At 60.8% G+C, this 54,342-nt stretch carries 50 protein-coding genes; 28 read left to right on the forward strand and 22 right to left on the reverse strand.

The genetic code is table 11. The features are described 5' to 3' along the window. Positions 1-241: 241 nt before the first annotated feature. Complete coding sequence (locus BK665_RS32680; RefSeq protein ID WP_123410583.1) at positions 242-616, reverse strand: YajD family HNH nuclease; 375 nt, start codon at positions 614-616, stop codon at positions 242-244. A gap of 48 nt (positions 617-664) precedes the next feature. Further along, positions 665-1,351 carry a spermidine synthase gene (locus BK665_RS32685; RefSeq protein ID WP_123410584.1) on the reverse strand — a complete coding sequence of 229 codons (687 nt, stop codon included), beginning with the start codon at positions 1,349-1,351 and terminating at the stop codon, positions 665-667. Between the two features lie 88 nt (positions 1,352-1,439). Here BK665_RS32685 and BK665_RS32690 point away from each other — a divergent pair, with 88 nt between their 5' ends. After that, positions 1,440-1,730 (forward strand): hypothetical protein, encoded by a 291-nt coding sequence (locus BK665_RS32690; RefSeq protein ID WP_123410585.1) that lies wholly within the window; start codon positions 1,440-1,442, stop codon positions 1,728-1,730. Here the strand turns inward: BK665_RS32690 and BK665_RS32695 are convergent. Next, positions 1,727-2,200: a cyclic nucleotide-binding domain-containing protein gene (locus tag BK665_RS32695; RefSeq protein ID WP_123410586.1), complete on the reverse strand. Its 474-nt coding sequence runs from the start codon at positions 2,198-2,200 to the stop codon at positions 1,727-1,729. The genes BK665_RS32690 and BK665_RS32695 overlap by 4 nt on opposite strands. A gap of 189 nt (positions 2,201-2,389) precedes the next feature. Further along, positions 2,390-4,444 carry a S9 family peptidase gene (locus BK665_RS32700; protein WP_123410587.1) on the reverse strand — a complete coding sequence of 685 codons (2,055 nt, stop codon included), beginning with the start codon at positions 4,442-4,444 and terminating at the stop codon, positions 2,390-2,392. Between the two features lie 217 nt (positions 4,445-4,661). On the opposite strand from BK665_RS32700, the gene BK665_RS32710 reads away from it, so the two are divergent. Genes BK665_RS32710 through BK665_RS32720 form a run of 3 tightly spaced genes read left to right on the forward strand, consistent with a single transcriptional unit; the run spans position 4,662 to position 6,523 of the window. Next, entirely contained in the window at positions 4,662-5,159 is a 498-nt protein-coding gene (locus BK665_RS32710; RefSeq protein WP_123410589.1) for an MFS transporter, read from the forward strand. A gap of 32 nt (positions 5,160-5,191) precedes the next feature. Then, entirely contained in the window at positions 5,192-5,968 is a 777-nt protein-coding gene (locus tag BK665_RS32715) for a class II glutamine amidotransferase (RefSeq protein ID WP_054049027.1), read from the forward strand. A gap of 12 nt (positions 5,969-5,980) precedes the next feature. After that, a complete protein-coding gene (locus BK665_RS32720) occupies positions 5,981-6,523 on the forward strand; it encodes a DUF2937 family protein (protein WP_123410590.1) in 543 nt (180 codons plus the stop codon). 126 nt (positions 6,524-6,649) lie between these two features. Here the strand turns inward: BK665_RS32720 and BK665_RS32725 are convergent, their stop codons facing one another. Then, positions 6,650-7,561: a LysR family transcriptional regulator gene (locus BK665_RS32725; RefSeq protein ID WP_123410591.1), complete on the reverse strand. Its 912-nt coding sequence runs from the start codon at positions 7,559-7,561 to the stop codon at positions 6,650-6,652. 147 nt (positions 7,562-7,708) lie between these two features. Here BK665_RS32725 and BK665_RS32730 point away from each other — a divergent pair, with 147 nt between their 5' ends. From BK665_RS32730 to BK665_RS32745, 4 genes are all read left to right on the forward strand, one after another. Next, positions 7,709-8,995 (forward strand): MFS transporter, encoded by a 1,287-nt coding sequence (locus BK665_RS32730; protein ID WP_123410592.1) that lies wholly within the window; start codon positions 7,709-7,711, stop codon positions 8,993-8,995. Positions 8,996-9,058: 63 nt separating this feature from the next. Next, positions 9,059-9,811, forward strand: a complete 753-nt coding sequence (locus BK665_RS32735; protein ID WP_123410593.1) for a 5-oxoprolinase subunit PxpA — start codon at positions 9,059-9,061, stop codon at positions 9,809-9,811. After that, the gene (locus BK665_RS32740) at positions 9,808-10,512 is read left to right on the forward strand and encodes a 5-oxoprolinase subunit B family protein (RefSeq protein ID WP_123410594.1); all 705 of its coding nucleotides are present in this window, start codon (positions 9,808-9,810) and stop codon (positions 10,510-10,512) included. The genes BK665_RS32735 and BK665_RS32740 overlap by 4 nt, the downstream gene beginning before the upstream one ends. Then, the gene (locus BK665_RS32745) at positions 10,509-11,435 is read left to right on the forward strand and encodes a 5-oxoprolinase subunit C family protein (RefSeq protein WP_123410595.1); all 927 of its coding nucleotides are present in this window, start codon (positions 10,509-10,511) and stop codon (positions 11,433-11,435) included. The genes BK665_RS32740 and BK665_RS32745 overlap by 4 nt, the downstream gene beginning before the upstream one ends. 103 nt (positions 11,436-11,538) lie before the next feature. On the opposite strand, the gene BK665_RS32750 is transcribed toward BK665_RS32745, so the two are convergent. Both BK665_RS32750 and BK665_RS32755 read right to left on the reverse strand, forming a co-directional pair. Further along, on the reverse strand, positions 11,539-12,717 hold the full coding sequence (locus tag BK665_RS32750; RefSeq protein ID WP_054049045.1) for a vWA domain-containing protein: 1,179 nt from the start codon (positions 12,715-12,717) through the stop codon (positions 11,539-11,541). A 13-nt stretch (positions 12,718-12,730) separates the two neighbouring features. Beyond that, positions 12,731-13,576: an AAA family ATPase gene (locus BK665_RS32755; protein ID WP_123410596.1), complete on the reverse strand. Its 846-nt coding sequence runs from the start codon at positions 13,574-13,576 to the stop codon at positions 12,731-12,733. Positions 13,577-13,779: 203 nt separating this feature from the next. Between BK665_RS32755 and BK665_RS32760 the strand changes: the two genes are divergently transcribed. Then, positions 13,780-14,010 carry a DUF4160 domain-containing protein gene (locus tag BK665_RS32760; RefSeq protein WP_123410597.1) on the forward strand — a complete coding sequence of 77 codons (231 nt, stop codon included), beginning with the start codon at positions 13,780-13,782 and terminating at the stop codon, positions 14,008-14,010. After that, positions 13,998-14,498: a DUF2442 domain-containing protein gene (locus tag BK665_RS32765; protein WP_123410598.1), complete on the forward strand. Its 501-nt coding sequence runs from the start codon at positions 13,998-14,000 to the stop codon at positions 14,496-14,498. Before BK665_RS32760 ends, BK665_RS32765 begins: the two co-directional genes overlap by 13 nt. Here the strand turns inward: BK665_RS32765 and BK665_RS32770 are convergent. After that, on the reverse strand, positions 14,495-15,571 hold the full coding sequence (locus tag BK665_RS32770; protein ID WP_123410599.1) for a DUF748 domain-containing protein: 1,077 nt from the start codon (positions 15,569-15,571) through the stop codon (positions 14,495-14,497). The genes BK665_RS32765 and BK665_RS32770 overlap by 4 nt on opposite strands. Before the next feature lie 127 nt (positions 15,572-15,698). On the opposite strand from BK665_RS32770, the gene cysK reads away from it, so the two are divergent. Continuing rightward, a complete protein-coding gene (gene cysK / locus BK665_RS32775; RefSeq protein ID WP_123410600.1) occupies positions 15,699-16,673 on the forward strand; it encodes a cysteine synthase A in 975 nt (324 codons plus the stop codon). A 201-nt stretch (positions 16,674-16,874) separates the two neighbouring features. Next, entirely contained in the window at positions 16,875-17,813 is a 939-nt protein-coding gene (locus BK665_RS32780; RefSeq protein WP_123410601.1) for an aspartyl/asparaginyl beta-hydroxylase domain-containing protein, read from the forward strand. A gap of 54 nt (positions 17,814-17,867) precedes the next feature. Here the strand turns inward: BK665_RS32780 and BK665_RS34380 are convergent, their stop codons facing one another. The 3 genes from BK665_RS34380 to BK665_RS34575 all read right to left on the reverse strand — a co-directional run bounded on the left by BK665_RS34380 (position 17,868) and on the right by BK665_RS34575 (position 19,054). After that, a complete protein-coding gene (locus BK665_RS34380; RefSeq protein ID WP_148053269.1) occupies positions 17,868-18,068 on the reverse strand; it encodes a hypothetical protein in 201 nt (66 codons plus the stop codon). Next, positions 18,065-18,610 carry a hypothetical protein gene (locus tag BK665_RS32785; protein ID WP_123410630.1) on the reverse strand — a complete coding sequence of 182 codons (546 nt, stop codon included), beginning with the start codon at positions 18,608-18,610 and terminating at the stop codon, positions 18,065-18,067. Before BK665_RS32785 ends, BK665_RS34380 begins: the two co-directional genes overlap by 4 nt. Before the next feature lie 285 nt (positions 18,611-18,895). Then, positions 18,896-19,054 (reverse strand): hypothetical protein, encoded by a 159-nt coding sequence (locus tag BK665_RS34575; RefSeq protein ID WP_185076723.1) that lies wholly within the window; start codon positions 19,052-19,054, stop codon positions 18,896-18,898. Between BK665_RS34575 and BK665_RS32790 the strand changes: the two genes are divergently transcribed. Beyond that, complete coding sequence (locus BK665_RS32790; RefSeq protein WP_123410602.1) at positions 19,053-19,916, forward strand: DMT family transporter; 864 nt, start codon at positions 19,053-19,055, stop codon at positions 19,914-19,916. The two genes, BK665_RS34575 and BK665_RS32790, sit on opposite strands and share 2 nt — an antisense overlap. 45 nt (positions 19,917-19,961) lie before the next feature. Here the strand turns inward: BK665_RS32790 and BK665_RS32795 are convergent, their stop codons facing one another. From BK665_RS32795 to BK665_RS32810, 4 genes are all read right to left on the reverse strand, one after another. Continuing rightward, positions 19,962-20,903, reverse strand: a complete 942-nt coding sequence (locus BK665_RS32795) for a LysR family transcriptional regulator (RefSeq protein ID WP_123410603.1) — start codon at positions 20,901-20,903, stop codon at positions 19,962-19,964. A gap of 69 nt (positions 20,904-20,972) precedes the next feature. Then, positions 20,973-22,502 (reverse strand): tripartite tricarboxylate transporter permease, encoded by a 1,530-nt coding sequence (locus BK665_RS32800; RefSeq protein ID WP_123410604.1) that lies wholly within the window; start codon positions 22,500-22,502, stop codon positions 20,973-20,975. Beyond that, a complete protein-coding gene (locus BK665_RS32805) occupies positions 22,499-23,032 on the reverse strand; it encodes a tripartite tricarboxylate transporter TctB family protein (RefSeq protein ID WP_123410605.1) in 534 nt (177 codons plus the stop codon). Before BK665_RS32805 ends, BK665_RS32800 begins: the two co-directional genes overlap by 4 nt. 52 nt (positions 23,033-23,084) lie before the next feature. Then, positions 23,085-24,098, reverse strand: a complete 1,014-nt coding sequence (locus BK665_RS32810; protein WP_123410606.1) for a Bug family tripartite tricarboxylate transporter substrate binding protein — start codon at positions 24,096-24,098, stop codon at positions 23,085-23,087. A gap of 375 nt (positions 24,099-24,473) precedes the next feature. On the opposite strand from BK665_RS32810, the gene BK665_RS32815 reads away from it, so the two are divergent. From BK665_RS32815 to BK665_RS32845, 7 genes are all read left to right on the forward strand, one after another. Then, positions 24,474-25,814: an MFS transporter gene (locus tag BK665_RS32815; RefSeq protein ID WP_123410607.1), complete on the forward strand. Its 1,341-nt coding sequence runs from the start codon at positions 24,474-24,476 to the stop codon at positions 25,812-25,814. Then, positions 25,807-26,763 carry an amidohydrolase family protein gene (locus tag BK665_RS32820; protein WP_123410608.1) on the forward strand — a complete coding sequence of 319 codons (957 nt, stop codon included), beginning with the start codon at positions 25,807-25,809 and terminating at the stop codon, positions 26,761-26,763. The genes BK665_RS32815 and BK665_RS32820 overlap by 8 nt, the downstream gene beginning before the upstream one ends. After that, positions 26,760-27,764, forward strand: a complete 1,005-nt coding sequence (locus BK665_RS32825) for a 4-hydroxythreonine-4-phosphate dehydrogenase PdxA (protein WP_123410609.1) — start codon at positions 26,760-26,762, stop codon at positions 27,762-27,764. Before BK665_RS32820 ends, BK665_RS32825 begins: the two co-directional genes overlap by 4 nt. A gap of 340 nt (positions 27,765-28,104) precedes the next feature. Next, complete coding sequence (locus tag BK665_RS32830) at positions 28,105-29,430, forward strand: MFS transporter (protein ID WP_123410610.1); 1,326 nt, start codon at positions 28,105-28,107, stop codon at positions 29,428-29,430. Between the two features lie 33 nt (positions 29,431-29,463). Continuing rightward, positions 29,464-30,639, forward strand: coding sequence for an L-rhamnonate dehydratase (locus BK665_RS32835; protein ID WP_123410611.1), 1,176 nt, complete (start codon positions 29,464-29,466; stop codon positions 30,637-30,639). Between the two features lie 52 nt (positions 30,640-30,691). Next, positions 30,692-31,687: an AraD1 family protein gene (gene araD1, locus BK665_RS32840; RefSeq protein ID WP_123410612.1), complete on the forward strand. Its 996-nt coding sequence runs from the start codon at positions 30,692-30,694 to the stop codon at positions 31,685-31,687. A 42-nt stretch (positions 31,688-31,729) separates the two neighbouring features. Then, on the forward strand, positions 31,730-33,310 hold the full coding sequence (locus BK665_RS32845) for an aldehyde dehydrogenase (NADP(+)) (RefSeq protein WP_123410613.1): 1,581 nt from the start codon (positions 31,730-31,732) through the stop codon (positions 33,308-33,310). 132 nt (positions 33,311-33,442) lie between these two features. Here the strand turns inward: BK665_RS32845 and BK665_RS32855 are convergent, their stop codons facing one another. Both BK665_RS32855 and BK665_RS32860 read right to left on the reverse strand, forming a co-directional pair. Beyond that, entirely contained in the window at positions 33,443-34,351 is a 909-nt protein-coding gene (locus BK665_RS32855; RefSeq protein WP_123410614.1) for a DMT family transporter, read from the reverse strand. A gap of 233 nt (positions 34,352-34,584) precedes the next feature. Further along, complete coding sequence (locus tag BK665_RS32860; RefSeq protein WP_123410615.1) at positions 34,585-36,210, reverse strand: methyl-accepting chemotaxis protein; 1,626 nt, start codon at positions 36,208-36,210, stop codon at positions 34,585-34,587. A 337-nt stretch (positions 36,211-36,547) separates the two neighbouring features. Here BK665_RS32860 and aceK point away from each other — a divergent pair, with 337 nt between their 5' ends. From aceK to BK665_RS32880, 3 genes are all read left to right on the forward strand, one after another. Further along, entirely contained in the window at positions 36,548-38,269 is a 1,722-nt protein-coding gene (gene aceK, locus BK665_RS32865) for a bifunctional isocitrate dehydrogenase kinase/phosphatase (RefSeq protein ID WP_123410616.1), read from the forward strand. Between the two features lie 209 nt (positions 38,270-38,478). Continuing rightward, positions 38,479-42,390, forward strand: a complete 3,912-nt coding sequence (hrpA, locus tag BK665_RS32875; RefSeq protein ID WP_123410618.1) for an ATP-dependent RNA helicase HrpA — start codon at positions 38,479-38,481, stop codon at positions 42,388-42,390. 347 nt (positions 42,391-42,737) lie between these two features. Further along, positions 42,738-43,859: a beta-ketoacyl-ACP synthase III gene (locus BK665_RS32880; RefSeq protein ID WP_123410619.1), complete on the forward strand. Its 1,122-nt coding sequence runs from the start codon at positions 42,738-42,740 to the stop codon at positions 43,857-43,859. A 397-nt stretch (positions 43,860-44,256) separates the two neighbouring features. On the opposite strand, the gene BK665_RS32885 is transcribed toward BK665_RS32880, so the two are convergent. Beyond that, positions 44,257-45,573 (reverse strand): putative porin, encoded by a 1,317-nt coding sequence (locus BK665_RS32885; RefSeq protein WP_123410620.1) that lies wholly within the window; start codon positions 45,571-45,573, stop codon positions 44,257-44,259. 282 nt (positions 45,574-45,855) lie between these two features. Here BK665_RS32885 and BK665_RS32890 point away from each other — a divergent pair, with 282 nt between their 5' ends. Continuing rightward, positions 45,856-46,980 (forward strand): GNAT family N-acetyltransferase, encoded by a 1,125-nt coding sequence (locus BK665_RS32890; RefSeq protein ID WP_123410631.1) that lies wholly within the window; start codon positions 45,856-45,858, stop codon positions 46,978-46,980. A 139-nt stretch (positions 46,981-47,119) separates the two neighbouring features. Here the strand turns inward: BK665_RS32890 and BK665_RS32895 are convergent, their stop codons facing one another. The 4 genes from BK665_RS32895 to BK665_RS32910 all read right to left on the reverse strand — a co-directional run bounded on the left by BK665_RS32895 (position 47,120) and on the right by BK665_RS32910 (position 51,340). Continuing rightward, positions 47,120-48,952 carry an ABC transporter ATP-binding protein gene (locus BK665_RS32895; RefSeq protein WP_123410621.1) on the reverse strand — a complete coding sequence of 611 codons (1,833 nt, stop codon included), beginning with the start codon at positions 48,950-48,952 and terminating at the stop codon, positions 47,120-47,122. 85 nt (positions 48,953-49,037) lie between these two features. Beyond that, positions 49,038-49,595 carry a peptidylprolyl isomerase gene (locus tag BK665_RS32900; protein WP_123410622.1) on the reverse strand — a complete coding sequence of 186 codons (558 nt, stop codon included), beginning with the start codon at positions 49,593-49,595 and terminating at the stop codon, positions 49,038-49,040. A gap of 3 nt (positions 49,596-49,598) precedes the next feature. Further along, positions 49,599-50,402 (reverse strand): alpha/beta fold hydrolase, encoded by an 804-nt coding sequence (locus BK665_RS32905; protein ID WP_123410623.1) that lies wholly within the window; start codon positions 50,400-50,402, stop codon positions 49,599-49,601. A 14-nt stretch (positions 50,403-50,416) separates the two neighbouring features. After that, the gene (locus BK665_RS32910; RefSeq protein ID WP_123410624.1) at positions 50,417-51,340 is read right to left on the reverse strand and encodes a PA3225 family LysR-type transcriptional regulator; all 924 of its coding nucleotides are present in this window, start codon (positions 51,338-51,340) and stop codon (positions 50,417-50,419) included. Positions 51,341-51,389: 49 nt separating this feature from the next. On the opposite strand from BK665_RS32910, the gene BK665_RS32915 reads away from it, so the two are divergent. The 4 genes from BK665_RS32915 (at position 51,390) to BK665_RS32935 (ending at position 54,257) form a co-directional block, all read left to right on the forward strand. Then, on the forward strand, positions 51,390-51,704 hold the full coding sequence (locus tag BK665_RS32915; RefSeq protein WP_123410625.1) for a 3-phosphoglycerate kinase: 315 nt from the start codon (positions 51,390-51,392) through the stop codon (positions 51,702-51,704). Between the two features lie 230 nt (positions 51,705-51,934). Further along, positions 51,935-52,534, forward strand: coding sequence for an FMN-dependent NADH-azoreductase (locus BK665_RS32920; protein WP_123410626.1), 600 nt, complete (start codon positions 51,935-51,937; stop codon positions 52,532-52,534). Between the two features lie 347 nt (positions 52,535-52,881). Continuing rightward, a complete protein-coding gene (locus BK665_RS32930) occupies positions 52,882-53,760 on the forward strand; it encodes a carboxylate/amino acid/amine transporter (RefSeq protein WP_123410628.1) in 879 nt (292 codons plus the stop codon). Beyond that, on the forward strand, positions 53,757-54,257 hold the full coding sequence (locus BK665_RS32935; protein WP_123410629.1) for a MepB family protein: 501 nt from the start codon (positions 53,757-53,759) through the stop codon (positions 54,255-54,257). Before BK665_RS32930 ends, BK665_RS32935 begins: the two co-directional genes overlap by 4 nt. Positions 54,258-54,342 lie beyond the last annotated feature (85 nt).

Genomic DNA, 54,342 nt, shown 5'->3' on the forward strand with positions numbered 1-54,342 from the left:
CTGATACATCGCAAGAACAGTGCCATCAGGGTGAGTCGCAGTTTATGTGCCGTTTTGTAGCGGTTTTGACATGTATGCGCTGCGACAAGGATTGCCGGGAGCGGCAATTTATTGCCGCTTGGTACCCCAAACCCCTGTGGGAGCGGGCTTGCTCGCGAAGGCGGTGTGTCAGGCAATATTTTTTTGACTGACACACCGCCTTCGCGAGCAAGCCCGCTCCCACAGGGGATGGTGGAAACTCTCAGTCTTCTTCTTTTTTCATCAACCCGGCCAGTGCCGCAAACGGGTTATGCGTCGCCTTGGCGATTTTCGGCGTGCTGAGTGAGCCTTCGTGGAAATACTGCTGGTCGGTGTAGCGCGAGTGTTCGTTGTCGTGGCAATACAGGCACAACAGTTCCCAGTTCGAGCCGTCCTGTGGGTTGTTGTCGTGGTTGTGGTCGCGGTGGTGCACGGTCAGTTCGCTCAGGCGCTTGCCGGAGAATTCACGGGCGCAGCGGCCGCACACGTGCGGGTACATTTTCAGGGCCTTGTCGCGGTAACCCATTTCCTTGTCGCGCTGGTTGTCGGCGAGGATGCGATCCAGCTTCGAGGTATTGGTCGGGGTGGACGAACTCATGGGTTCACCTTTGTAAAAGACTAATGACGGTTATGACTTGAGTTTAGCTCAGCCCTTGAGCTTCTCGGCAATCCAGATGGTGTGACGTGTGCCTTTGTTGCCGTGGGCGAAGACCTGGACTTCTTCGGCCTTGAAACCGGCCTTCTTCAATTTGTCGGAAAACTGCTTGTCGGCGCTGGCCGACCACACCGCCAGCACGCCTTTGGGGCGCAGGGCCTTGGCGCAGGCGCTCAGGCCGCCGGACGAGTAGAGCCAACTGTTGGCGCGCTGGGTCAGGCCTTCGGGGCCATTGTCGACGTCGAGCATGATCGCGTCGAAACCCTGGGGCTCGGCTTGCAGCACTTTGGCCACGTCTTCCATGCGGATCACTGTGCGCGGGTCGAGCAACGGGTTGCCGGCCTTCTCGCCCAGCGGTCCGCGATTCCACTCGACCACGCCGGGCACCAGTTCGGCGACCACCACTTCAGCGGTCTTGCCCAGGTGCTTGAGGGCCGAGGCGAGGGTGAAGCCCATGCCCAGACCACCGATCAACACGCGGGAGTTCGGCCGGCCGGCGACCTTGCGGCACGGAATCTCGGCCAGGGCGTCTTCGGAGCCGTGCATGCGGGTGTTCATCAGTTGCCCGCCGTCGCCACCCTGGATCTTGATGACGAAATCCTCGCCGTATTCGAACAGGCACAGGGCACCGCCGTTTTCAGGGATGGGGGCGGTGTCGAGCAGAACGAAACGTTTCATGGCAGGCTCTTGGAAAAAATTGGCATAAGGCAAACGGACGCGGTTGGGAGTAGCCTGCAAACAGACAACAAGGCCAACGGAGCCATTGATGAAGCGCACCATTCTAACGGTCATTGCCTTGGCCGCGCTCTCGATAACTGCAGTGCAGGCCCAGGAGCAGCAAACCATTCCCGTCACGCCGGCGCCGATGCCCGGTTCGCCCGGCACCGCGACCCCCACACCGTACCCGCAAATCACCCCCACCAGCGTGCCCCGCACCGGCCCTGGCAGCGGCGGTCCACCCCTGGTGCCGATTGAAATGCCCAGCCCACCGACCAAGGACCAACCATTGCCGGGCCTTGAGCCGAACAGCACGAAAAGCAAATCGCCGGGGGGTTAAACCTGTTGCGAAAGTAACTGCCCGTCGGCCATGCGCAGGCGTTTGGACAGGGAAACGGCGAGGGCGCGGATGATCTTGGCGGCGATCTTTGGCGCGTCGTTGAGCATCTTTTCCAGCGAATCCTTGCCCAGGTTGAGCAACTGGCAGTTGCTCGCCGCCACACAACTGGCCGAGCGCCGCTCGCCGTCGAGCACGGCCATCTCGCCGAACGCCCGACCGCTGCGCAGGGTGGCCATGATCACCGTTTGCTCGTCGCTGTTGGTCTTCTGCACCGACACCTGGCCGGTGTGGATGATGCACATGAAACTGCCGACATCGCCCTCGTGGAAGATTTCCTCGCCCTGGGCGATGGTGCTGATGCTGAAATAGCCGGACGCGGCGGCGAAGTCGGCGGGCAGCAGTTGATCGAACAGGCCGCAGTCCATCAGCCAGTCGCGGATTTCGTTGTTCAGTAAGGTCGGTTCTGACATGTCGTCACGGTCTTTTTTGTTTTTTTGCTGAATGATGCTCGTATCCCTGTAGGAGCGAGGCTTGCCCGCGAAGGCGGCGTGTCAGCCAACATAGATGTTGAATGTTGCGGCCTCTTCGCGGGCAAGCCTCGCTCCTACAAGGGTAGGTCGGCGTACGGGATTTAAGACCCGTACACCGAGCCAAGTTCCTCAGGCAATGCCCAAAACCTGGAAAACAAATGCGTATTCGAGGGCTACGTCACGTAATCCCTGGTAACGCCCGCTCATCCCGCCATGCCCGGCGCCCAGTTCGGTCTTGAGCAGCAGCAGGTTGTCATCGGTTTTGCTCGCCCGTAGTTTCGCCACCCACTTGGCCGCTTCCCAGTACTGCACGCGACTGTCGTTGTAGCCGGCGATCACCAGGGTCGCCGGGTACGCCTGGGCTGTGACGTTTTCGTACGGGGCGTAAGCCTTGATCCGATCATAGACGTCCGGCTCTTCGGGATTGCCCCATTCGTCGTATTCGGTGACGGTCAGTGGCAGGTCCGGGTCGAGCATGGTGTTGAGCACATCGACGAACGGCACCTCGGCAATCGCCGCCGCGAACAGCTCCGGACGCTGATTCAGCACCGCGCCGATCAGCAAACCCCCGGCGCTGCCGCCGCTGATCGCTAGTTGTTGCGAAGTGGTGAAACCGTTGGCGATCAAATGCTCGGCGCAGGCGATGAAGTCGCTGAAGGTGTTGTGCTTGTGTTCCTGTTTGCCGGCGCGATACCAGGCCTCGCCCAATTCACCGCCGCCCCGTACATGAGCGATGGCGAAGGCTACGCCGCGATCCAGCAGGCTCAGGCGCGCGTGGGAGAACCACGGGTCGAGGCTTTCGCCGTAAGCGCCGTAGCCGTAGAGGTACAGCGGCGTCGGCTTGCCGAGGAATTCGCGTTTGACCACCAGGCTGATCGGCACCTGCGTCCCGTCCGGCGCGGTCGCCCACAGGCGTTGGCTGACGTAGGCATCGGCGTCGAACGGGCCGAGCACCGGAGTTTCCTTGAGGACTTTCTGCTCGACCGTGGCCAGGTCCAGTTGACGCACCTGCGCCGGGCGATTCAACGCCTCATAACGCAGGCGAATCCTGTCGCTGACGAATTCCAGGCTGTTTTGCACATGCAGGCTGTAGGCCGCGTCCGGCAATTGCACGCGATAAGGCGCCAGGCCTTGTGGGCGCACCTCGATGATCGGCAAGCCGCCTTCGCGCAGGCTCAGGGTCACGGCTTCGACGTTCAGGCTCAGACCTTCGATCATCACCGTGTCGCTGTGGGGAATCAGGTTCTGCCAATCGGCCTCGGTTGGCGCCACGCCGGTGTCGGCGGCGGTGTACAGGGCGAAGTTGATGCCGTCGCGGTTGCTGCGGATGAACCACGTCCACTGGCCATCGAGGGCGCCGTGATCGACGTCGTACTCGTGGTCTTCGACCCGGGGTGCCAGGCAGGTGAAGGCCTGGTGCGGCTGGAAGGCGTCGAGCACCCAGACTTCGCTGGTGGTCTTGCTGCCCAGGGACAGCAGCAATTGCTGTTCGGAGCTGGAGCGGTAGCAATGCAGGAAGAAACGGCCGTCCGGCTCATGGAACACTTCTTCGGCCGCCGTGCCGTCCAGGCGATAGCGCATCAGCTTGTGCGGGCGATGGGTGTCGTCCAGTTCGCCGAAGAACAGGGTCAGGCTGTCGTTGGCCCAGGTCATGCTGCCGTCGCAGTCCTCGAACGCCAGTTCGCTGACACGGCCGCTGGATAATTCCTTCACGAACAGCGTGTAAGTCTCATCGCCCGTGGTGTCGAGGCTGTAGGCCAGGCGCTGGTGATCGGGGCTGATGCTGAAGGCGCCGAGGGAGAAAAAGCCGCCGTTGGCCAGTTCGTTCGGGTCCAGCAGCAGGTGTTCCTGGCTTTCGTCGATGAGCAGGCTGTCATCCGCCGGGCGTGGGCAGCGGTAATGACGAGCGTATTCATCACCCGCCGTGGTGCGCGTGTAATACAGGTACGGCCCCCACGGTGAGGGCAGGGACAGGTCGGTTTCGAGAATCCGGCCCTTGATCTCTTCGAACAGGGTTTCGCGCAACCCGGCCTGATCGGCGGTTTGCGCTTCTTGATAGCTGTTTTCAGCCTTCAGGTAGTCGAGCACCGCGTCGGTGTCGCGCTCCTGGAGCCAGGCATACGGGTCGACCCCTTCGGCCTTGCGGGCAATCGGGGCGCTGGTGACGTTGGCGGATAAGGGCATGAAGGGCTCTCGGACAATGTACGGAATAGAGGGCTTGGCAACCTGTGGGAGCGGGCTTGATCGCGAAGGGGCCAGCACATTCAGCATCAATGTTGACTGATCCACCGCTTTCGCGAGCAAGCCCGCTCCCACAGGGTCTGTGTGTAGCAGACTGGTATTGGGACAAGCCGGACAGGCGAAAAGTCGTTACTATAAGCGCCTCTTTGCCTGCCTTGCCATGGACACCATGACCGAGAACGACTATCTGATCGCTTGGGGCCTCTACGCCTTTGCCGCTTTAGGCTGCCTGTTGGTGTGGATGCGCCTGACCCGCTGGATGTGGCGCTATCTGCGCGAGCCGCTGCGGCTGCTGGTGGCGGTGTTGCTGTTCAGCCCGACCATCATCGATCCGGTGAAGGAAAAGGTCGCCCCGGCCATCGCCATTACTGCCCTGGACCTGGCGTTCAAGGTGGGCAACAACGCCTGGCGGGCGATTTCCGATCTGTTCATGTACGGCATGATTGCCTTCGGCCTGTACCTGATTTTCGTGCTGATCCGCTTTCCTATCGAGCGTGCGTCAAACGCCCGCAAGGAACAGGCGGCCGCCGCTAAAGCCGCGATCAAGCCCGACGACTATGAAGACGAGCAACCGTTCGGCGTGGCCGGCGATGATCGCTATGGCCGTCCGCCGATCCCGAACAACCCCCAGCGTTCGCGCATCGAACCGCGTTTGTAACCTTGCCCCAGCATTGAAGCGAGAGTCCGAGCATGTGTGAGTTATTGGGCATGAGCGCCAATGTCCCGACCGATATCGTGTTCAGCTTCACCGGGCTGATGCAGCGCGGCGGGCGTACCGGGCCGCATCGTGACGGTTGGGGCATCGCCTTCTACGAAGGCCGGGGCCTGCGCCTGTTCCAGGACCCGGCGGCGAGTTGCGAGTCGGAAGTGGCGAACCTGGTGCAACGCTATCCGATCAAGAGCGAAGTGGTGATCGGGCACATCCGCCAGGCCAACGTCGGCAAGGTCTGCCTGTCCAACACCCACCCGTTCGTGCGTGAGCTGTGGGGGCGCAACTGGTGTTTCGCCCACAATGGCCAGCTCGCGGACTTCGAACCGATCAAGAGTTTCTACCGCCCGGTCGGCGATACCGACAGCGAAGCGGCGTTCTGCGACCTGCTCAACCGCGTGCGCGCCGCGTTCCCGGAACCGGTAGAGATCGAAGAGCTGCTGCCGGACCTGGTGGCCGCCTGCGCCGAATACCGCAGCAAAGGCGTGTTCAACTGCCTGCTCAGCGATGGCGACTGGCTGTTCTGCTATTGCTCGACCAAACTGGCCCAGATCACCCGCCGCGCCCCGTTCGGCCCGGCACGCCTGAAAGACGTCGATGTGATCGTCGACTTCCAGGCTGAAACCACGCCCAACGACGTGGTTACGGTGATCGCCACCGAGCCCCTGACCGAAAACGAAACCTGGACCCGCTACGAACCGGGCCAATGGAGCCTCTGGCGACGCGGTGAATGCGTCAGCCAGGGCAAGACCGAATAAGGACTTACCCCCATGTTGCTCAGTTATCTACGGCTGGTGTTGTTTGCGGCGGGCCTGTTGATCGGTGTCCAGGTGCCGGGGTTTATCAGCGACTACGCCAAGCGGGTCGAAGCGCACCTGATTGAAGCGCAGACCGGTTTGAGTGGCTTCCAGGGCACCGCCAACCAATTTTTCAAGGGCGATATGCAGGCCTTGGTCGCCCATTACCGGGCCAGTGAAGACCCGATCTTTCGCAGCGACGCTGACAGCCTGAGCACCTTGCTCACCCGTCAATTGGCGTTGGATAAACAGTTCCAGGCGATGCAAGGCCCGTGGTACATCCGCTTCCTGCAAGTGGCGCTGGCCGCGGACCCGGACATCCGCAAGGAAACCTGGAACGGCTACAGCTACCAGATCCTGCTGACCCCGGCAGCGATGATCTGGGGCATGAGCGGCGCGTTGCTGCTGTCGTTTGGCATCGAATGCCTGTTCCGGCTGATCGACTGGGTGGTGCTGGGCGGCAAACGCCTGCGCCAGAGCCGGCCGATTGAAGATCGGGATGTGCGCGGCCTCTAAAACCAAAGATCACTGCCCCCTGTAGGAGCGAGGCTTGCCCGCGAAGGCATCGTGTCAGTCGACATCGACGTTGTTTGACACGACGCCTTCGCGGGCAAGCCTCGCTCCTACGAGGGCGGCGGTGTGTCAGGCCAGGACGATGTAGCGTTCACCCACCTTGCCCGCATACCCCTCCAGCACCTGCTGACTCAACGCCACAATCTCCTCGACCCATTCCACCCCGACCCGCCACGACACCACCACCTGCAAGTTCGGTGGCCGCTGGTCGATGGCCAGCAAGGTCAGTTCCCCCCGGGCCAGTTCCTCGGCCACCAGCACCGGCGGCAACGCGCCGATCCCAAAACCGTCCCTCAGCAACCGGGTAATCGCCGACACCGAGTTCACGCAGTTGAGCCGTGGCGTCATCACGCCATTGGCCTGCATCAGCGCCAAAATATCCTGGTGCGGATGGGAGTTTTTCGAATAGGTGATGATCCGCTCCCGGGCCAGGTCCGCCACCCCTGAATACTCGCGGTTGTAGATGGAATTGCTCGCCACGATCCAGCCCATCGGGTGGCTGGCCAGTTCCAGGCTGCGCACACTTTCCTGGCGCAGCAGGTCGGTTTGCAGGATCAGGTCGAGAAAGCCTTTTTGCAGCTGATCGCAGAGGTTCAGCGAGGTATCGGCCACCAGCTCGATTTCCACCAGCGGATAGTGATCCATCATCTGCGCAACCAACGGGCTGAGCCAGGTGTGAATCACCGTGTCCATCACACCGATGCGCACCCGTCCAACCTTGCTTGAGCGAGTCTCGATCGACTGCTTGAGCGCTTGCATGGTGTCCATCATCTGCTCGGCGTATTCGAGCACTTTCAAGCCTTCCGGGGTCAGGCTCACGCCCCGGGAATCACGCAGGAACAGCTTCACCCCCAGCTCGCTTTCGAGCACCGCGATGCGGCTGGAAATCGACGCCTGGGTGGTGAAGAGTTTGTCTGCGGTCAGGCGAAAACTCTTGAGTCGGGCGACCCAGACAAAGGTCTCGAGGAACTTCAGATTCATGTCATCAACTTTTTCTTATGCCTAGGCCGGGTTTTTATTAGTTGGACGCAGCAGGGCCGGGCGCCCAAAAATCAGGCCATCCGGTTCCCACGATAGGCGTCGTCGGGGCTTCGAACAATACCAATAAAATTTGCACGGAGATTCGCCATGAGTGCGCCCGACACCACCGTCATCCCCAAGGCCACGACACGCCCGGGACCGTTCGACTGGTATCGCAACATCAACAAACAGGAGCGCCGCACGTTCTGGAGCTGCAAGATCGGCTATGGCCTGGACGGCATGGACACCCAGATGCTCAGTTTCGTGGTGCCGACCCTGATTGCCATGTGGGGCATCACCACCGGCGAAGCGGGGCTGATCCACACCAGCACCCTGATCGCCTCGGCCATCGGCGGCTGGGTGGCGGGGATTCTCTCCGACCGCATCGGCCGCGTGCGTACCTTGCAACTCACCGTGCTGTGGTTCGCCTTCTTCACCTTCCTCTGCGGCTTCGCGCAAAACTACGAACAACTGTTGATCAGCCGCACCTTGATGGGCTTCGGTTTCGGCGGTGAATGGACGGCCGGCGCGGTGTTGATGGGCGAAGTGATTCGCGCCAAGGACCGTGGCAAAGCGGTGGGCATGGTGCAATCGGGCTGGGCGCTGGGTTGGGGGCTGACGGCGATCCTCTATGCGCTACTGTTCTCGGTATTGCCGCCGGAAGACGCTTGGCGCGCACTGTTCATCCTCGGCATCGTCCCGGCGATTTTCGTGATCTTCGTCCGCCGCCTGGTCAAAGACCCGGAAATCTATCGTGAGGCCAAGGCCAAACAAACCCCGGACAACCCGGCCAGGTTCTACGAGATCTTCGCCCCTGGCATCCTGTTCACCACGATTCGCGCTTCGGTGCTGACCACTGGCGCGCTGGGCGGTTACTACGCCATAACATCCTGGCTGCCGACGTTTCTGAAAAATGAACGGGGCTTGAGTGTCCTCGGCACGGGCGGTTATCTGGCGATGGTGATCGTCGGGTCTTACATCGGCTATGTCATCAGCGCCTATTTGACCGACATCCTCGGGCGCAAGAAGAACTTCATCCTGTTCGCCGTCGGCTCGTTCATCATCGTGTTGCTCTACACCCAGTTGCCGGTCAGTAACGGCGTGATGCTGTGGCTGGGCTTCCCGCTGGGCTTCTTTGCCTCGGGGATCTTCAGTGGCATGGGCGCGTTTTTGACCGAGTTATTTCCAACGCGGATTCGCGGTTCGGGGCAGGGCTTTTGCTACAACATTGGCCGGGCGCTGGCGGCGTTGTTTCCACTGTTGATCGGTTTGCTCAGCCAGAAGGTGCCGTTAAGCGTCGGCATCGGGGCGTTTGCGGCGGTGTCTTACGGGGTGGTGATTCTGGCGGCGTTGAGCTTGCCGGAAACCCGTGGCAAGCAACTTGAAGCCGAGTAACTGATAATCTGCCGGGCAAATGTCCTACAGATAAAGAAGAACAAAACTACAGGAGTGTTCACCGTGAGCCGCCTGCTATTGAACTGCGACATCGGCGAGAGTTTCGGCAACTGGACCATGGGTCTGGATGCCGAGGTCATGCCCTTCATTGATTGCGCCAACATCGCTTGCGGCTTCCATGCCGGCGATCCGAGCATCATGCGCAAGACCGTCAGCCTGGCCCTGAGCCACGGCGTACAGATCGGCGCGCACCCGGCCTATCAGGATTTGGTCGGTTTCGGCCGGCGTTCCATGGCCTACACCGCCCAGGAACTGCAAGACATCCTGCATTACCAGATCGGCGGCCTCGACGGCATTTGCCGGGCCCAGGGCGGCAAGGTGAGCTACGTCAAACCCCACGGCGCGATGTACAACGACATGATGGCCAACCCGGCGCAATTGCGCGCGGTGCTCCAGGCCGTGGCGGCCTACGATCGCACGTTGCCGCTGATGCTGATGGCCACCCGCGACAACAGCGCCGCCCAGCAATTGGGCGATGAATACGGCGTAACCCTGTGGTTCGAAGCCTTCGCCGACCGCGCCTACGACAGCGCCGGGATGCTGGTCTCGCGGCAATTGCCGGGGGCGGTGCATCACGATCCGGAGAAAATCATCGATCAGGCGCTGATCATCGCCCGTGGTGATCACCTCACGGCCAATGACGGCAGCGCTTTGCATCTACAGGCCAACACGCTCTGCGTTCACGGCGACAATGCCAGTTCGGTGGCTGCCGTGCGGCGTATCCGCGAGGCCTTGAATCAGCAGAGCGAATCATGAAACCACGGGTGGAAGTGGTCGCGCTGGACTGCCTGATGGTGCGGCTGTTCGATGAAATCGCCGAAGCGAACATGCCATGGATGCTCGCGGCCAGCGAAAGTCTGCGGGCGGCGTTTGCCGGGCATTTGATCGACCTGGTGCCGTCTTATACGACATTGATGGTGCATTACGACCTGACCGCGCTGAGCCCGGCCCAGGCTCGGGAATTGATCGCTGAGGCGTTGATCGATCTGTCGCCCAACGCCAGTACCCGCGGCAAATGCCATGTGCTGCCGGTGTGGTACGACTTGAGCGTCGGCCCGGAACTGAGTCTGTTATCCGCACGCAGCGGGTTGGCGATGGACGAGGTGATCCGCCGCCACAGCGAGCGCGAGTACCAAGTGTTTGCGTTGGGCTTCGCGCCGGGGTTTGCCTTTATGGGCCTGGTGGAAGAGATCCTCGCCGCGCCACGCCTGAACACCCCGCGTAAGAAAGTCGCGGCGGGCAGCGTCGGCATTGCCGAACGGCAAACCGCCGCGTACCCCGTGGTATCCCCCGGCGGCTGGAACCTGATCGGCCGCACCCCGGCCAAACTGTTCGACCGTGAGCGGGACGGCTACAGCCTGATGCAACCCGGCGACACCGTGCGCTTCGAAGCGGTCAGCCATGCCGAGTTCATCAACCTGGGCGGTGACGACACGCCGCTGGAGGCCCAGGCATGAGCCGACTGAGGATTGAAGCGAGCACGCCGCTGTGCCTGTTGCAGGACGCGGGGCGTTTTGGCGTGCGGCACTTGGGCGTGACCCAGGGTGGCGGACTGGATTGGCGGTCGATGTCGTGGGCCAATTGGCTGCTCGGCAATGGGTTGGATGCGCCGGTGGTGGAAATCACTCTCGGCGGTTTTACCGTGGTGGCCGAAGAGAATTGCGTGCTGGCGCTGGCCGGGGCGGATCTGGGCGCACAAGTGAATGGCGAGGCGTTGGCGCCGTGGCGCAGTTTCAGGCTGCATAAAGGCCAGCGACTGCAATTCACCCAGCCGCTGCTTGGCGCTCGGGCCTATCTCGCCGCGCCGGGCGGGTTTGATGCGCCGAAGGTGTTGGGCAGCAGTTCGACGGTGGTCCGCGAAGAGCTCGGCGGGCTGGACGGCAGGGGCCGGCCGTTGGCCAAGGATGCGCAGTTGAGCTATTCGGGCAGTGCGTTGATTCTGCTGCGAGAACTACCGAAGGAGCATGTCCCGGATCTCAAGCTCAATGCACCGCTGGACCTGGTGCTCGGCGCGCAGATTGGTGCATTCAGCGGGCAAAGCCTGTTCGACGCGTTCAACAGTGCCTGGGAATTGGACAGCCGCGCCGACCGCATGGGCATGCGCCTGCTGGGCACCGCGCTGGAATACCAGGGCAAACCGATGATTTCCGAAGGTATCCCGTTGGGCGCGGTGCAGGTGCCGCCGGATGGACAGCCGATTGTGCTGCTCAATGATCGGCAGACCATTGGCGGTTATCCGCGATTGGGGGCGTTGACGCCGTTGGCACTGGCGCGGCTGGCGCAGTGCCTGCCGGGGGCGAAGGTCAGGTTACGGCCGGTGGTGCAGGACGTGGCGCATCGGGAGCAGGTCGCTTATTTGCGGCGATTCGTTAACCGCTAAAAGCTTCGCGAGCAAGCCCGCTCCCACATTGGATCTGTGTCGTACACAAGACCCAATGTGGGAGCGGGCTTGCTCGCGAAGAGGCCCTGACAGGCACCGAAGATTACTTGGACAAAAACCGCATCCCTTCCTCTAACCCCCGCAACGTCAGCGGGTACATCCGGTCTTCAATTAAATCCCGCACGATGTTGGTCGATGAGGTATAGCCCCACGTATCTTTCGGATACGGGTTAATCCAGATGAGCTTCTTGTATTTCTCCATGAAGCGTTGCATCCACAGGTAGCCCGGCTCTTCGTTCCAGTGCTCGACGCTGCCGCCGGCCTGGGTGATTTCGTAGGGCGCCATGGCGGCGTCGCCGATGAAGATCACTTTGTAGTCGGCGCCGTATTTGTGCAGCAGATCCTGGGTCGAGAAACGCTCGGAGGTGCGGCGCATGTTGTTCTTCCACACCGACTCATAGACGAAGTTGTGGAAGTAGAAGTACTCCAGGTGCTTGAACTCGGTCTTGCAGGCCGAGAACAGTTCTTCGCAAATCTTCACGTGGGCGTCCATCGAGCCGCCGATGTCGAACAGCAGCAACAGCTTGACGGTGTTGCGCCGCTCCGGCCGCATCTGGATGTTCAGCAGTCCGGCATCGCGAGCGGTGTGGTCGATGGTGCCGTCGATGTCCAGCTCTTCCGCCGCGCCTTGGCGGGCGAATTTTCGCAACCGACGCAGGGCGACCTTGATGTTGCGCGTGCCCAGTTCCACCGAATCGTCGAGGTTCTTGTACTCGCGCTGGTCCCAGACTTTCACCGCTTTGCCCTGGCGCTTGCCGGCATCGCCGACCCGAATGCCTTCCGGGTTGAAGCCGCCGGAGCCGAACGGGCTAGTGCCGCCGGTGCCGATCCACTTGTTGCCGCCGGCGTGGCGTTCCTTCTGTTCTTCGAGGCGTTTCTTGAACTCTTCGATCAGCTTGTCGAGGCCGCCGAGGGACTGGATTTGCGCCCGTTCTTCATCGCTCAGTGAACGTTCGAATTCCTTGCGCAGCCAGTCTTCCGGGATCAGCGCTTGAAGGTGATCGTCGAGTTTTTCCAGGCCATTGAAGTAGGCACCGAAGGCCCGGTCGAACTTGTCGAAATGCTTTTCGTCCTTCACCAGAATCGCCCGGGCCAAGTAATAAAACTCGTCCATGTCGGCGAAGACCACGCGCTGTTTCAGCGCGTTGATCAGGTCCAGCAGCTCGCGCACCGAGACCGGCACCTTGGCGGCGCGCATTTCATTGAACAGGTTGAGCAGCATGGCAATCAGCCTCTTAGCGGGTGCCGCGACGGCTCATGAACGCCAGGCGCTCAAGCAATTGCACATCCTGTTCGTTCTTCACCAGCGCACCGGCCAGCGGCGGGATGGCTTTGGTCGGATCGCGTTCGCGCAGCACCGCTTCGCCAATGTTGTCGGCCATCAGCAGCTTCAGCCAGTCCACCAGTTCCGAGGTCGAAGGCTTCTTCTTCAGGCCCGGCACTTTGCGCACGTCGAAGAACACATCCAGCGCTTCGCTGACCAGGTCTTTCTTGATGTCCGGGTAATGCACGTCGACGATCCGCTGCATGGTGACTCGGTCCGGGAAGGCGATGTAGTGGAAGAAGCAGCGGCGCAGGAACGCGTCCGGCAGCTCTTTCTCGTTGTTGGAGGTAATGATGATGATCGGGCGAACCTTGGCTTTGATGGTCTCGTCGATCTCGTAGACGTAGAACTCCATCTTGTCGAGTTCTTGCAGCAGGTCGTTCGGGAACTCGATGTCAGCCTTGTCGATTTCATCGATCAGCAGGATCACCCGCTCGTCGGACTCGAAGGCTTCCCACAACTTGCCCTTCTTCAGGTAATTGCGGACGTCGTGGACCTTTTCCGTGCCCAGTTGCGAGTCACGCAAGCGGCTGACCGCGTCGTACTCGTACAGGCCCTGATGCGCCTTGGTCGTGGACTTGATGTGCCAGGTGATCAACCGGGCGCCAAAGGACTCGGCCAATTGCTCGGCGAGCATGGTCTTGCCCGTACCCGGCTCGCCCTTGACCAGCAGCGGACGCTCCAGGGTGATGGCGGCGTTGACCGCCAGCTTCAGGTCATCGGTGGCGACGTAGGCCTGGGTGCCTTCGAACTTCATCTGCTAATCCTCGAACGGTAACGCCGACCTGAACGGGGCAGGGCGGGACGCGATATGTGTGATGCCCCGACTATAACGCGCTGCCCGGTCGACTGTGAACGCAGACGGGTTATTCAGTCTCTGAATGGGGCGTCACATCTTGACTCAGTCTCGGCGCAAGGCCAGCATTCAGGTATCGCCGATTTGGCGATAGCCTTTACGGCATGTCAACTAAATACCGATTTCGCGATAAGTACCGCATTCAGTTGCGCGAGAAGGATCATCCTCCGCCCCATGTTCACCTGACCGGTGGCGGGCTGGACGTGATGCTTAGCCTGGAAACCGTCGAAGTGATGGCAGGCAGGGCGCCGCCGCTGATTATCAGGGAAGCATTGGAATGGGTGGGAACCCATCAGGTGCAATTGCTGGAGGACTGGAAACGATGTTACCCATGAAACGACCGCGCTTGACGGCTGTAAAGGCGCTGCCGGGTTACTGCTTGGCGCTGACCTTTATAGACGGCCAACAACTGACGCTGAATTTGAGCCGCGATTTGTACACCTACCCAGGATTACGACCGTTGCTTGAGGCTCACGTTTTTGAAGGTGCCGCCCTTGGTGATGATGGCTGGACGGTGGAATGGGATGAGCCGGATATTCAGATTGGCGCGGACACTTTGTATTTGGACGCGCTCTCGCAAAATGCTATGGACGAAAACACCCGCATCTTCATCAATTGGCGCGCTCGCTCCGGGTTGCCCTTGAATAAGGCCGCCGAAGCGCTGGGGGTCAGTGCCCGCAGTATCAGCCGCTACAGCAGCGGACGCGAAGCGGTGCCACGGTCGTTGGCCCTGGCCTGTCTGGGCTGGGACTCTTTGCAGCAACGTTCACCATTGGCGGCGGCCGAGGAAACCGGTCGCTACACCGTCACCCGCAAACCTTAACCCTTATCCGGCTTCGGCTGTTCATACCGCGCATTGAACGCCTGGACGAAACCATTGCGCAAAATCTGCAAAAACGCCTGGAACGCGCTGATATCTTGCTGGTGTACGTTGCCGCTGAGTTCGACCTTGGTTGCGAATTGGTTCTTGCGCTGGTTCTTCAGCACGGTTTCGGTGCTGCCGACGATGGCTTCCCAGACCGAGCGCAAAATCCCTTTGTTTTTGTTTTCGACATCCTGCTGCCAGTTGAACACTTCGACGTCCCGCAGCAGCGGTTTGATGTAGCCCTTGAGCTGGCCCTTGTTGGCTTCGGCTTCGATGACCACGTCGCCGTGGCCGGCGTTGAAGTCGAATTTGCCGTAGGCGGAGGCGAAGTCGTTCATGCGTTTGAGTTCGATGTCCTTGGCCCGCAGGCGGAATTCGAAGTCTTCGAAGTTGCTCAGGGGGGCGAAGGTGGCGGTGGTTTCGAGCGGGGCGTGGCCCAGCAGCAGGGCCTTGCCCTCGAAGCGGGCGTCGCGTTTGCCTGCAGTGTCGACCACGTTGGTCAGGTTGTAGAGGCTGGCGTTGACCTGGGTGGCGTTCATGTTCACGGGCGGATTGGAGTTGAAGTTGCGAAAGCTGATTTTGCCGTCGTTGATCCGCACTTCGTTGAGGGTGATCGGCAGCAATTTGCCCAGTTGAGCGCGCCAGTCGGTGCCGCGACCGGTCTGGGAGTTCTGTTTGTTGGCGCCGCCATCGACGAAGTTCACTTCAGGGTTGATGAACTGCACCTCGGCCACCACGGCATGGTCGTACCACAGGGAGTGCCAGCTGATCGCCAGGTCGATCAGCGGTGCATTGACGAAGGGCACCGGGACTTTGCCGTCGACCTTGACGATCTTCAGCCCGTTGATTTTGTAGGCGCCGCGCCACAGGGCCAGGTCCACGTCGACAACCTGGCCACGGTAGTCGCCCATGTCGGCCAATTTGTCGTTGAGGTAATTGCGCACCAGGTAGGGCAGGGCGATATCCAGCGCCACCAACAGCACAACGAGGCCGGCGAGGGTCCAGAGAGGCCAACTGTATCGACGCTTCATGATGGCAATTCCTTGGCGATGTAAAGCCATTGACTGCTGGCGTCACCGGACGTTCGCCTGAACTGGACGACTACTGGCAACAGGCATACCTTGGAGAGCTTATTCAACGCTGCATAAGGACCCAGCCATGAGCCGTATTTTCGCTGACAACGCCCATTCCATCGGTAATACACCGCTGGTGCAGATCAATCGCATCGCGCCGCGCGGCGTGACCATCCTGGCCAAGATCGAGGGGCGCAACCCCGGTTATTCGGTCAAGTGCCGGATCGGCGCGAACATGATCTGGGACGCCGAAAGCACCGGCAAACTCAAGCCCGGCATGACCATTGTCGAGCCGACGTCAGGCAATACCGGCATCGGCCTGGCGTTTGTGGCCGCCGCCCGTGGCTACAAGCTGATGCTGACCATGCCTGCGTCCATGAGCATCGAGCGGCGCAAAGTGCTCAAGGCCCTCGGGGCCGAACTGGTACTGACCGAACCGGCCAAGGGCATGAAAGGCGCGATTGAAAAAGCGGCGGAAATTCTCGCCAGCGACCCGGCCAAGTACTTCATGCCGGCGCAGTTCGAAAACCCGGCCAACCCGGCCATCCATGAAAAGACCACCGGCCCGGAAATCTGGAACGATACTGACGGCGCGGTTGATGTGCTGGTGGCAGGCGTCGGAACCGGTGGAACCATTACCGGCGTTTCGCGGTATATCAAGAATACCCAGGGCAAACCGATTATCTCGGTGGCGGTGGAGCCGGTTTCATCGCCAGTGATTACCCAGAAGCTGGCCGGTGAAGAGATCAAGCCAAGTCCGCACAAGATCCAGGGCATTGGCGCCGGTTTTGTGCCGAAGAACCTCGATTTGTCGATCGTCGATCGGGTTGAACTGGTGACCGACGACGAATCCAAGGCCATGGCCCTGCGCCTGATGCAGGAAGAAGGGATTTTGTGCGGTATCTCGTGCGGTGCGGCGATGGCGGTGGCGGTGCGTTTGGCCGAAACCCTGGAAATGCAGGGCAAGACCATCGTGGTGATCCTGCCTGACTCGGGTGAGCGTTATTTGTCGAGCATGTTGTTCAGTGATCTGTTTACCGACCAGGAGAACCAGGCGTAAGAATGGCACCGGGTGATGAAGGCTGATTCAGGTCAGCCTTCGTTCAGGAACCTTATGTTAATAAGTGCTTTGTTGCGCAATCCTCAACACTGTTTGTTCAGATAGGTGGGTTTTTCCCCGGTCCGGTAGTGGGTATCATGGCCGGCTGCCACGTCGGGTAAATGGCGCGGTGCAAAGTTGCTTATTCTCAAGGAGTCGTTGATGACCTTTTCCCTGGCCGCGAAAGCGTCGGTGTTGCTGTTATTCCTCGGCAGTACGCTTTATGTGCATCTGCGCGGCAAGGCACGGTTGCCGGTCCTGCGTCAGTTCGTCAACCACTCGGCGTTGTTTGCACCCTATAACGCCTTGATGTACCTGTTCTCCGGCGTTCCGTCCAAACCCTACCTGGATCGCAGTAAGTTCCCGGAACTTGATGTGCTCAGGGACAACTGGGAAGTCATTCGCGACGAAGCCATGCATTTGTTCGACGAAGGCTATATTCGCGCCGCCGAAAAGAACAACGACGCCGGGTTCGGCTCGTTCTTCAAGAAGGGCTGGAAGCGTTTTTACCTCAAGTGGTACGACAAACCCCTGCCATCGGCCGCAGCCCTGTGCCCGAAAACCGTGGCACTGGTCAGCAGCATCCCCAACGTCAAAGGCGCGATGTTTGCCCTGTTGCCAGGCGGCAGTCATCTCAACCCGCACCGCGACCCGTTCGCCGGTTCCCTGCGCTATCACCTGGGCCTGTCGACGCCGAATTCCGACGATTGCCGCATCTTCGTTGACGGTCAGGTCTACGCCTGGCGCGATGGCGAAGACGTGATGTTCGACGAGACCTACGTGCACTGGGTCAAGAACGAAACCGAAAAGACCCGGGTCATCCTGTTCTGCGACATCGAACGACCACTGAGCAACCGCATCATGACCCGCATCAACCGCTGGGTCAGCGGCCTGCTGGGCCGCGCCACCGCACCACAAAACCTGGACGACGAACGCGTTGGCGGGATCAACCAGGTTTACGCCTGGAGCAAGAATTCCAGCGACAAGTTCAGCGGCGTAGTCAAAAAGTGGAAGCGCCGTCATCCGAAGGCTTACCGTGTACTGCGACCGGTGCTGGCAGTGGTGGTGCTGACGTTGTTGGGGTATTGGTTGTTTGGGTGATGTCTGATACGAAATGAAAAAACCGCTCTCTGGAGCGGTTTTTTTTCGCCGGCGTTATGGGCGCCCGGCGGCGAGCACGTCAGGTTCGCCTTCGATGCCGGTCGCAATGAGCTGTAAAATGCGCCGTTGGCTGGCCGTCAGTTCGATTTTTACAGGCTTGTTTTCCGGAGCGGAGGAACGTTTTTTGATGCGGGGATTTCTAATGACTCCGTGCATATTTCCTCCGTCGTCGTTCATTAATTGAACAGTTTTCACGATACTAGGCTCTCCACAGTTTTGACAAGTCGACCTTCAGCGTCTTTGTTGAAGTCGAGACGTTTATAAATAGAAATTGCACCTTCCAACGGCTCCTGCACTTCGATGAATCTACTACCGATAATTAGGGCGTAATGTTCGATGGCCGAAACGGCCAGTGAGGCAATCCGGTTTTTTAAAGGATGTTCTTCCCGCGGACGCCCTTCCAATCGAACGATTCGGATTCGTTGCCGACTGTTGTTCGGGTTCGCGAAGCATAGTCCGCACAGTTCCTCTTCGAACCAGATGGCAATATCCAAAGACAAAGGCTCCTTTGCTTTCCATCCTATGACCTCACTCCATAAAAAGTGTGGATCCTCCCATCGCTCGCAAGCATCCAGAGCCTGCGCATTGATGGGTTCAAATCGAACCCGTGATAGATCAATGTCCGTTGCACCTGCCAGTTCCAGTTCATGTTGCAGCTGCGCAGCGCTGGTAGCAGCAAGCTTCCTCGCCCTCGACTTGTACAACTGATACCGAAGATGTGTCCGTTCCCTTGGCATGTAGTCTCTTGCATTCAATATCCCCGTGATGGGCGTTTGCATTTCACTCCACGGTAGATTGCAACGCAGCAGCTGTCGCTACTGGCCCTCTGACCAAGTCATTGCAATCTATGTCGCCGGCTGGTTATAGTCGGCGCTCGCCTGCTTCCCTCAGCACGGCCCTCAAAAAAGATCAGCCCATGCCTGTATCCCACATCAACGCGGTAGTCGATTCAGCGGTCAACGCTGGCGTCGTGCCGTGCGGGATTCAGCAGCCTGCGCAGATCAGTCATTACCCCCCTCCTGTCAGTAGCACGCCGGTGTGCGCAGTCGTATCACCGCCAGGCGTTGGCATTTCGGGCTGATCAGCTGTTCCTGCTGTTCCCCTCTGCCCGCCTGAAAAAACGACTGAACTTCAGCTTCGGCTGACTTGGCTTTCTTGCCTGATGACAGGTGGTATTTCATGTTTGTCCTTTCGAAAAAAACCGCGCTCGCGGCGGCGTCCACGAGCCTGTTTGTCCTGCTGTGGAGCAGTGGGGCGATCTTCTCCAAATGGGGCCTGGCCCACGCGTCACCCTTTGCCTTTCTGCTGTTTCGGTTCGTCATTGCCCTGTGCGGCCTGGTGCTGCTGGTGCCGATGCTCGAGTTGAAACTGCCCAAGGGCGGCAAGCCGATGCTGTATGCGATGGCCACGGGTGTGGTGTTGCTGGGGGCGTATCAGATTTTCTATCTGCTGGCCCTGGACTTGAAGGTCACGCCCGGCGTGATGGCGACGATCATGGGCGTGCAGCCGATCCTCACCGTGGTGATCATGGAGCGCCAGCGCTCGGTCAGCCGGATGTTCGGCCTGGCGTTGGGCCTGGCCGGGTTGATCATGGTGGTTTACCAAGGCATCGGTTTGGCCGGGATGTCGCTGGCCGGGATGCTCTTCGGTTTGCTGGCACTGGCGAGCATGACCTTCGGCTCGATCATGCAGAAACGCATCACCGACAATCCCCTTGGCACGCTGCCGGTGCAATACCTGGCAGGGCTGCTGGTCTGCGGGATTTTCGTGCCGTTCCAGCCGTTTCACTTCGAACACAGCACAGGCTTTATCGTGCCGGTGTTGTGGATGGGATTGGTGGTGTCGGTGCTGGCCACGTTGCTGCTGTATCGGCTGATCGCCCGGGGCAATCTGGTGAATGTCACCAGCCTGTTTTACCTGGTGCCGGCGGTGACGGCGGTGATGGATTACCTGTTTTTCGGCAACAGGCTCGCGACGCTGAGTATATTCGGCATGCTGCTGATCATCGTCGGTCTGATATTTGTATTCCGTAAAACGGCATAAAACGGCATAAACATGAAAGGCCCGGGGCATGGCTCCGGGCCTTTTTTATTGGCTCAGCGCATGCTCGGCCCGCACCGAGTTCATGAACGCCTGCATGGCCGAGGATTGAATGCGATGGCGCCGGGTGATCAGCCCGTACGGCGGCAACCGCGCCTCAAACTTGATCGGCAGCACGGCCAGCAAGTCACGTCCCGCGTAATCCTCGACCACCGACACCGGGGTGACACCGAGCATGTCGGTCTGCTGGATCAATGAGAGCAAGGTCATGATCGAGGTGGTTTCGACGATGCTGCTCGGGATATCGACCCGGGCATTGTGGAACACCTGATTGATGATGGCGCGCATCGGGCTCGGATGCTGTTGCAGCACCCACGTCATGTTCTGCAACTCAGCCCAGCTCAGGTTCTTCTCTTGCGCCAACGGGTTTTGCGCGCCGGCAATCACGCACAAGGCTTCTTCGCCGAGGCTGTCGAACAGCAATTCTTCGGCCCGGGCGCCGGCCGGAATCCGCCCCAGGACGATATCCAGCTGATCCTGCAACAAGGCTTGCACCAGCACGTCGCTGGTATCGACCTGGATGCTCATGGACAACCGGGGATGGCTTTGTTTCAAGGTCGCGATGGTGCGGGTCAGCAATCCCGAGGCCAGTGCCGGAATCGCCCCGACGGCCACGCGCCCCAGGTTGCCGGATTCGAGCGCAACCAGTTCTTCGCGCATGCCGCTGAGTTCGGCGAACACCATGCGAGCGTAATAAATCACCGTCTCGCCGAACGGAGTCGAGCGCATGCCTCGGGGCAAGCGTTCGAAGAGTTCGACACCGAGCAAGTCCTCGGCTTCGTGCAGCATCTTGGTCGCCGCCGGTTGGGTCATGCCGATGTGGTCGGCGGCGCGGCGCAGCGAGCCGAATTCCTGCAGCGCCAGCATCAGCCGCAATTGGCGCAGGCGCAGTCGGCTGTGGATCACATTGGCTTCAGGAATTCGGGTCATGGGCCGCGCTCGCAAAAAAGACTGTGGCAAGCCTGACAACAAATGCCAGGCGTTGCCAGCATTGCAGTGTCACAGCACCGATTTGGTTTTGCCGACCGGTGGCTTGCGCAGGCCTGTCAGCGCCCCCAGCACTTTGGAAATCAGCGGCCAGAACAGCATCAGCAGCGCCGCCGTGGTCAGGCTGCCCACCAGTGGGTTGGACCAGAAAATCCCCAAGTGTCCGTCGGAAAACAGCATCGACTGGCGGAACGCATCTTCAGCCTTGTCCCCCAGCACAGCGGCCAACACCAGTGGCGCGATCGGATACCCCAGTTTCTTGAACAGATAGCCCAGCGCACCGAAGCCCAGCATCAGCACCACGTCGAAGAACGAGTTGTGCACCGAGTAAGCGCCGATGGCACAGACCATGATGATGATCGGCGCAATGATCGAGAACGGAATGCGCAGGATCGAGGCGAACAGCGGCACGGTGGCCAACACCACGATCAGGCTCACCACGTTGCCCAGGTACATGCTCGCAATCAGGCCCCAGACGAAATCATGCTGCTCCACAAACAGCGTCGGGCCAGGGTGCAGGCCCCAGATCATCAAGCCGCCGAGCATTACCGCAGCGGTTGCCGAACCGGGAATGCCCAGGGTCAGCATCGGCAGCAAGGCGCTGGTGCCGGCCGCATGGTCGGCGGTTTCCGGGGCGATCACGCCTTCGAGTTCGCCTTTGCCGAAGTTCTCGCGGTTCTTGGAGAAACGCCGCGCCAGGCTGTAGCTCATGAAGGATGCCGCCGTCGGCCCGCCCGGCGTAATGCCCATCCAGCAACCGACCAACGTGCTGCGCACAATCGTCCACCAGTAACGGGGCAACTTGGCCCAGGTGCGCAGAATCACCATCGGTGTAATGCGCGCATGCTCGCCGCGAAACACCAGGCCCTCTTCGACGGTGCAGAGGATTTCGCCAATGCCGAACAGGCCGATCACCGCCACTTCGAAGCTGATACCGGTCATCAATACCGGTTGGTCGAAGGTCAGGCGCAGATTGCCGGAAACGGTGTCCATGCCGACCGCCGCCATGGCGAAACCGATCATCATCGCCACGACGGTTTTCAGCGGCGGGTTCTTGCTCATGCCGATGAACGTGCAGAACGCCAGCAGGTACACCGCGAAGAACTCCGGCGAACTGAATGACATGGCGAACGCGGCAATCCGGGTCGACAGGAACGTCAGCAACAACACCCCGGCCAATGCGCCGATCAGGGCCGAGCTGAACGCGGCGGTCAGGGCTTCGGCGGCGCGACCTTCACGGGCCATCGGGTAGCCGTCAAATGTCGTCGCCACCGATGACGGCTCGCCGGGTATGTTGAACAGGATCGAGGTGATCGAGCCGCCGAACAGCGCCCCCCAATACATGCACGACAGCAAAATGATCGCCGACACCGGCGACATGGTGAACGTCAGCGGCAGCAGCAACGCCACGCCATTGGGGGCGCCGAGGCCGGGCAGCACGCCGACCAGGATGCCCAGCAGCACACCGATCACCATCAGGCCGATATGGCCCGGGGTCAGGATCAGGTTCATGCCTTGCAACAGGGAATCGAACTCGCTCATTTGAAATTTCTCCCGGCCAGGGCAATCCAGTCGCCCATCGGGCCGGCATCCAGCGGGACCTTGAACCACAGCGCAAAGATCAGGTAGCTGGCCAGTACGGCGCCGAGGGACACGGTGCCGATCATCCACTTGCCATAGGGTTTGACGCGGACCTTGTCACGCCACATGAACCAGGCGATGAAGCAGGCCGACGCCACGTAGATACCGGTGAACGGCATCGCACCGACGAACAACGCAATCGGGATGAACACCGACAACACTTGCTTGAACGCACTGCGGCTGACGAACGAAATGCTCAAGGCTTGCCAGCGCACCACGGTCAACACGCCGTTGGCCACACTCGCGGCGCTCAGCATCAGGCCGATGTAGAACGGGAAGTAACCCGGCTCGGGGCCGGAATCGCCCCAGCCGATACCTTGTTCGACGCTGCCGAACATCACCACCGCGCCGATCAGCGTGGTGAAGAGTGCCAGGCCGAGTTCGACCCAGCGCGTACCGACCAGGGCCGGTGAATCCGAAGAATGGGACATCAAACACCTCCAGCAGGTGACGGCCGTGCGCAGGCGCACGGCCGCAGACAACTCAGTTTTTCAGCCAGCCAGCCTCTTTGAACACCGGGGTGACGCGCGCGGTGTCCTTTTCAATGTAGGCGGTCAACTGCTCACCCTGGAGGAAGGTCGGGACCAGTGCGTTCTGTTTGACGTAGGCCTTGAACTCCGGCGTCTCGGTGACTTTACGCATCAAATCGACATAGAACGCCCGCTGCTCGGCGGTGACTTCGCCGGGCATGAACACGGTGCGCGGGAAGCGGTATTGATCGATGCCCAAGCCTTGTTCGTGGCAGGTCGGTACGTCGGCCCAGGATTTGTCGCCGGCGACTTTCTCTGTATAGCTCATGCGCTCCTGACTGAACACGCAGAGCGGCTCGACCTGGTCGCCGCGCCATTGGCTGATGCTTTCGCTGGGGTTGTTGACGTTGGCGGCGATGTGTTTGCCGGCCAGTTGGGTCGCCGCTTCACTGCCGCTCTTGAACGGGATGTACACCAGTTTGCTGCCGGTGGTCTGGTTCAGCAGCAGGGTCAGGGTCTGATCCACATCCTTGGACTGGCTGCCGCCCATGCGCAGGTTCGACGGGTCAGCCTTGACCGCTTCGTAGAAACCTTTGGCATCCTTCCACGGCGCGTCTTTGTAGCTCCAGAGGATGAAGTCGTCCTCGGCCAGGGCCGCCACCGGGGTCAGTTCCTGCCATTGGTAACCGAGCTTGGACACCAGCGGCAACAGGTAGATGTTGTTGGTGCCAATCACCAGTTTTTCCGGATCGCCCTTGTTCATCTTCAAGTCGAGGAACGCTTCGGCGCCATTACCGCCGCCCTTGTTGAGGACGATGGTGTTCACGTCGAGAAATTTGTGGGTGGTGATGATCGACTGGATCAGGCGCCCGAGTTGGTCGGTCCCGCCACCAGGCCCACCGGCCACGACGATTTCGACATTCTTGTCCGGTTGCCAGGCGTGCGCGAGCGCGGGGAGGGCGCCGGCGGCGACCAGGGTGCAGCCCAGGAGCAGGCGGGAGGTGCGACGAGCGAATGCAGTTCGCATGGAAGGGCCTCATTCTTGTAGTTGTTATGAGTGACTTGTCTGCGCTCGAAAGCCGCAAGCCTGGCCTGAGTGTGGGAAGCCGCCGCAGCCGCGTCTAGTCAAAACAATACATACACCGATAGCCTGGGGTTATAGGTCGCAACGGGGGAAATCGCGTTTAGCGCTGAATGCTTGGCACTAGAGCCTTTTCGTTGAAATGAGCGCCGGACGCCAACCGTTGAAAGCTTGCTGAAAGCCCGGCATGCCATAACCGGAGGCTATCGCCTTATTTCAAGGATTGATTAGACGGTTATCACTGGGCCTTCGATAGTGCTTACCAATGCCGCCTCGAAGCGGTGATGCTGAACCACAACAATAATAAAAGAGGTATGCACCATGGCTCGTCCCAGTGCTTCCCTGCATCTGCCCGGCGCAGGTGTTCAGTCCACGGCAGCGGCCACAGCGCTGACCGGCACCACCAAGGCCAGCAGCGTGCGCTGGCGGATCTTCGCGATCATCTTCGCGCTGACCATGGTCAACCTGATTGATCGGGTATCGCTGTCCATTGCGATGCCGACCATTGCCCATGAATTTTCCCTGTCGCCGAGCATGCAAGGGCTGATCCTCAGCAGCTTCTTCTGGGCGTATGCGCTGTTGCAGATCCCCGGCGGCTGGATGATCGATCGCTTCGGGCCGCATCGGGTGATCAGTTGGTCCACGGGGTTGTGGGGCACCTTTCAAGTGATCGCGGCGTTTGCCACCGGCGGCTTGTCCTTGCTGTTCGCCCGGGTGGCCCTCGGTGCTGCCGAAGCGCCGTTATTTCCCTCGGGGGGCAAACTGATTTCCCTGTGGCTGGCGCCGAGCGAGCGCAGTCGCGGCGCGGTGCTGATGGACAGCGGCAGCCCGTTGGGCGTGGCGTTGGGTGGGTTGATCATTGCCTACCTGATCGCTTCCCTGGATTCGTGGCGCCTGGCCTTCGTGATCGCCGGCATCGCCACGTTGGTGCTGGCGTGGCTGGCGCGGCGTTATCTGCGCGATGACCCGGCCACCCACCCGCAAGTGAATGCCCAAGAGCTGGAAAAGATCAACGCCGGGCGCGCAACGCCGGCGGCCGAGGCGGCGCGTCTGCCGGTCAAGGGCCTGGGCATCGCCGCCCGTTCCCTGAGCGGTTTGCTGATCGGTCGCGCCAGTTGGGCGATGGTGTATTTCGGCCTGCTGACCTGGGGCCCGAGCTACCTGGCCCAGGCCCGTGGTTTCGATATCAAAGGCATTGGCGCCGCGACCTTCGTGATATTCATCTGTGGTGCGCTGGGGTCGTTGACCGGCGGTTTTCTCTGCGACGGGTTGATCCGCAAGGGCGTCAGCCGTGGAGTCGCGGTCAAGAGCCTGCTGGCGTTTTCCGGGGTGGTGGCGCTGGGTGCGTTCCTGTTGTTGCCGACTCTGAGCAATCCTTTTGCGGCTGTGGCGTTGTTGGCCATGACCGCGTTTTTCTTGATGTGGGGCAGCCTCTACTGGAGCTTCCCGGCGTTGCTGGCGGCGCCGGCGCGGGTCGGTTTGATCGGCGGCGTGATGAACATGGCCGGCAGCACGGGCGGTATCGCGGTGCCGATCCTGGTCGGGATCATCTTGCAGATGGCCGGTGGCTTTGCGCCGGTGCTGGGGTTCTTCGCGGTGTGCTCGGCGATCTTCGTTTTGGCCACGTTGTTCATCAGTCTCGACGAGGTGCGCCATGACTAAGCTGTGGGACGGGCCGATCATCGACGCCCATCATCACTTCTGGGACCCGTCGATCAATGACCATCCGTGGCTCGCGCCCGAGGCCAACATCCCGTTTCGCTACGGTGACTACAGCGCGATCAAACGGCGCTATTTGCCCGACGATTATTTCGCCGATGTCGGGCCGCATGACGTCGTGCAAACGGTGTACATCGAGACCGAATGGAACCCCAACGACCCGATTGGCGAAACCCGATTCATCGAAGGGCTGGCCGCGCGTTACGGCGTGCCGAATGCCATCGTCGCCCAAGCCTGGCTCGATCACCCGGACGCGATTGCGGTGCTGCGCGAGCAAGCGAGTTTCAAGTGTGTGCGCAGCGTGCGGCACAAACCTGGCGGCCCGACCGCGCCTGCGCAAGTCGGCCATGTGCGCAGCCTGATGAGCGACGAACGCTGGCGCCGCAGCTTCGCCGCGCTGCAAGGCTTGGGTTTGCATTTCGATTTGCAGACGCCGTGGTGGAACCTGCATGAGGCCGAACGGTTAGCCCGGGACTTTCCCGGCACCACGCTGATCCTCAACCACGCCGGATTGCCCAGCGACCGCAGCGCCGAAGGCTTGGCGGGCTGGCGTCTGGCGATGGCGCGCCTGGCTGAGTGGCCGAACGTGCAGGTGAAGATTTCCGGGCTGGGCCTGGCGGGGCGGGCATGGCGCGCCAAGGACAACGCCTGGGTCGTGCGCGAAGTGATCGCGATGTTCGGCACCAACCGGGTGATGTTCGCCAGCAACTTCCCGGTGGACAGCCTGTGTGGCTCGTTCGACGACATCTACAGCGGTTTCAAATCCATCGTTGCTGATCTGCCGAGGGCCGATCAGGAACGCCTGTTCTACAGCAACGCGCAGCGCATTTATCGCTGCGAGCCTCGCGCCATTGATCGCACAGGGGCTCAAGCCTTGAGGAGAGAAGCATGAACAAGACAACCATCGCCATGGTCCTGGGCGACCCGGCAGGTATCGGCCCGGAACTGATCGCACGTCTGCTCGGCGAGCCCGAAGTGCGCCGCCAGGCCAACGTGATCCTGATTGCCGATGAAGCGGAAATGCAACGCGGCATGCGCATCGCCGGGGTGGAGTTTGCGTACCGGCGCGTGGAGTCGCTGGAGCAGTTGTCGTTTGTCGATGACACGCCGCTGTTCTATGACTTCCGTGGCGACACGATCGGTGAGTTTGCGCGCAGTGAAGCCAGTGTCATCGGCGGCCGCTACAGCCTCGACACCTTGGAAAAAGCCCTGCGCCTGACCGAGGCCGGCATCACCGATGCTGTGCTGTTCGGGCCGTTGAACAAGACCTCGCTGCACATGGCCGGCATGGCGCATAACGATGAGCTGCACTGGTTCGCCGAGTTGCTGGATTTCCACGGGCCGTTTTGCGAATTCAACGTGCTCGACAACCTCTGGACGTCGCGGGTGACCTCCCACGTGGCCCTGGCCGAGGTGCCGGGCATGCTGACCCAGGCGCGGGTGGTGGAAGCGATTCAGTTGATCGACACCGCGCTCAAGCGCAATGGCCTGGAAAAGCCGCGCATCGGCGTGTGTGGGCTGAACCCGCATAACGGCGACAACGGTTCGTTTGGCCGCGAAGAGCTGGACATCATCGGCCCGGCAGTTCGCTCGGCCCAGGCGTTGGGGATTGCGGCGGAAGGGCCGTACCCGGGCGACACGATTTTCCTCAAGGTTCAGGGCGATGCGAGTGCCTTCGATGCGGTGGTGACGATGTATCACGACCAGGGACAGATCGCGATCAAGTTGATGGGCTTCTCCCGTGGCGTGACGGTGCAGGGCGGCTTGCCGATCCCCATCACCACACCGGCCCACGGCACAGCGTTTGATATCGCGGGCAAGGGCAAGGCCAACGTCGGTGCGATCCGCCAGGCGTTCGAGATCGCTTGCCGGATGGGCGCCAACAACTACTAAAAACAGCGCAATACCCCTGTGGGAGCGGGCTTGCTCGCGAAGACGGCATGACAGTCACGGTTGAATTGACTGCCAGACCGCTATCGCGAGCAAGCCCGCTCCCACTTTTGTTTGGTGTGTACCCATAACCACATTCACGTAATAACCGCTTTTTGCGATCACCCCAGGTTATCGCTGGATACGCATAAGTGATTATCCGCGCCCCTTGGCGCTGGCTAAAGTCGCTCCATCGAATGATCAGAGCCCGCCACCGCGCCGCCTCGATTCAGACGAATGACAACTACAAAAAGCCCGCCTTGTTACTTCCGCAAGGCACATACCGGCAGCAAAGGAACTTCACATGACCCGTCCAGAATCCGTCCTGGCTTTGACCAGTGCCATCTCCAAAAGCCGGCTGCGTTTGCTGCCGTTTCTGATCCTGATGTACATCCTCGCGTTTATCGATCGCTCCAACGTCGGCTTCGCCAAAGCGGCGTTGCAGGCCGACACCGGGCTGGGCGATGCGGCGTTTGCCTTCGGCGCGAGCATCTTCTTCATCGGTTACGCGTTCTTCGAAGTGCCGAGCAATTACATGCTGCACCGCCTCGGCGCGAAGGTCTGGCTGTGCCGGATCATGGTCACCTGGGGCCTGGTGTCGGCGGCGATGATGTTCGCCCACAACGCCGAAACCTTTTACGTCCTGCGCTTCATGCTGGGCGTCGCCGAAGCCGGTTTCTTCCCTGGCATCATCCTTTACCTCACCTACTGGTTCCCGGCGCAGAGCCGTGGCCAGGCGCTCGGCCTGTTCTACTTCGGCCTGCCGCTGGCGCTGGTGTTGGGCAGTCCGTTGTCGGGCTGGTTACTGGACTTCCACGGCGTGTTTGGTCTGACCAACTGGCAGTGGCTGTTCGTCGTCGAAGGGCTGATGGCGTCAGTGGTCGGCATCACAGCGTACTTCTATCTGGTCAACCGTCCGGCCCAGGCCACCTGGTTGAGCGTCGAAGAAAAGCAGGCGCTGGAAACCGCGCTGAGCGAAGAAGACGCGCAGAAAAAAGACAGCAGCCCCCAGGGTTTTCTCAGTGCCTTGCGCAACCCTCGGGTGCTGCAATTTTGCCTGGCGTATTTCACGATTCAGATGAGCGTCTACGGCGTGGTGTTTTACCTGCCGACCCGCATCGCCGGTTTGCTCGACGGCCATGTCGGCCTCAACGTCGGCCTGATCACCGCGATCCCGTGGGTCTGCGCGCTGATCGTGACCCGTCTCGTCACGCGCTACGCCGACCGCACCGGCCAGCACCGTCGCCTTGCCGTGTGCATGCTGAGCATGGCCGCCCTCGGCATTGCCGCCTCGGCGCTGGGCACCAGCATGGTCCCGGTAGTCCTGGCGTTCTGCTTCGCGGCAGCCGGTTTCGTCTCGGTGCAGCCATTGTTCTGGACCATTCCCACCAGTTACCTCAGCGGCGCTGCGGCGGCTGGCGGGATCGCCCTGATCAACTCCATCGGCAACCTCGGCGGCTTCGTCGCGCCGAACCTGAAGACCGTGATGGAAAGCAGTTTTGCCGACCCCCGCGCAGGCATGTTTGCCCTGGCTCTGGTCGGCCTCGTTGGCGCCGTCCTGCTGTCCCGACTTCGCACTACCCACACACCCGCATCCCCCTCGCAGCTCACACCGGCTCAGGTTGGCTGATCACTACCAAAGCGTTAGCAAGGAATTGAATTCATGAAAATCACAGCGATCCGTACCCGCGTTTTCGAGTGGAAAGGCAAAGTCGTCCCACCTCAAGCGCACTTCTGCACCAACGCCAGCGACATCCTGTTCGAGCGCGGCGACGCCATGGGCTCGTTCCGTTTCCACGGCTGGCTGGTGGTGGAAATCGAGACCGATACCGGCCTCGTCGGCATCGGTAACTGCGCCCTGGCGCCGCGTGTGGCCAAGGAAATCATCGACACCTACCTGGCGCCCATCGCCATCGGCGAAGACCCGTTCGACAACGAATACATCTGGCAGAAGATGTACCGTCAGAGTCACGCCTGGGGCCGCAAAGGCATCGGCATGGCGGCGATCTCGGCGATCGACATCGCGATCTGGGACATCATGGGCAAAGCCGTCAACAAACCGGTGTTCAAGTTGCTCGGTGGCCGCACCAAGGAAAAGATCTGGACCTACGCCTCCAAGCTCTACGCCAACGACAACCTCGACCTGTTCCTCGAAGAAGCCCAGGGCTATCTGAACCAGGGCTTCACCGCGCTTAAAATGCGCTTCGGCTACGGTCCGAAAGACGGCCCGGCGGGCATGCGCAAGAACATCGAACAAGTGCGCGCCCTGCGTAACCTTGCCGGCCCGGACATCGACATCATGCTTGAGTGCTACATGGGCTGGACCCTGGAATATGCGCGCCGCATGCTGCCCAAACTCGCCGAATTCGAACCGCGCTGGCTCGAAGAACCGGTGATCGCCGACGACATCGAAGGCTACATCGAGCTGAAAAAAATGGGGATTATGCCGATCTCCGGTGGCGAGCATGAGTTCACTTCCTACGGCTTCAAAGACCTGCTCGAACGCCGCGCCGTGGACGTGATCCAGTACGACACCAACCGCGTCGGCGGCATCACCGCCGCGCGCAAAATCAACGCCATGGCCGAAGCCTGGTCGGTGCCGGTGATCCCGCATGCCGGGCAGATGCATAACTATCACCTGACCATGTCCACCACCGCCTCGCCGATGGCCGAGTTCTTCCCGGTGTTCGACGTCGAAGTCGGCAACGAACTCTTCTACTACGTGTTCAAGGGCGAGCCGCAACCGGTCAACGGCTACATCCAGCTCGACGACAACAAACCGGGCCTGGGCCTGGAAATCTCCGATGAATACCTGAGCGACTTCAACATCATCGAGTGATCTTGTGGCGCCGCAACAGGCGGCGCCCACCACGACTTTCTGGAGGGCCGACATGCGCCTGATTCAATTTGAGAACACTGCCGGTGAACGCCAGGTCGGCCTCGTCGAGGGCTCACAGGTCCAGGTGCTCAACGGCACCCGCAGCACCCGTGAACTGGCCCTCGCGGCGATCCGCGCCCAGCGCAGCCTGCACGATGAAGTGGCCCAGCGCGGCACCGAGCCAGGCCCGGACTACGCGCAACTGCTGCAACAGGGCCGCGTACTGCCGCCGCTGGACCACGAAGACCCGGCCCATTGCCTGATCAGCGGCACCGGCCTGACCCATTTGGGCAGCGCCTCGGCCCGGGACAAAATGCATCAGCATGACGGTGAAGTCGAAGCCGGCATGACCGACACCATGCGCATCTTCAAATGGGGCGTGGAGGGCGGCAAACCGGCGGCCGGGCAGGTCGGTGCGCAACCGGAATGGTTCTACAAAGGCGACGGCAGCATCGTCGTGCGCCCCGGCGCGGACTTCCCGGTGCCGCCGTTTGCCGAAGACGCCGGCGAAGAACCGGAGCTGACCGGCCTGTATGTGATCGGCGATGACGGCCAGCCGTATCGGGTCGGCTATGCGCTGGGCAACGAGTTCTCCGACCATGTCATGGAGCGGCGCAATTACCTGTACCTCGCCCATTCGAAACTGCGTTTCTGCGCCTATGGTCCCGAGCTGCGGGTCGGTGAACTGCCCCGGCACCTGGCGGGCACCAGTCGCATCACCCGACACGGCGAAACGATCTGGGAAAAGGAGTTTCTCAGCGGCGAAGACAACATGTGCCACAGCCTCGCCAACCTCGAATTCCATCACTTCAAGTACGCCCAGTTCCTGCGCCCCGGCGATGTCCACGTGCATTACTTCGGCACCGCCACGCTGTCGTTTGCCGACGGCGTAAAAACCCAGCCCGGCGATCGCTTCCAGATCAGCCTTGCCGAGTTCGGCGCACCGCTGGAAAACGGCATCGGCGAAAGCGCCCAGCCGCTGGCCATCGGTCAGATCCGAGCGCTCTAGGCCTTTAACCACCGGCGCTGTCGACCGGTCAAGGACACTCCCATGATCACGTTACTCGGACACAACTACATCGGCGGCCATCGCAGCGCCAACGGTTCCGTACAACTGCAGAGCCTCGACGCCAGCACCGGCGAGCCGCTGCCGGGCACCTTTTTCCAGGCCACCGAAGACGAAGTGGACGCCGCTGCCCAAGCGGCCGCCGCCGCGTACCCGAGCTACCGCAACCTGAGCGCCGAAAAGCGTGCGACGTTTCTCGACGCCATCGCCGATGAAATCGATGCGCTGGGCGATGAATTCGTCGCCACCGTGTGCCGGGAAACTGCACTGCCGGCCGGGCGCATCCAGGGCGAACGCGGGCGCACCAGCGGCCAGATGCGCTTGTTCGCCAAGGTCCTGCGGCGCGGCGATTTCTACGGGGCGCGCATCGACCGCGCCTTGCCGGAGCGCCAGCCGTTGCCGCGTCCGGATCTGCGTCAGTACCAGATAGCCCTCGGGCCAGTGGCGGTGTTCGGCGCCAGCAATTTCCCCTTGGCGTTTTCCACGGCGGGCGGTGATACCGCTTCGGCATTGGCCGCCGGTTGCCCGGTGGTGTTCAAGGCCCACAGCGGGCACATGGCAACCGCCGAATGGGTGGCCGACGCGGTCATCCGCGCCGCCGAGCGCACCGGCATGCCTGCCGGGGTGTTCAACATGATTTATGGCGGCGGTGTCGGTGAGTGGCTGGTCAAGCATCCGGCGATTCAAGCGGTGGGCTTCACCGGTTCGCTCAAGGGCGGCAATGCCCTGAGCCACATGGCCGCGACCCGGCCCCAGCCGATCCCGGTGTTCGCCGAGATGTCGAGCATCAACCCGGTGTTCCTGCTGCCCGACGCCCTGGCGGTGCGCGGTGAACAGATCGCGGCGCAACTGGCCGGTTCGGTGACGTTGGGGTGTGGCCAGTTCTGCACCAATCCCGGTTTGGTCATCGGCCTGCGCTCGCCGCAGTTCAGCGGGTTTTTGCGGCAGTTTTGCGCGCATATGAATGAGCAACCGGCGCAAACCATGCTCAATGCCGGTGCGCTGGTCAGCTATGGCCTGGGCCTTGGCGCCTTGCACGAACACCCGGGGCTGACGCACCTGGCCGGCCACCCGCAGCAGGGCGAGCAGGCTCAACCGCAGGTGTTCAAGGCTGATGTCAGCCTGTTGCTCAACGGCGATGAGCTGCTTCAGGAAGAAGTCTTCGGGCCGACCACCATCGTCATCGAAGTCGACGATCAGGCGCAGTTGGCCGCCGCGCTCCACGGCTTGCGCGGGCAACTGACAGCGACGCTGATTGGCGAGCCCGAGGAGTTGCTGGAATACCGTTGGCTGGCGGAGGCGTTGCAGGAAAAGGTCGGACGGATTCTGCTCAACGGCTATCCGACCGGCGTCGAAGTGTGCGAGGCGATGGTGCATGGCGGGCCGTATCCGGCGACGTCGGATTCACGGGGAACCTCGGTCGGGACACTGGCGATCAATCGTTTCCTGCGCCCGGTGTGTTTCCAGAATTATCCGGATGCGCTGCTGCCCGAGGCCTTGCAGAACGCCAATCCGCTGGGGATTCGGCGCCTGGTGGACGGGGAGGTGAGTGATCGGGTGTTGTAAACACCACAGATCAACTGTGGGAGCGGGCTTGCTCGCGAAAGCGGTGGCTCAGGCAACATGGATGTCGACTGACCCATCGCTTTCGCGAGCAAGCCCGCTCCCACAAAGGGTGAGCAATCGTCTTCAGATTGATTACTGCTCAGTCAACTCCGGCGCCTTCACCACCGCCGGTTTCAACACCAGCCACAACGCCGCCGCAATCAACACCCCGCCATAGATGTGCGCCATCGACAACGGCTCGTCCAGCAGCAACGCGCCCCACAACACGCCGAACGGCGGGATCATGAAGGTCACGGTCATCGATTTCACCGGGCCGATGGAGCTGAGCAGGCGGAAGTAGATGATGTAGGCAAACGCGGTGCAGACCAGGCCCAGGCCCAGCAGCGACAGCCACACACTCCAGCCGCCCCAGCTTGCCGGTGGATGACTGATCACGCTGTAACCGAACAGCGGCAACAGGAACAAGGTCGCGCCGAGCATGCTGCCCAGCGCCGACAATCGGCTGTCGAGGCCGCCGGCATGATCCAGCCAGCGGCGGGCGAGGAACCCGGCGAAGCCGTAGCAAGTGGTCGCGAGCAGGCAGGCGAGGGCGCCCATCAGCAGTTGCATATCGAACGCCACCGGCCCGGCCCGGGTCAGCACGCCGACACCGAACAGGCCGAGGAATACGCCGCCGAGTTTGGCTGCGGTGAGTTTTTCATGGAAGAACAACCCGCCGATCAGCACGCCCATCAATGGCGTGGTGGCGTTGAAGATCGCCGAGTAACCCGCCGGCAACACTTGCGCGGCCACCGAATACAGGGTCGCCGGAATCCCGGAGTTGATCACCCCCAGCAGCATCACGGTTTTGAGTTTGCCTTTGAAATCCCAACTGATGCGCATCAGCCCGAGGATCACCAGCAACCCGACTGCCGCAATCGAAACGCGGAAAAACGCCGTGGGAACGGTGCCAATCACCGGGGCGATGATGCGCATGAACAGGAAACTCGCGCCCCAGATCGCCGCCAGCGACAGTAAACGAAAAATATCGACAGGGCTCACGGTGCACTCCTTCCTTTATGGGGACGGAAGTGTTGCCGAGAGGCCTGAGGATCGCAACCGTAAATCGGGCATTAAATTTTCATTGTGGCGAGCGAGCTTTTTGTGGCGAGGGGGCTTGCCTGTGGCGAGCGAGCTTGCTCGCGCTTGAGTGCGCAGCGCTCACAAAATCCTGGGGCCGCTGCGCAGCCCAGCGCGAGCAAGCTCGCTCGCCACAAGTGAACTCCTAGGCAGGCTTAAATAATGAAGCGCGTCACCAACCCATTCAGGTCCACCGCCAGGCGCGACAGTTCCTGGCTGGCGGCGGAGGTCTGGGTGGCACCGGCGGCGGTCTGGGTCGAGAGGTCGCGAATGTTCACCAGGTTCTGATCGACCTCGCGGGCCACCAGCGCTTGCTGTTCGGCGGCGCTGGCGATCACCAGGTTGCGTTCGTTGATCTGCGAGATCGATGCGGTGATTTTTTCCAACGCCTGCCCGGCGCTGTTGGCCCGGCGCAAGGTCTGGTTGGCCTGCTCGGCGCTGCTTTGCAAAGCGCTGACCGTGGCCCCGGTGCCTTGCTGGATGTTGTTGATCATCAGCTCGATTTCTTCGGTGGAGTTCTGGGTGCGCTGGGCCAGTGAGCGCACCTCATCGGCAACCACGGCAAACCCGCGCCCGGCCTCACCGGCACGTGCCGCTTCGATGGCGGCGTTGAGCGCCAACAGGTTCGTTTGCCCGGCGATGCCACGAATCACTTCCAGCACCTTGCTGATGTCCTGGGCCTGACCCGCCAAGCCCTCGGCCTGTTGCGAGGCGCCGAGCACTTCACTCACCAGGCCTTGAATCGAGGTGATGGTTTCGCTGACCTGCACATGCCCGTGCTTGCTGTCCTCGTTCGAGGCCTGGGACGCCTCGGCACTGGACACGGCATTGGCCGCCACTTCATCCACCGCCGTACTCATCTCGGTCACGGCAGTGGCGGCCTGTTCGATCTGATCGTTCTGCTGTTGCAGGCCACGGGTACTGGTTTCCATCACCGAACTCATTTCCTCGGCGGCGGAAGCGAGTTGCTGCGCCGAATCGCTGATGCCACGGATGGTCGTGCGCAAATGGCTTTGCATGTCGGCCAACGCCTCAAGCAAATGCGCGGCTTCGTCCTTGCCCTGGCTGACAATCTGCCCGCTCAGGTCACCGGCGGCGATCCGTCGGGCCACGCTCAGGGCCTGGTTGATCGGCGCGGTGATGCTGCGGGTCAGCAGCCAGGCCAGGGCCAGGGTCGCGAACAGCGCGACGACGATGATCAGACCGACAATCCACTGCGCCCGCTGATACATCCGCGCGGCTTCGGTGGAGGCTGCTTCGGCACCTTTTTGATTGAAACTGATCATGGCTTCCAGGGATTTATCCAGCACACCACCCTGGGGCGCCAGTTCCGTATTGAGGCGGGTGTAGGCTTGCTCCGATTGGCCGGCGTCAATCTGGCCGATGATCTGGTCGAGAATCGCCATGTACTTGGTCACGTCCGCGCTCAGGCTGGCGAGCATGGCCCGCTCCTGGTCACTGGCGAGCAATTGCTTGTGATCGTTGAGGCGCTTGAGCAGGTCCTGGCGTTGGGCGCTGATGATGCCTTTGCTCTTGTCCCGCACGGCCGGCTGACTGTTGGCGATCAAGCGCAGGGATTCGAGGCGAATGGTGGCGATGTTCGTCGCGCTGTCGTGGATGCTCTCGATACTCGGCATCCACGATTCTTCGATCACGCTGGCGCTTGCACGCAGGGTCGCCATCTGACCCAGGCCGAACAGGCCGACCACGACTAGCAGACTGGCCAAAACGGCAAAACTCAAACCGGCGCGCAAACCTATGCGCATGTTCCTGATGGACATCAATTGTGCTCCTTGGGCGATTAGGGATTGAGTCCTCGTGTACCGAAGATCTTGTTGTTAGGCGGGTGATGGCGAGGTGTATATCAAAGTGCCATCATTTTGGTAAGACCAATCTGTAAGGCTCTGTTTCGGTGGATACAGGGCCGGTGAGTGTCGAAACCCCCGTCTGCCAAGGGTTTGTGCTGACTGATCGGACGGATTACTGACCGATCGGTCGATGAAAAAATCTGCCACAGGCCCCGCCCGACCCTCCACATCAATGGCAAAAATTACGCTTCTCCTGCACCCGGTTCACTGGCTAAGCTCAGGGTTCCGAAATTCCCGCAGAGGTCTCACCATGCCGCAGCAATGGCCCGCCGCCGACATCGCTCGAAAGATCCTCGATGGCTTTGACGATTACCGCGAGCATTTCCGCCAGATCACCGACGGTGCCCGGGCGCGTTTCGAGCAGGCCCAGTGGCAGGAGACGCAATCGGCGTCGGCGGCGCGGATCAACCTCTACGAAGAAAAGGTCGGCGAAACCGTCGAGCGCCTGCGCGAAGCCTTCGCTGACGATGTGCTGATGGAAGTGAGCTGCTGGCCGCTGGTCAAAAGTGCCTACATCACCCTGATCGACCTGCGCTTCGACGATGAACTGTCCGAGACCTGGTACAACTCGATTTTCTGCGGGCTGTTCAGCCATGACCTGATCAGCGACGGCTGCATGTTCATCCACACCACCCGACCGAGCCTGCGCCGGGCCCGGGCGGCGCAAACCCGGACTTATAAGCCTCAGGGACATTTGTCGGAAATGCTGGCGAGCATCTTTGCCGACTACCGCTTCAGCGAGGATTACGCCGACCTGGCTGGCGACCTGCGCCGCCTCGAAGCACAACTGCGGGAGAACCTGCCGGACTGGGTGTGCAAGGACCCGGAACTGAGCGTCGAACTGTTTTCCTCGGTGCTCTACCGCAACAAAGGCGCGTACCTGGTGGGGCGCATCTACACCCGGGACGAACAATGGCCGCTGGTGATTCCGCTGTTGCACCGCGAAGGTCGCGGCATCCAGATCGACGCGCTGATCACCGATGAAGCGGACGTGTCGATCATTTTCTCGTTCACCCGTTCGTATTTCATGGTGGATGTGCCGGTGCCGGCGGAGTTCATCGGCTTCCTCAAGCGCATCCTGCCGGGCAAGCACATCGCCGAGTTGTACACTTCGATCGGCTTCTACAAGCATGGCAAGTCCGAGTTCTACCGGGCGCTGATCAACCACCTGGCCAACACCGACGACCAGTTCATCATGGCCCCCGGCGTGCGCGGCATGGTCATGAGCGTGTTCACCCTGCCGGGCTTCAACACCGTATTCAAAATCATCAAGGACCGCTTCTCGCCGTCGAAAAACGTCGACCGCGCCACCGTGATCGAGAAGTACCGCTTGGTGAAAAGCGTCGACCGGGTCGGGCGCATGGCCGATACCCAGGAATTCGCCGACTTCCGTTTCCCGCTGAGCAAATTCGAGCCGGCGTGCCTGGAGGAACTGCTCGATGTGGCGCCGTCCACGGTGTCGGTCGAAGGCGACACAGTGCTGATCCGCCACTGCTGGACCGAGCGGCGCATGACGCCGCTGAACCTCTACCTGGAAAACGCCAACGAGGCCCAGGTGCGCGAGGCGCTGGAAGATTACGGTCTGGCGATCAAGCAACTGGCGGCGGCGAACATCTTTCCCGGTGACATGCTGCTGAAGAACTTTGGCGTCACCCGACATGGGCGGGTGGTGTTTTATGACTACGACGAGATTTGCTTTCTGACCGAGGCCAACTTCCGCCACATCCCGCAACCCCGCACGCCGGAAGATGAAATGGCCTCCGAGCCGTGGTACTCGATCGGGCCGCTGGATGTGTTTCCGGAAGAGTTTCCGCCGTTTTTGTTTGCCGATTCCGGGCAGCGCAAGTTATTCGATGAACTGCATGGCGAGTTGTACAACGCCGATTACTGGAAGAGCTTGCAGGAGGCGATTCGGGCGGGGAAGGTCATCGATGTGTTCCCGTATCGGCGTAGGGGCCTGGATAACGAGTAGGACATAGCGTTTCTGGTGGATGGGCTGACGCCTTCGCGAGCAAGCCCGCTCCCACAGGGGATTTGTGAGCACTGCAAATCCAATGTGGGAGCGGGCTTGCTCGCGAAAGGGTCAGGCACGTTGTTGTGTCATGCGCCGAACCATCATTTATGCGCGCAAATCTGCGACAATCGCCCCCCTGCGCCACTAGACGACTTATTGCGTACCTGATGACTGACGAATCGCCTTCCATCGACAAACTGCTGAAAAACCTCGATCACGCCATGATTGCCGACCGCCACCGGCTGCGGCGGCAGTTGCTTGAGCTGCGCAAGAAACCTGACGAGGCCAAGCTGGCCCAGTGGGTGACGCGCATGCAGGCGTCCTGTGATCAGGTGCTGGCGCGGCGTGCCAGCCTGCCGGTGATTCGTTACGACGACAGTTTGCCGATCGCCGCCAAGCGCGACGAAATCAAAGAGGCGCTGCTCAAGCATCAGGTGCTGATCATTGCCGGCGAAACCGGTTCGGGTAAAACCACCCAGTTGCCGAAGATCTGCCTGGAAATCGGGCGCGGCCAGCATGGTTTGATCGGCCACACCCAGCCCCGTCGAATCGCTGCACGCAGCGTCGCCAGCCGGGTGGCTGAAGAACTGGCCACGCCGTTGGGCGCGCTGGTCGGCTATCAGGTGCGGTTCGAGGATCAGAGCGATTCCAATACCCTGATCAAGCTGATGACCGACGGCATCCTGCTGGCGGAAACCCAGAACGACCGCTATCTCGAACGCTATGACACGATCATCGTCGACGAAGCCCACGAACGCAGCCTCAACATCGACTTCCTGCTCGGTTACCTGAAAACCCTGCTGCCGCGCCGCCCGGACCTGAAAGTCATCATTACGTCGGCGACCATCGACCTGGAGCGTTTCTCCAAGCATTTCGATGACGCGCCGATTGTCGAAGTCTCCGGCCGCACCTTCCCGGTAGACACCTGGTATCGCCCCCTGACCCTGGAGCAGGACGAAGAGGGCAACCGCGTCGAGGATGACTTGACCGTGGACCAGGCGATCCTCGCCACCCTCGACGAAATCGCCGCGTTTGAACGCAGCGAGCGCAAGAGTCCTGGGGATGTGCTGGTATTCCTGCCCGGCGAGCGCGAGATTCGCGACGCGGCGGACATGCTGCGCAAGGCCCAGCTCAAACACACCGAAATCCTGCCGCTCTATGCGCGCTTGTCGCCGGCCGAGCAGCAGCGGATTTTCCAGTCGCACCCAGGCCGACGCGTGGTGCTGGCGACCAACGTCGCGGAAACCTCGTTGACGGTGCCGGGTATTCGCTATGTGATCGACAGCGGCACCGCACGCATCAGCCGTTACAGCTACCGCGCCAAGGTCCAGCGCCTGCCCATCGAAGCGATTTCCCAGGCCAGCGCCAACCAGCGCAAAGGTCGTTGCGGGCGGGTCGAGCCGGGCATTTGCATTCGTCTTTATGGCGAAGAAGATTTCATCGGCCGGCCGGAATTCACCGACCCGGAAATCCTGCGCACCAACCTTGCCGCCGTAATTTTGCAGATGCTGCATTTGCGCTTGGGCGAGATCACCGATTTCCCGTTTATCGAGCCGCCGGATGGCAAAGCCATCAGCGACGGTTTCAACCTGCTGCAAGAACTCTCGGCAGTGGATCGCAACAGCCAACTGACGCCGCTGGGACGCAATCTTGCGCGCCTGCCGGTGGACCCGCGCATGGGCCGCATGTTGCTCGAAGCGGCAAAACTCGGCAGTTTGCAGGAAGTGCTGATCGTCGCCAGCGCCATGTCGATTCAAGACCCGCGCGAACGTCCGCCGGAACGCCAGCAAGCGGCGGATCAGGCCCACGCACAATGGAAAGACGTGGATTCGGACTTCGCCGGGCTGGTCAATCTGTGGCGCGGTTTTGAAGAACAGCGCCAGGCGTTGACCGCCAGTCCGTTGCGCAACTGGTGCCGCAAGAATTTCCTCAACTACTTGCGCCTGCGCGAGTGGCGCGATTCCCATCGACAGTTGAGTCTGATCTGTCGCGACATGCAGTTGACCCTCAACAAAGAACCGGCGGATTACCCGAAACTGCACAAAGCCGTGCTCTCGGGTCTGCTCAGCCAGATCGGCCAGAAAACCGAAGAGGGCGACTACCTCGGCGCGCGTCAGCGGCGTTTCTGGATTCACCCGTCATCCGGCCTGGGCAAGAAGCGCCCGCAATGGCTGATGGCCGCCGAACTGGTGGAAACCACCAAGTTGTATGCGCGCATGGTGGCCAAGATCGACGCCGACTGGATCGAGCCGCTGGCCGGGCACCTGATCAAGAAAAACCACTTCGAACCGCATTGGGAGAAGAAGCGCGGCCAGGTTGTGGCGTTTGAACAGATCACCTTGTTCGGGCTGATCGTGGTGGGGCGCCGACCGGTGCATTACGGGCCGATTGATCCGGTGGTGTCCCGTGAATTCTTCATTCGCGAAGGCCTGGTCCGGGGCGAAATTCAGTCCAAGGCCAAGTGCCTGACCGCCAATGCGCAGTTGCTGGAGCAGCTCGACGAACTGGAGGCCAAGGCCCGGCGTCGCGACATCCTCGCCGACGAAGAAACCCTGTTCGCCTTCTACGATGCGCGGCTGCCGGCGGAGATTCACCAGACCGCGACCTTCGACAGTTGGTACAAGGTCAACAGCCAGAAAGACCCGCAACTGCTGATCATGCGCGAAGAAGACGTGCTGGCCCGCGAGGCCAGTGAAGTCACCGCGCTGCATTACCCGGACACCTTGCACATCGGTGATCTGGAATTGGCCCTGAGTTATCACTTCGAACCCAATCACCCCCGCGACGGCGTGACCCTGCGGGTGCCGGCGCCGCTGTTGCCGATGCTGCCGCCGGAACGCCTGGAATGGCTGGTGCCGGGCGTCATTGAAGCCAAATGCATCGCGTTGGTCCGCAACCTGCCCAAGGCGCTACGCAAGAACTTCGTGCCGGTGCCGGACTTCGTTAAAGCCGCGTTGCAGCGCATGACGTTCGCCGAGGGCTCATTGCCCCAGGCCCTGGGCCGTGAACTGCTGCGCATGACCGGGGCGCGGGTCAGCGATGAAGCCTGGGCCGAAGCGGCGCAGCAGGTCGACAGCCATTTGCGCATGAACCTGGAAATCGTCGATGGCCAGGGCAAGTTCCTCGGCGAAGGGCGGGATCTGGCGGAGTTGACCGCACGTTTCGCCGAAGCCAGCCAAGCCGCGTTGGCCGTGCCGCAAACCGCGAAGAACCAGCAACCGGTGGAGCCGAAAGTCTTTGCCGCCGTGGCCGAGAAAACCCAGCAGAAGATCGCCGGGCTGTCGATGACGGTGTACCCGGCGTTGGTGGAAGAGAGCGGCACGGTCAAGGAAGGGCGGTTCTCGACCCCGGCCGAAGCCGAGTTCCAGCATCGCCGCGCCTTGCAGCGTCTGTTGATGCAGCAATTGGCCGAGCCGGCGAAATTCCTGCGGGGCAAGTTGCCAGGGTTGACTGAGCTGGGGCTGATGTACCGCGAACTGGGGCGCATCGATGCCTTGGTCGAAGACATTCTGCTGGCGAGTCTCGATAGCTGCATCCTCGACGGCGAAGACCCGTTACCTCGCGATGGCGCCGGGTTGGCGTCCCTGGCCGAGCGCAAGCGTGGCGGCTGGACTGAACACGCCGAGCGCCTGGCGAAGCTGACCCTGGAGATTCTCAAGCTTTGGCACGGTCTGCAAAAACGCTTCAAGGGCAAGATCGACCTGGCCCAGGCCGTGGCGTTGAACGATATCAAGCAGCAGCTCAGTCATCTGGTCTATCCCGGTTTTGTCCGGGAAACCCCGATGCAGTGGCTCAAGGAACTGCCGCGTTATCTGAAAGCGGTCGAGCAACGTTTCGAGAAAATCGGCGCGCAAGTGCAGCGGGATCGGGTCTGGAGTGGTGAATTGTCCGGTTTGTGGGCGCAATACCAGACCCGCGCCAACAAACACGCCCAGGAAGGCAAGCGCGATCCGCAGTTGGAGTTGTATCGCTGGTGGCTGGAGGAATACCGGGTTTCCCTGTTCGCCCAGCAACTGGGGACCAAAGTGCCGATCTCCGACAAACGCCTGAACAAACAGTGGACCCAGGTCGAACCATAACCCCTCTGTGGGAGCGGCTTTTGTGGCGAGCGAGCTTGCTCGCGCTGGGCTGCGCAGCGGCCCTAAAATTTTGTGAGCGCTGCGCACTCAAGCGGGAGCAAGCTCCCTCGCCACAAAAGCCCGCTCCCACAGGGGTGAGGTGTTTGATCCGGCAAATAGGGCCAAACCCCAGCGTTTATGGCAAACTTCGCGCCTATAAACGCCGGCCCCGCTGTTTTGCGCCTTCACAGGCATGGCGGATCGGAATAAAGCGATGCCAGGTTTGATTCCACGGACGGGAATAGACCCTTTGTGTGTTGGTACGTCGGTGCCAACGCTTTCTGCCTGAACAGATTAGAGAAACGACCATGCATAACGTCGTCATCAGCGGCACCGGCCTGTACACCCCGGCCAACAGCATCTCCAACGAAGAGCTGGTGCAGTCTTTCAACGCTTACGTCGCGCAATTCAACGCCGACAACGCCGACGCCATCGCGCGCGGCGAGATCGAAGCGTTGACCGAGTCCAGTGCAGCGTTTATCGAAAAAGCCTCCGGCATCAAAAGCCGCTTTGTCATGGACAAGGACGGCATCCTCGACCCGCAACGCATGGCGCCGCGGCTGCCCGAGCGTTCCAACGACGAATGGTCGGTGCTCTGCCAGATGGCCATCGGCGCTGCCGAACAAGCCCTGCAACGCGCCGGTAAGACCGCTGCGGACATCGACGGCGTGATCGTCGCCTGCTCCAACCTGCAACGCGCCTACCCGGCCATCGCCATCGAAGTCCAGGAAGCCCTGGGCATCCAGGGTTTCGGTTTCGACATGAACGTGGCCTGCTCCTCGGCAACCTTCGGCATCCAGGCCGCCACCAACAGCGTGCAACTGGGCCAGGCCCGGGCGATCCTGATGGTCAACCCGGAAGTCTGCACCGGGCACTTGAACTTCCGCGACCGTGACAGCCACTTCATTTTCGGCGACGCCGCGACTGCGGTGATCATCGAGCGTGCCGACCTGGCGACCTCCCAGTACCAGTTCGATATCGTCAGCACCAAACTGCTGACCAAGTTCTCCAACAACATCCGCAACAACTTCGGCTTCCTCAACCGCGCGGCGGAAGAGGGCATCGGCGCCAAGGACAAACTGTTCGTACAGGAAGGCCGCAAGGTGTTCCGCGACGTGTGCCCGATGGTCGCCGAGCTGATCGCCACGCACCTGGAGGAGAACCAACTCAACATCGGTGACGTGAAGCGCTTCTGGCTGCACCAGGCCAACCTCAGCATGAACCACTTGATCGTCAAGAAATTGCTGGGTCGCGAAGCCACCGAAGAAGAAGCCCCGGTGATCCTCGACACCTACGCCAACACCAGCTCCGCCGGTTCCGTGATTGCGTTTCACAAGAACCAGGATGACCTGGCCAGCGGTTCGCTGGCGGTGCTCAGCTCGTTCGGTGCCGGGTATTCGATTGGTAGCGTGATTCTGCGCAAGCGCTGAGTTAACGCCTGAAAGATCGCAGCCTGCGGCAGCTCCTACGGGATCGGGTTCCAACTCAATAGTGAGGTTGGACTCGATTCTGTAGGAGCTGCCGCAGGCTGCGATCTTTTTTTGTGCATGAGGTATTTGGGCCAAGGACGCTTTTGTGGCGAGGGAGCTTGCTCCCGCTCGGCTGCGAAGCAGTCGTAAAGTCAGCGAGCTCGGTCTGTCTGGAGGAATGCAGGGGACCGCTTCGCGCTCCAACGCGAGCAAGCTCGCTCGCCACAAAAGGCCGGTGTGAATGGGAAATGAAAACAGCCCCGCGTTGGTCTATCGGACGGATGATGGGGACCGATAGACCAACGCGAGGCTGTAAAGAAGAGCTCGGGCTTCCTTGCCCGAGTCGTATTGCGGGGTATCAGAACTTGGCTTCGGCATCCAGTTGCAGGGTCTTGATGTCCGAGTCGCGGATGGTGGCGTTGGTGAAGTCGGATTTAGCCATGAAGTACGTCGCGCCCAGGGCGAAGTTCTTGTCGATTTCATAGCTGACTTTCAACTTGCTGCCGCGCGAACCGGTGAAACCGTTGGCGAAGTCGGAATCGGTGAAGGCACCGACCACGGCGTTACGCTGTACGTCGCGATAGTTGTAATCCACAGCGAAGCCGTAAAGCTTGGTCTTCACACCGGTCAACCAGGCTGCGTCCTGATCGTTGCTGGCGTCTTTGTTAGTGACGTACTGGCCGTACAGCGACAGCGGCATTGGCAGGCCACCGATGTCGATCTGACCAAAACCTTCGTACAGCTTGAACTGTTCGTTCGGGGTGTTGCCGTTGGTGGCTAGGATGGATGGCGTGGTGGTGCCGCCCGCGGTGATGTCGTCGTCGTTGTCGTAACCGTAGACGCTGCCACCCAGGGTCAGTTTCAGGTTGTCGGTGATGGCGAAGCGCGCACCCAACTGACCGGCGTACAGGCGCAGGTCGTGCTTGAACTGCACGCCGTCGCCGTCGACGTTGTCCTTGAGGGTGTAGTGGCCGGCGCTTCCGAACAACTCGGTGCTGGCGCCCAACGGGTATTTGTAGGTCAGTGCCAGGCCTTCCGGGCTGATATCGCTATCCCAGATGATGTCGCCCATGCTCACCCATTGTTGCGGCATCTTGCCGCCCACAACGTGCAGGTTCTTGAGGAAGTCAGGGTGGTAGTCGACGTAGCCCTGATCCAGCCAGATCGACTTCTTGTCGAAGTAGCCGTCCAGGCTCTGGTTGGTGGAACGAGCGTCATCGTTGTTGCCGGTGGCGATACGGATACCGGTGTCGACTTGCGGGTTGATTTCGCTGTAGGCACCCAGGCGCACGCGAATACGCTGGCGATCCTGGTCTTTGTTGTTCGAAACACCATCGTTGTGCACGGTTTCTTCACGGAAACGCACGTCACCCTTGAACTGGGTCTTGGCGGCCCAGGCCAGTTTCTGGTCGAAGGTGCTCAGTTCGTTGGTTTTCTTCGCGGTCGCGGCGATCTGCTCGTTGGTCTCTTGCTGAGCCTGACGGGCGATCTGCTGGTCTTTCTGGTCACGGGCCAGTTCGGCTTGCAGTTCGGCGTATTGCGCCTGGGAAATCGAGCCGTTTGCCTTGAGCATGTCGAGCAGTTTGGCGTCGACTGCGGCGCTGGCCGGAACACTCATGGCCAGCATCAGGCCGCCACACAAGGCCGCCGCAGTTTTCGTGGAAGCAAGACGCATATCAATCTCCGAAGATGAAAGGGATGACTGAGCCATCCAGGACACAACCGACCGATGACGGACGGAAAACAGTGACCGGGTAGAACCCGGCGCTCTAAAAACAGGCGCCAGTATCGCGATGGTTTATGACAGTGCAGTGGCAAAGTGATGGCAGCTCGATGACGATACAAATCTTTCATGAACCTTTGTTCTAGAGCACTGTCGGCCGGATGACGGGTGTGCAATGAGCGGCGATAAGCGATACTCGCCAGGCTGTCACGCACAGAAATGGTGAGAATGCTGATGCCGCTGCAATGTCTGGAAAAACTGTCCGAAATCGCGCCACACACGTGGGACGCGCTAGTACCTGAACGTCAGCCGTTTCTGCGTCATGCCTTCCTCACGGCCCTGGAAGACAGCGGCAGTGTCGGCCCGCACACCGGCTGGCAGCCCGAGCATTTGCTGCACATCGAAGGTGATCGCCTGATCGCGGCACTGCCCAGCTACCGCAAATGGCATTCCTACGGCGAGTACGTGTTCGATCACGCCTGGGCCGACGCCTGCGCCCGCGCCGGCATCGACTATTACCCCAAGCTGTTGACCGCCGTGCCGTTTAGCCCGGTCAGCGGGCCGCGTCTGTTGGCGGCCAATGTCGAGGACGGTTTCGAGCTGCTGAAAAGCCTGCCGGGTTATCTGGAGATCGAAGAACTTTCCAGCGCTCACATCAACTTTACCGACCCGTTCACCGACGCCGCGCTGGCCGAGCAATCGGGCTGGCTGCAACGCATCGGCTGCCAGTATCACTGGCAGAACCGCGATTATCGGGATTTCCAGGACTTCCTCGACGCCCTCAGTTCGCGCAAGCGCAAGCAGATGCGCAAGGAGCGCGAGCAAGTGGCGGGGCAGGGCATCGAGTTCGAATGGCTTGAGGGCGCGCAACTGACCGAGCGGCAGTGGGATTTTGTCTACGCCTGCTACGCCAATACCTACGCGGTACGTAGGCAAACGCCTTACCTGACGCGGGAATTCTTCAGCCTGTTGGCCGAACGTATGCCCGAGTCGATTCGCGTGGTGCTGGCCAAACAAGGCTCACGACCGGTGGCCATGGCGTTCAGCCTGGTGGGCGGCGACAGCTTTTATGGACGTTATTGGGGTTGCCTGGCGGAGTATGACCGCCTGCACTTCGAGACCTGTTTCTACCAGGGCATGGACTATGCGATTGCCAACGGCTTCCAGCGTTTCGATGCCGGGGCGCAGGGCGAGCACAAGTTGATTCGCGGGTTCGAGCCGGTGATCACCCATTCCTGGCACTACCTGCGGCATCCGGGGTTGAAAGCAGCGGTCAAAGACTTTTTGCAACAGGAACGGGTCGGGGTGCTGGCGTATGCCGAGGAAGCGAGGACCGCCTTGCCTTACCGGCAAGCCTGATCCTCGCCACGGGCCTCAGGTGCCTTCCTTTTGATCGTTCCCACGCTCTGCGTGGGAATGCCTCAAGGGATGCTCCGCGTCCAGTGACGCGGAGCGTCACGGGCTGCATTCCCACGCAGAGCGTGGGAACGATCGGGTCTCAATCGATCCCGACAAACCCACCCGTCTGGTGCGCCCACAACCGCGCATACAACCCGCCATGGGCCAGCAGTTCGGCGTGGGTGCCGGTTTCGGCGATCTTGCCGTTTTCCAGCACCACCAGCCGATCCATGCGGGCGATGGTCGAGAGGCGGTGGGCGATGGCGATCACGGTTTTGCCTTGCATCAGGGTTTCCAGGCTTTCCTGGATCGCCGCTTCGACTTCCGAGTCCAGCGCGGAGGTGGCTTCGTCCATGATCAGAATCGGCGCGTCTTTGAGCAGCACCCGGGCGATGGCGATCCGCTGACGCTGGCCGCCGGACAGCTTCACCCCGCGCTCACCCACGTGGGCATCGAAACCGCTGCGGCCTTCGGCGTCCGAGAGCAACGGGATGAACTCGTCGGCCCGGGCTTTGTGCACCGCTTCCCAGAGTTCGGCGTCGGTGGAGTCGGGCCGACCGTAAAGCAGGTTGTCGCGAATCGAACGGTGCAGCAGCGAGGTGTCCTGGGTGATCATGCCGATGCGCTCGCGCAGGCTTTCCTGGCCGACCTCGGCGATGTTCTGGCCGTCGATGAGAATGCGCCCACCCTCCACGTCATAGAGACGCAGCAGCAGGTTGACCAGGGTCGATTTGCCAGCGCCGGACGGGCCGATCAGACCGATTTTTTCGCCGGGTTTGATGGTCAGGTTGAGGCCGCCGATGATGCCTTTCTTCTTGCCGTAGTGAAAATCCACGTGCTCGAAACGCACCTCGCCACGGGCCACGGCCAGGGGTTTGGCTTGCGCGTGGTCGGTGACGCTGACCGGTTGCGCGATGGTGCGCAGACCATCCTGGACCATGCCGATGTTTTCGAAGATGCCGGTCACCACCCACATGATCCAGCCGGACATGTTGACGATGCGGATCACCAGGCCCGTGGCCAGGGCAATCGCGCCCACCGAAATCAGCGACTGCGACCACAGCCACAGGGCCAGGCCGGTGGTGGTGACGATCAGCAGGCCGTTCATGCTGGTGATAGCCACGTCCATGCTGGTGACCACGCGGCCAGCCATTTGCGCTTTCTCGGTTTGTTCCTTGATCGCTTCCTTGGCGTACTGCTGTTCGTAATTGGTGTGGGCGAACAGCTTCAACGTAGTGATGTTGGTGTAGCCGTCGACGATACGGCCCATGAGTTTGGAACGCGCATCGGAGGACTGCACCGAGCGGTCCTTGACCCGTGGAACGAAGTAATAAAGTGCGCCGATGAAACCGCCGATCCAGGTGATCAACGGGATCATCAGGCGCCAGTCGGCTTCGGCAAACAGCACCAGGGCGCTGATCGCGTAGATCAACACGTGCCACAGCGCATCCACCGCTTGCACCGCCGAGTCGCGCAGGGCGTTGCCGGTTTGCATGATGCGCTGGGCGATGCGCCCGGCGAAGTCGTTCTGGAAGAAATTCAGGCTCTGCTTGAGCACGTAGCGGTGGTTCTGCCACAGGATCAGGCTGGTCATGCCCGGGGTCAGGGTCTGGTGCACCAGCAGGTCATGCAGGCCAAAGAAAATCGGGCGCAGGACCAGGGTGACCACCACCATCCAGGTCAGTTCGAGGGCGTGGTCCTGAAAGAAATTCGGGTTCGGCGTGCCTTGGGCCAGGTCGATGATGCGGCTCAGGTAATTGAACAGCGCGACTTCGATCAGCGAGGCGAACAGGCCGACGATCAACAGGGCGGCGAAACTCGGCCAGACCTGCTTCAAGTAATAGGTATAGAAGGGGAGAACCCGATCCGGCGGAGCCGCCGTCGGTGCATCGCGGAAGATGTCGATCAGTTTTTCAAAACGGCGATAAAGCATTGGTTCTCCGCCCGCGCTGGGGCTCTCCGTTGAACAGTGTGAGCGGTGCCGCCGGGCGGCAACCGCTCAAGACATCCTGTGAAGCTTAGTTGATGACTTTGGCCGACTTGATGTGCACAGGAACGGCAGGTACGTCTTTCATGCCGCTTTTGGTGGTGGTCTGAGAGTTGACGATGATATCAACCACATCCATGCCTTTAACGACTTTACCGAACACGGCATAGCCATCGCCCTGGTCGAGGAAGTCGTTGTCCTTGACGTTGACGAAGAATTGGCTGGTGGCCGAGTCTGGATCGGAGGTACGGGCCATAGACAATGTGCCACGCACGTTATGCAAACCGTTCTTGGACTCGTTCTTGATCGGTGCCTTGGTGTCTTTCTGCTGCATTTGTTCAGTAAAACCGCCGCCCTGGACCATGAAACCCGGGATCACACGGTGGAAAATCGTGTTGTTGTAGAAGCCGCTGTTGACGTAATCAAGAAAGTTCTTGGTACTGATCGGTGCCTTGACCGCGTCCAGTTCAATTTCGATTTGACCGTTGTCGGTCTCCAGCAGCACGTGCGGCGCCTTGGCGGGCGTGGCGGCCATCAAGTTGGCGGCAAACAGCACGGAGCCGGCGACGAGGGCGATTTTTTTCAGCATGGGTCAGTGATCCTGAGTAGTGGTGTCGACTGCGGTGAGAAACTCGAGCAGGGTTTGGTTAAAGCGTTCGGGTTGATCCAGCGGGGTGGCGTGGCGCGAATCGGCGATCACCACCAGCCGCGCATCGGGCAGCAGTTTTACATAGGTTTCTTTCAGCGCCACCGGCGTGTAGTCACGGTCGGCGCTGACGATGAGGGTTGGACAGGCGACCTTCGAAAGTCGTTCCTGGACGCCCCAGCCAACGATGGCATCGAAGCTGGCGAGATAAGCATGTTTGTCGTTTTTTGCCCAGCGCTCGGTCATCTTTTGTCGCAAGTCCGCCTGTTCCGGTTTCGGGAACAGCTTGGCACCCAGGGCCTTGCCGATGGCGCCGAGGCTCAGTACGCGCATCAGGCCCCAGCGTTTGAACCACTGCCAATAGTCGTCGCGGCTGCGTAACTTGACCTCGGGCGAACTGTTGACGATGCACAGGCTTTTCAGCAACTGCGGCTGATCGGTGGCCAGTTGGAAACCGATCATGCCGCCCATGGACAGGCCCACGTAATGGGTCGGGCCGAGTTTCAGATGTTCCATCAGCGCGATCAGGTCGGCGCTGAAACCGGCGATGCTGTAGTGCTCGCGGGGTTTGTCCGAACGACCGTGGCCGCGCACATCCGGGACGATCACTCGGTAGTGGGTGGACAACGCCGGGATCTGCATTTCCCAGTCCAGGGTGCTGGAACCCAGCCCGTGGACCAGCAGCAACGGAGCGCCGTGGCCATATTCCTCGTAGTGCAGGTTGCAACCTTCATGTTCGAAATAGGCCATGCAGAAACTCCGTGTCAGGCTTGTTCAGGGGCGGCGAAGGGCGCATCGAGCGGCGCGGTGTCGAAAGTGCGCAGCAGTTCGATAAGGATTTGCGTGGCCGGGCCCAGGGGTTTGTCCTTGTTCGAGTACAGATAGAAGCTGGGGTTGCGACTGCCGCCCTGATCCAACGGTAGCAGCTTGAGCGTACCTTCCTTCAATTCCCGTTCGATCATGTGCCGGGGTAGCCAGGCGAAACCCAGCCCGCTGCTGACAAATGTCGCGGCGGTGGCCAGGCTGCCGACGGTCCAGCGCTGCTCGGCGCCGAGCCAGCCGACATCCCGTGGCTGCTGGCGACCGGAGTCGCGGATCACCACTTGCATCTGGGTTTCCAGGTCCTGGAAATTGATTTCGCGGTTCAGCCGATGCAGCGGGTGTTCGGGGTGGGCGACGGCGACAAATTCCACATCACTCAATTCCGCCCCCAGGTAACCGGGAATGCTCAGGCCGGTGATGGCCAGGTCGGCGACGCCTTCGAGCAGGACTTCCTCCACGCCCGACAACACTTCTTCGCGCAGCCGCACCCGGCAGCCGCGGCTTTGCGGCATGAACGCGGTCAAGGCGCGCACGAGGCGGGCGCTGGGGTACGCGGCGTCGACCACCAGCCGCACTTCCGCTTCCCAACCCTGTTCCATGTGATGGGCCAGGTCTTCCAGTTGACTGGCCTGTTTCACCAGTTGCCGCGAGCGGCGCAGCAACACGCCGCCGGCCTCGGTGAGCACGGCTTTGCGGCCGTCGATGCGCAGCAGTGGCACGCCGAGCTGGTCCTGCATGCGGGCCACGGTGTAGCTGACCGACGATTGCGAGCGGTGCAGCGCTTCGGCGGCCTGGGCGAAACCGCCGTGGTCGACCACGGCCTGCAACGTTCGCCATTGATCAAGGGTCACGCGGGGCGCTTTCATGATGAGCTCCTCTTGTCCTAAGCTGGCAGTCCTTATTGGAGACTGCCGAATGAGAAAATTCTGTTTTGTGGTGTTGGTGATGCTGCCGCTGACCGCGTTTGCCTATCCGATCGATGTTAAAAAACAGCTCAATGGCATGAGCATCGACTACAACGCCTACGACACGGATAACGACATCGCGTCCATTCAGGTCAACAACTACGGCAGTAAGGATGCGACGTGTAAGGTGGTGTTCAACAATGGCCCGGAAGCACCGCGCACCCGCACGGTCGATGTGCCCGCCGGAAAACATAAAAATGCTACAGCCAAATTCACCCGCACGATTATCAAGATGCGTATCAACCTGAGCTGCACCCCGAAATAGATGACATGCCTGGGTGGGAGCGGGCTTGCTCGCGAAAGCGATGTGTCAGTCGACATCAATGTTGAATGACACGGCCCCTTCGCGAGCAAGCCCGCTCCCACAAGGGATGATCAGCTTATAAACGAATTTATCGATGCTTTATAGCAGTTATTTGCGCTTTTTCATCGATATAACTCTGTTTAATCTCCACTCCATCGCCTTACAGCATTCTCAGATGGAGCCTACATCCCATGTCCCGCGTTCTGATCATCGAAAGCAGCGCCCGTCAGCAAGACTCGGTTTCCCGTCAACTGACCCAGACCTTCATCAGCCAATGGAAAGCCGCGCATCCGGCGGACCAGATCACCGTCCGTGACCTGGCCGTCAACCCGGTGCCGCACCTGGACATCAACCTGCTGGGCGGCTGGATGAAACCTGCCGAGCAACGCAGCGACATCGAACAGGCTTCCCTGGATCGCTCTAATCAATTGACTGACGAACTGCTGGCTGCCGACGTACTGGTCATGGCCGCACCGATGTACAACTTCGCGATCCCGAGCACCCTCAAGGCGTGGCTCGACCACGTGCTGCGTGCCGGCGTGACCTTCAAGTACACCGACACCGGCCCCCAAGGTCTGCTCAGCGGCAAGCGTGCCTACGTGCTGACCGCTCGCGGCGGAATCTACGCCGGCAGCGCTGCGGATCACCAGGAACCCTACCTGCGCCAGGTCATGGGCTTCATCGGCATCCATGACGTCACCTTCATTCACGCCGAAGGCATGAACCTGGGCGGCGACTTCCAGGAGAAGGGTCTGAACCAGGCCAACGCCAAGCTTTCCCAAGTGGCCTGAGGCTTTAATCGCCAGATAATCCCTTGATGTTCAAGTGACGTGGCGCAACCCTTCAAGCCTGTACGCGCATCGAACCTCCCTTTGCACTTGTTGCTCCTGAGTGCTGTAGCCCGATTGAACGCTTTAGCGAGATCGGGCTTTTTTTTGCCCGCAATTTGATGACCCAATACAAATCCCCTGTGGGAGCGGGCTTGCTCGCGAAGAGGCCGTGTCAGTCGACACTAATGTGGAATGACACACCGCATTCGCGAGCAAGCCCGCTCCCACAGGGGATTTGTGTGTTGGCGAGATGTTCGCGATCGCCGACAAAACCCGCTATCGTCGCCGCCATTCGAAACGAGGCGAGTATGGGCTATCTACTTTTTGTCACGCTGATCCAGGCGTTTTCCTTCAGTCTGATCGGCGAATACCTGGCCGGACATGTCGACAGTTACTTCGCGGTGCTGGTGCGCGTTTTGCTGGCGGGGCTAGTGTTCATTCCACTGACGCGCTGGCGTTCGGTCGAGCCCGCGTTCATGCGCGGCATGTTGCTGATCGGCGCGTTGCAATTCGGCGTGACCTACGTCTGCCTGTACCTGAGCTTCCGGGTGCTGACGGTGCCGGAAGTGTTGCTGTTCACCATCCTCACGCCACTGCACGTGACCCTGATCGAAGACGCGCTGAACCGACGCTTCAACCCCTGGGCCCTGGTCGCGGCATTGGTGGCGGTGGCGGGCGCGGCGGTGATTCGCTACGACCGGATCAATCCGGATTTCTTCATGGGCTTCCTGCTGCTGCAACTGGCCAACTTCACCTACGCTGCCGGGCAAGTGCTTTACAAACATCTGGTAGCCCGTCACCCGAGTGATCTGCCGCATTATCGGCGTTTCGGCTACTTCTACCTCGGCGCACTGGCGGTGGCGTTGCCGGCGTTTCTGCTGTTCGGCAAACACAACTTCCTGCCCGAAGCACCGCTGCAATGGGGTGTGCTGGTGTTCCTCGGCCTGGTCTCGACGGCGCTGGGCTTGTACTGGTGGAACAAGGGCGCGTGCCTGGTGAATGGCGGGACCCTGGCGGTGATGAACAATTTGCATGTGCCAGTGGGGTTGCTGATCAATCTGCTGATCTGGAACCAGCATGAGGAATTGGGGCGGTTGTTCTTCGGCGGGGCGGTGATTCTGGCAGCAGTGTGGATCAGCCGGTTGGGTGTCCGGCGCGAAGTGTTGCCGTTGCGGGAACGGCCATGACGGACCTGAGCGCCGCCATCGAGCAGATCTACAAGCCCGCAGGCATGGCATTAACGGATGAAGTTCGGCGCGAGGAGGAGAGTGCCGAATACGGTGCTTGCCGCTTTGGCCTCGACGGCCAGTCGATGGTCTTCCGTGTGGCGAAAACCACGCCGACCAAGATTGGCCAGTTCGTCACGCTGTGGAAACGGCCGACGCCGGCCAGTGAGATTGCACCGCTCGATACCGGCGATGGCGTCAGTTTTGTGGTGGTCAGCGTTGCTGATGCAACGCACCGCGGGCAGTTTGTGTTTGACCTGAAGGTACTGGCGGCCAAAGGGGTTATGTCGATTGACGGTGAAGGTGGTAAACGAGCAATTCGCGTCTATCCGCCGTGGTCCCGCCCAGTCGCCAAACAGGCGATCAAGACGCAGCAATGGCAGCTCAAATATTTCCTCGCGATTGACCCAAGCGGTAATGCCGACCCCTTTCAGGTACGCCGACTGTTCGGAATATAGACACTAAAACCCTGTAGGAGCGAGGCTTGCCCGCGAAGGCGGAGTGTCATTCAACATTAATGTCGACTGACACTCCGCCTTCGCG

It is taken from the genome of Pseudomonas frederiksbergensis (genome assembly GCF_003732665.1).
Taxonomy (GTDB): Bacteria; Pseudomonadota; Gammaproteobacteria; order Pseudomonadales; family Pseudomonadaceae; genus Aquipseudomonas; species Aquipseudomonas frederiksbergensis_G.

Coding starts and splice junctions, on each gene's coding strand:
- BK665_RS32885 (WP_123410620.1), bottom strand. CDS start 45,573: ATGCGTCTTGCTTCCACGAAAACTGCGGCGGCCTTGTGTGGCGGCCTG.
- BK665_RS32795 (WP_123410603.1), bottom strand. CDS start 20,903: ATGACCCGAATTCCTGAAGCCAATGTGATCCACAGCCGACTGCGCCTG.
- BK665_RS32890 (WP_123410631.1), top strand. CDS start 45,856: ATGCCGCTGCAATGTCTGGAAAAACTGTCCGAAATCGCGCCACACACG.
- BK665_RS32920 (WP_123410626.1), top strand. CDS start 51,935: ATGTCCCGCGTTCTGATCATCGAAAGCAGCGCCCGTCAGCAAGACTCG.
- BK665_RS32750 (WP_054049045.1), bottom strand. CDS start 12,717: ATGCTGCTCAACCTGTTCAATGAAATGCGCGCCGCCAAGGTGCCGGTC.
- BK665_RS32935 (WP_123410629.1), top strand. CDS start 53,757: ATGACGGACCTGAGCGCCGCCATCGAGCAGATCTACAAGCCCGCAGGC.
- BK665_RS32765 (WP_123410598.1), top strand. CDS start 13,998: ATGTTACCCATGAAACGACCGCGCTTGACGGCTGTAAAGGCGCTGCCG.
- BK665_RS32760 (WP_123410597.1), top strand. CDS start 13,780: ATGTCAACTAAATACCGATTTCGCGATAAGTACCGCATTCAGTTGCGC.
- BK665_RS32780 (WP_123410601.1), top strand. CDS start 16,875: ATGACCTTTTCCCTGGCCGCGAAAGCGTCGGTGTTGCTGTTATTCCTC.
- BK665_RS32770 (WP_123410599.1), bottom strand. CDS start 15,571: ATGAAGCGTCGATACAGTTGGCCTCTCTGGACCCTCGCCGGCCTCGTT.
- hrpA (WP_123410618.1), top strand. CDS start 38,479: ATGACTGACGAATCGCCTTCCATCGACAAACTGCTGAAAAACCTCGAT.
- BK665_RS32745 (WP_123410595.1), top strand. CDS start 10,509: ATGAGCCGACTGAGGATTGAAGCGAGCACGCCGCTGTGCCTGTTGCAG.
- BK665_RS32805 (WP_123410605.1), bottom strand. CDS start 23,032: ATGTCCCATTCTTCGGATTCACCGGCCCTGGTCGGTACGCGCTGGGTC.
- BK665_RS32685 (WP_123410584.1), bottom strand. CDS start 1,351: ATGAAACGTTTCGTTCTGCTCGACACCGCCCCCATCCCTGAAAACGGC.
- aceK (WP_123410616.1), top strand. CDS start 36,548: ATGCCGCAGCAATGGCCCGCCGCCGACATCGCTCGAAAGATCCTCGAT.
- BK665_RS32690 (WP_123410585.1), top strand. CDS start 1,440: ATGAAGCGCACCATTCTAACGGTCATTGCCTTGGCCGCGCTCTCGATA.
- BK665_RS32800 (WP_123410604.1), bottom strand. CDS start 22,502: ATGAGCGAGTTCGATTCCCTGTTGCAAGGCATGAACCTGATCCTGACC.
- BK665_RS32880 (WP_123410619.1), top strand. CDS start 42,738: ATGCATAACGTCGTCATCAGCGGCACCGGCCTGTACACCCCGGCCAAC.
- BK665_RS32785 (WP_123410630.1), bottom strand. CDS start 18,610: ATGCCAAGGGAACGGACACATCTTCGGTATCAGTTGTACAAGTCGAGG.
- BK665_RS32700 (WP_123410587.1), bottom strand. CDS start 4,444: ATGCCCTTATCCGCCAACGTCACCAGCGCCCCGATTGCCCGCAAGGCC.
- BK665_RS32680 (WP_123410583.1), bottom strand. CDS start 616: ATGAGTTCGTCCACCCCGACCAATACCTCGAAGCTGGATCGCATCCTC.
- BK665_RS34575 (WP_185076723.1), bottom strand. CDS start 19,054: ATGAAATACCACCTGTCATCAGGCAAGAAAGCCAAGTCAGCCGAAGCT.
- BK665_RS32755 (WP_123410596.1), bottom strand. CDS start 13,576: ATGAAGTTCGAAGGCACCCAGGCCTACGTCGCCACCGATGACCTGAAG.
- BK665_RS32860 (WP_123410615.1), bottom strand. CDS start 36,210: ATGTCCATCAGGAACATGCGCATAGGTTTGCGCGCCGGTTTGAGTTTT.
- BK665_RS32730 (WP_123410592.1), top strand. CDS start 7,709: ATGAGTGCGCCCGACACCACCGTCATCCCCAAGGCCACGACACGCCCG.
- BK665_RS32815 (WP_123410607.1), top strand. CDS start 24,474: ATGGCTCGTCCCAGTGCTTCCCTGCATCTGCCCGGCGCAGGTGTTCAG.
- cysK (WP_123410600.1), top strand. CDS start 15,699: ATGAGCCGTATTTTCGCTGACAACGCCCATTCCATCGGTAATACACCG.
- BK665_RS32740 (WP_123410594.1), top strand. CDS start 9,808: ATGAAACCACGGGTGGAAGTGGTCGCGCTGGACTGCCTGATGGTGCGG.
- BK665_RS32930 (WP_123410628.1), top strand. CDS start 52,882: ATGGGCTATCTACTTTTTGTCACGCTGATCCAGGCGTTTTCCTTCAGT.
- BK665_RS32695 (WP_123410586.1), bottom strand. CDS start 2,200: ATGTCAGAACCGACCTTACTGAACAACGAAATCCGCGACTGGCTGATG.
- BK665_RS32910 (WP_123410624.1), bottom strand. CDS start 51,340: ATGAAAGCGCCCCGCGTGACCCTTGATCAATGGCGAACGTTGCAGGCC.
- BK665_RS32825 (WP_123410609.1), top strand. CDS start 26,760: ATGAACAAGACAACCATCGCCATGGTCCTGGGCGACCCGGCAGGTATC.
- BK665_RS32895 (WP_123410621.1), bottom strand. CDS start 48,952: ATGCTTTATCGCCGTTTTGAAAAACTGATCGACATCTTCCGCGATGCA.
- BK665_RS32790 (WP_123410602.1), top strand. CDS start 19,053: ATGTTTGTCCTTTCGAAAAAAACCGCGCTCGCGGCGGCGTCCACGAGC.
- BK665_RS32720 (WP_123410590.1), top strand. CDS start 5,981: ATGTTGCTCAGTTATCTACGGCTGGTGTTGTTTGCGGCGGGCCTGTTG.
- araD1 (WP_123410612.1), top strand. CDS start 30,692: ATGCGCCTGATTCAATTTGAGAACACTGCCGGTGAACGCCAGGTCGGC.
- BK665_RS32830 (WP_123410610.1), top strand. CDS start 28,105: ATGACCCGTCCAGAATCCGTCCTGGCTTTGACCAGTGCCATCTCCAAA.
- BK665_RS32810 (WP_123410606.1), bottom strand. CDS start 24,098: ATGCGAACTGCATTCGCTCGTCGCACCTCCCGCCTGCTCCTGGGCTGC.
- BK665_RS32900 (WP_123410622.1), bottom strand. CDS start 49,595: ATGCTGAAAAAAATCGCCCTCGTCGCCGGCTCCGTGCTGTTTGCCGCC.
- BK665_RS32715 (WP_054049027.1), top strand. CDS start 5,192: ATGTGTGAGTTATTGGGCATGAGCGCCAATGTCCCGACCGATATCGTG.
- BK665_RS32835 (WP_123410611.1), top strand. CDS start 29,464: ATGAAAATCACAGCGATCCGTACCCGCGTTTTCGAGTGGAAAGGCAAA.
- BK665_RS32905 (WP_123410623.1), bottom strand. CDS start 50,402: ATGGCCTATTTCGAACATGAAGGTTGCAACCTGCACTACGAGGAATAT.
- BK665_RS32845 (WP_123410613.1), top strand. CDS start 31,730: ATGATCACGTTACTCGGACACAACTACATCGGCGGCCATCGCAGCGCC.
- BK665_RS32820 (WP_123410608.1), top strand. CDS start 25,807: ATGACTAAGCTGTGGGACGGGCCGATCATCGACGCCCATCATCACTTC.
- BK665_RS32915 (WP_123410625.1), top strand. CDS start 51,390: ATGAGAAAATTCTGTTTTGTGGTGTTGGTGATGCTGCCGCTGACCGCG.
- BK665_RS32710 (WP_123410589.1), top strand. CDS start 4,662: ATGGACACCATGACCGAGAACGACTATCTGATCGCTTGGGGCCTCTAC.
- BK665_RS32725 (WP_123410591.1), bottom strand. CDS start 7,561: ATGAATCTGAAGTTCCTCGAGACCTTTGTCTGGGTCGCCCGACTCAAG.